This window comes from Achromobacter seleniivolatilans, from assembly GCF_030864005.1.
GTDB lineage: Bacteria > Pseudomonadota > Gammaproteobacteria > Burkholderiales > Burkholderiaceae_B > Achromobacter > Achromobacter seleniivolatilans.
Genome location: NZ_CP132976.1, coordinates 5,259,633 through 5,316,337, shown reverse-complemented (window position 1 = coordinate 5,316,337; position 56,705 = coordinate 5,259,633). Strand labels below are relative to the sequence as shown.

The following is a 56,705-nucleotide window of genomic DNA, read 5'->3' as shown; positions in this document are numbered from 1 at the left end:
CCTACCTGCTGGCAGCAGCACGGAAAATCTGTCTGGCCTGCCTGCCACAAAAATGTAGTTGCCCTGCACATCTGCCGAGTCGCGCGCGCCGCCTGATAGATCAACCGGCACCGTCAGCAGCTTCGCCGGCAGTGGTTGGTCAAGCACAACAATAGTCTTGCCCTGGTCCCCAAATGCGCGCACCACTCCGACCTCGCCTTCGGTGCTTACCGAGTAGTCGAAATCCAAGCTTTCGGGCGATACCCGCAGGTCTGGTGCATTTCCCGCGCAGCCAGAAAGCGCGATTGCAGCGACAACGCCGGCAATCGCTGAGACAGTCCGTGCTGCGCGTTTGGGGGGTGGGATTAGGAGGTCCAAGAGAGTTCCAATGCCGGGGCCAAGTGGCGCGCCGCCGCAGCCCTGACCCGCACATCATAGACCGCGAGGCGGTGCTCAAAAAGGTCAGTACTGCCCTTGCCAAACCGCTGATGTTATGTGTAGGATTCCGCCCAGTACGCCCGTCAGAGCCCATCTGGCATCTTTTGCAGTGCAGCGGTTTGGCTCCACCATTCGGTGACCGCAGGTCCTAGCGACCAGGAGTGTCTTTTCAGCCCATCGGGGAACTTTCCTCCCCGACTGGGGCGGCGGTTCCCCTTTTTCTTTAGGAGAACCGACATGAGTTCAACCCTTTACGTTGCGACCCTTTCCATTACGTTCGGCCTCGGCGTGGGCTCCCTCATGTGGGGAATTCTCACCGTTGCCTCTGCGCGGTCGGCACAACTACGCACCGCGCTTCTTGCCGTTGCTCGCGGACTGCGCTTCCGCGTTCGAATCAGCATCGCCGCCATGTTGGCGGTAGTTACCCTGGCCGGCTGCGCCAATCCAAGCGCCTCCGGTGGCGTCTACAGCTATCAGCAAGCCCAGCAGGTACAACTGGTCCAACCGGGGACGGTCCTTTCGGCACGGCCCATCACCATTCAGGCCAGCTACAACTCGGGCGCTGGTATGGCTGCCGGCAGTGCAATCGGTGGCTTGGCAGGAAGCGCTATTGGAAACCACAAAGGGTCCTATATCGCCGCCGCCTTAGGTGCTCTGTTTGGTGGACTAGCTGGCAATTCCGTAGAACGCACGGTATCCAAGGCCACAGGCCTTGAAATCGTGGTGCGGCTCGACAGCGGTCAAACGCAAGCGGTCGCGCAAGAGGCGGATATTCCGCTGAAGCCTGGCCAGAGAGTCAACGTTCTGAGCGGCGCCGGCGCAACCCGCGTCGTCCCGATCTAAACCCAAGCAGCGGCGCCTTCTCGGTGCCCTGCTTTTCCCAATCCGGGCCCACGCCCGGAGGGCGAATGGGTCCACTCTCGGGGGATGTAATGAGCAACCACTACGTCGCCACCACGCACAAAGATCATCCCATCACCGTCAATCTTGGCTGGGACAGGCCCTAAGCTATTTCTTCATGGTCATCCTCAAGCCCGTTGAACTTCTTGACGAGTCGCAGCTTGTAGACGACGACGACTATCTCTACTCCAACCTTCACGAACGGGATCCTTTGGGAAAGGACCTGGATTATTACCGCCAGGTCTTGAACCACTTCGGAATTTCCATTCCGGAGAGCATGTTCAACGAAGTGGAGCGGGATAGATTCAACAATGTTGGAAACCGCCTCGTCACGCACCAGGCGGACGGTACGTTCTCCGAACGCACCATGTAATTCTTTCGACTTCACTCACCCATCGGGGCTCCTCGATGGGGGGCCTCGCTTTCTTAAAGGCCCAACATGCCCCTCCATGCGCACGAAGAAAAGATGACCAACGTCGAATGCGTCGCGGATCTGATGGAGTTCTCCTCCTATGGCCCGCTCGCCCAGATGTTCGTCGTAGATGCGTTGCTGAAACATGCCACGACCGTGGCTGAGCTTAGCGATGCAGAACTTGAAGCCTGGCCCGAAAACCCGTTGTTTCATGTTCATTCATGGCGGGGTGTAGCCCAGGAGATCAAGCGCAAGCTTGAAAAGCACCTCGGCGAGGCGTCTGCCTAATCGCCGTAGCACTGCAGCAGGAAGCTCGGTTCCGCAGCTCTTGAAGCAAATATTTTTAACCTTCATGCGGGCATCATGCCCGCAGCCCCTCTCATTCATCTTGGCCCCTGCGGGGCCGTTTTTTATTTCTGGAGCAACACCATGATCAAGATCCCCGGCATCCTGGAGGTCAAGACGATTCGAGGCGGCAACGGCGACTTCAACGTCGGCGAACTGCAAACCGCGATCGGCGAATTCAAGATCAAAGACAAGATCTTGGAGCAGTTTCAATCGGGCTCCTATCCCGGCGAGTTCCTCATCTCCAAGATCTATCCGCACTCCTATACGTGGTACGGAAAGATCACCATCGAGATTCGGGCTTCCCTCGCAGAAGTCATGTTGGACAGCGACGAGCCGGACGATTCCGACACCCCCGCCCAAGCGAGTGAGCCGGACCCTGCAGATGAAGAACGAACTTCGCCTTTGGCCGCGCCTCAGGCAGAACCTGCGGCCCCGCCTGATGCGATCACAGATCAAGCACCAGCTACGCCGGCGCGCAGTGTTTCCGAGGAACAGCCCGCCGTACAGCCTACGTCGTCGGACGTTGAACTCGACGATAGCGAGCTTCTTGCCATCTTCGGCGATGAGCTCGCCGAGCTCATCAGGGATGGACAACCGGTGAAGCTCGATCCGTCTGTCGATCGCGCTCTGTTCCGGTCGCAACGCGACTGGCTCGGAAAGCGGCTGGGGTACAGCTTCAGAGCTGCATCGCAGACCTGGCACATCAAGTAGAAATCTCCGTCAGATGGGCGGGGCCGGCCTCCGCCGCCCCGCACTTCAAAACTACAAAGCAGGGACATTCCTATGGCGCTTATTTTTCCAAGACTGGCTCAGAACTTTGTTCGAAACGGCTATTTTCCAACCGATGAGGAGACACTTCGACGGATTTGTTCCGCTCTTGAGCTACTCGATCCTGATGCAGGGGCAAGGCTGTATGACCCGTGTTGCGGCGAAGGCTGCGCGCTTCATTGGGTGGCTTCCAACCTCGACACGCTTCATGACACTCGAACGACGGTGACCTATGGAGTTGAGTTCGACAAAGGCCGCGCCTGGCACTCGAAGGAGCTTCTCTCGTTTGGGCTCCATGCAGATGCACATGATGTCTTCGTATCTGCGCGATCCATGGGGCTTCTGTTTCTGAATCCACCTTATGGGGCTGTAGTAGCCGACAAAGGTCACACCGGCGATCGGCACTACGACCGTCTGGAAAAGGTCTTCTACCAGGCCGCCGTGCCATCGCTGACATTCGGAGGCGTACTGGTTTTGATCGTCCCGCATTACGTCATGGACAAACAATTCGCGACGATGATCTCCAGGAACTTTGAAGGCGTGCAAGCCTACTTGGCGCCGGAGCAAGAGTTTCGCCAGTTGGTTGTCTTAGGCATCAAGAGACGCTCAGAGTCCCCTGATCCAGAGACGGTGAAGCGCTTGGTTGATATCGGCCAAGGGCAGCTACCAATGGAACTACCGCAAGAGTGGACGACCGCTCCATATCTAATCCCCCACGTTCCAGGCGAGCCCGCATTTATTTCTACAAAGATCGACGCTGAGCAGTTGCAGCTTGAGCTGCAACGCGTGGAGGCATCGACATTGTGGCCGCAGTTCGATCGAGTTTTCTCGAACGGCCAGCTAGCCCATCGCCGCCCACTGTGCAACCTCTCCGACTGGCATCTGGCGCTTGCTCTGGCAGCAGGCCAGATAAGCGGCGTGGTAGAGGGCGACGACGGGACGAAGCTACTCATCCGCGGCGACACGATCAAGGTCAAAGATCAGGAGGTGCAGCTTGAAGAGGCCGATAACGGAGACATTCGAACGACGATCGTGATGCGCGACAAGTTCGTGCCAACGATCGTAGGCATCGACTTCACGCCCGGGCCGGCCCTTGGCCGCCTGGTCAACATCCGCTAAATCTCTTGGGCATAGCAGCTAGTGCTGCGTATTGCCCCGGGGAGAACAGAAGCGATTGCATCATCAGCCCCTTCGTATCCACGAGGGCGCTGCCCTAAGCGCATTCACTTGCGCTTAGGGCAGCGTTTTACGAAGCCCAACGGTACTGGGCCGCTGCCGGCGTAACCGGCGCCCTTTCTTGGTTTGGCTCCATGGGCATCTGCCCAGACCAAGGTCGCATCGACCTGGAGTGTCCTCTAAACCCTTGCGGGCCCGCCCGTTAGGGTGCCCGCTGTCGCTTGGAAATGCCAATGACAACGTCCTCTAAGTTCATCGTGACCCTTGAAGTCGCGTACCAACACGTCATCAAGGTCGGCGTGGTTGCCGACAATGAGTTAGTCGCTTTGCGGCTAGCGGAGTCTGCTTTCGGGAGCGGATCGCTATGGACAGGAGACTGCGCCCTGCAACTCCTCCATGACGACTTCCACGAAGAAGGAGAACGCGTTGACCGGTACGTCTCACCTCTGGGCAATGCCGCTTTTCCACCTCCTGATTCGACCGTGCACGAGCTTGAGCTCCAGTCGAACGCACGTCGCCTTCTCAGCTTTTGCCGAATGGTCTCTGACGCTGCTCCCTCACTGACCGAACAGATCGATCTAGACCGCTTGTTTGACGTGAAGCTGTCGGCACGGTCGATTCAGCAGCTACGGGAACTATTGCCTCACCTAGCGGAAGTAGAGCTCGCTCTGTAACGATCCAGACCTACCTAACTCTTGGAGCAAAACATGATGTATCGCATTCGTGAGCTGCAAGACCTGTATGTGGATGCCTGCATCAGGTTGCCAAGCGGTGATCTCGCGTTTCTTTCGTTCTATGGCAGAGACGGATCAGTACAGCAGCTCTTTGCGTCTCTTCAATTGGGAACTCAAGAGGGAGGCCTACGACAGTTGACGTTGATGACGTCGTCATCAGCCGTCGAAACCGTGGTCACCGTTGGGGATGTGAAGCGTCTCGAAAAGCACACTGGCCGGCTTCCCAAGCAGACTCTTTTCGGTGGACTCTTGCACTGCTGGATCTATGACCCGGCGCTGCTGAAGCCTTCCCGCGCTACTCGTAGTGGCTGGGTGTTGCGCGACTCTCCGGTCGCTCAAGCAACTGACCTGGCGGTTGATCCCGTCTGGGATCTGGTCAAACAGATCTCCGAGGTTCCCCTCTTGGACCACTGGCGTGCGTTCGTGATGAGCGAACTTCGCGCCGACCTGCTGGCCGATCTTGATGACGAGGCCTGCCGGCCGGTGGGGCGCATTCATCCTACATTTGTCCGCCTGCCTAGTGACTTCTCCTCTCGCATTTCCTCTTACGTCCGTAATGGCCAACTGACCCTCCTCGCGGACGCCTAACGGCGCCGCTTCTCCCCTTCCGGGACACCACCCCGGAAGGGGCTGGTGTCTCTTAATCCCCGTTTATTTGGAGCACCACCATGAATGCAATCGTTGACGACGGAGTTGTCGTCTTGGAAGAAGTTCACTCCGATGAAGCCGCGAGCATCCCTCTGTCGGAATTCATCAGTAAGTTTGGCTCTGGCCTGCTACAGGCCGTCCGACGCCAAAACCCCCCAATCTTCGACGAGGCTTCCAACCCGATCTGGGACGGGATCATCAACTCTCTATCGCGGACGCCGTTTCCCGCTCAGCGACGCGTCGTACATGCCTTAACCACCCTTCTGACGCAGCATGCACCAGCCGGCGTCATCAATGCGGAGATGGGCACGGGAAAGACCCTTATGGGCATCCTCGTCGCGACTCTCCTCCATCACGCTGGGTTCCCCCGCACTTTGGTGCTTGCACCCCCCCACTTGGTCTACAAATGGCGGCGTGAAATTCGTGCGACGGTTCCAAACGCGCAAGTCTGGATCCTCAACGGCCCGGACACGCTTCGAAAGCTGCTGCAGCTCAGGAGCATGCGAAGCAAGCCAGTAGTGCCGCAATTCTTCATCTTGGGCCGCGTTCGCATGCGGATGGGGTTCGACTGGCGCCCCGCCTTCGCGACACGTCCGGCTATTTACGACTCGGAGCTCGGCCGCGTGTACAGAAGTGCCGCTTGCTGCCCTCGGTGCGGTCAGTTCGTCTGCGATGAGGAAGGTGCTCCGTTCACTCCAGCGCTAGCAACATCAGCGTTGAACGAGCGGCGAACTGCCTGCGCATGTGGTGAGCGGCTTTGGACGCTAGTCCCCAAACGTGCTACGCCGACGAGCTACCGTGACACGGTCAAGAAGGCGCTTGTTCAAATGCCAACTGTTGGCCCGCGCACCGCGGACAATCTTCTTTCTCGATTCGGCGAAACCTTGCTTGGCGATATGCTGCAGGACAACGTCTACGAGTTCATCAACTTGATGGACGACGAAGGCGACCTGGTGTTTTCGGACCGCCAGGCCAAGCGCATGGAAAGAGCACTGGCCTATACCGAAGTGTCATTCGGTCAGGGTGGCTTTCAACCTACCGAGTTCATCAAGCGCTACCTGCCGCAAGGCTATTTCGGCCTGCTAATCGCAGACGAAGGACACGAGTATAAGAACGAGGGTTCTGCTCAGGGCCAAGCGATGGGAGTTCTGGCGCGCAAGTGCTCAAAAGCTCTTGCGCTTACCGGCACGCTGATGGGGGGCTATGCTGACGACCTCTACCATCTTCTCTATCGTCTGCATCCGCAGATGATGATTGAGGACGGGTTCAACTTCAATTCGAAGGGGTCGATGGCTTCCGCGACGATGGCTTTCATGCGCGAGCATGGGGTCCTGATCGATATTCACAAAGAATCGAATTCAGGATCTCATCGCACGGCAAAAGGGGATAAGAAGACTATCTCGACAGTCAAAGGCCCGGGGTTTGGTCCGAAGGGAATCATGCGGTATGTGGTTCCCTACACGGCGTTCTTGAAGCTTTCCCAGCTTGGTCAAGACGTGCTTCCTCCGTATCGCGAAAGCATGGTGGAGGTGGCCATGTCTGCCGACATGGAATCTGCCTATAAGTACCTTGAGCGAACCTTGGTCGAAGAGTTACGTCGCGCATTGCGCGCCGGTGACAAGTCGCTTATGGGAGTCGTGCTCAACGCTCTCCTCGCGTGGCCGGAATGCTGCTTTCGGCCTGAGACTGTGCGACATCCTCATACGAAGTCGGTGCTTGCTAGCCTTCCCTCACTATTTGGAAATCAGGAGATGTCTCCAAAGGAAGACGCGCTACTGGAACGAGTACGAAGGGAGACTGCAAGAGGTCGTCGCACACTGGTGTACACCACGTACACCGGCACTCGCGACACTTCGGCCAGGCTCAAGGCGCTTTTCGACCAGGCTGGCGTTCGCAGCGCTGTACTTCGTTCCAGCGTGGCCGCCGAGAAGCGGGAAGACTGGGTGATGGAGCAGGTCGATCGTGGGATAGACGCGCTCATCTGCAATCCAGAGCTCGTCAAGACGGGGCTGGATATGTTGGAGTTTCCGACCATCTTGTTCATGCAGACGGGCTACAACGTTTACACGCTGCAGCAGGCTGCAAGGCGTAGTTGGCGGATAGGTCAGACGCGGGATGTGGACGTGGATTTTCTTGGCTATCAGGGCACGGCGCAGATGCGCTGCTTGCAGCTCATGGCTCAGAAAATCGCGGTATCTCAATCCACATCCGGCGACATGCCTGACTCGGGGCTGGACATCCTCAACCAAGGGGGGGACAGCATTGAAGTCGCCCTTGCAAAGCAATTGGTAAGCTGACTTCGTTTTTCTAGCTGGACTGGCCACCCCACAAGGGGTGGCTTTTTTTTTCGTATCTGACGAAAGTAGATGCAGGGGTTCACGAGCAGTACCCCCCCAACCTAATCTGCGTCGTCTATCACCAATTCAGAGATTGTTTCCCACCCGACCTCAACAGAGTCATGCACCGTAGATCCACTCCGTGCGGCTTTTTCAGCTAATTTGAGGTGGTAGGCGTCCCCGAACACTCCCCATGCGTAGAAGCCGATAAATCGTGTGCGATTATCCAGCATATCTTCCAAAAGATCTTGCCAATTCATCGCACCTTCGAGGTGCGTATGGCAACAAGACTTCAGGAACGACTTTGCGTGCTCTCTTATCTCGGTGAGCGATCTGCTCAGGTCAGGGGTCCCCCACATGTTCTTGGTTTTGATAAGAGCTAGATGAAATGCATTTATCCCCTTGTGTGGAGGGGCGCTGTCGCACAAATGAAAAAGATCTCGCATCGGTGAAACATCTACCAACGTGAAGGAGTATGGAGCGTCGGTGTTATTGGTCTTCCAAAGGAACGCAAAACCGTTGCTCCCGAGAGAGATACCACGGCGCGTCATTGCCATGCCGGCCAACCTCATCTGGGCCACATGCGTGCGAGGAAAGCCCGCTTGGGGTGGCTTCAAACTTAAGATGTGGCCCGTCAGGTCGGATGCACTGATCGCTTTTGTGGCGTTGCGGCCGGTGAAAGCGTCGATCTTTTTTATAGACAAACTGACAGCCTCGTCAGGGCCTAAAGCTGGCTCCAGGCAGATGACTGTGCGACCAAACCATACGATTTCATTGAAAACAAAACGTCGCAAAAGGGTGGGCCACTCGCTAGAAATGATGACGCTAACAACATCTGCGGCGGCAATGAATGGCACGTACGTACGCACTGCCGCTGCATAGGCGCCCAGTTCTGTCCCGGCTTCGCGAGTTGCCGCTCGGCGATTCTTCAGTTCAACAACAACTATCGCCCCTTTGTACTGATCATAAAGCACCAGATCGGGCTGAAGCTTGTCGCGCTCATCTGTGGCGATATTTTGGTTCACCACCAATACTTCCACAGCATCTAGGGCGTCCATCGCTCGGCGGTAGCTCTCCAAAAACCGAGTGTCGGCGTGCGTTGTTGGCTCAACAGTCGTGAGGTAATCAGGGTTGATGATCAGTTCGCCGAAGCCCTGGTTATCCCGCCGGAGCCGCTCCACTAACCAGTCCTGCATGTCTCGTTCTTTGGCAAATATCTTTGACGTTTCCACTTGGCACCAGAAGCTTAGTGAGTAAGGAAGATTTTCATCCTGTCGATGCTGCACTCTTCGCCTAGGCAGAGTTTGGGGCAGCGCAAGTCGCCGTATTGGCGGCTGGCCAGTCCTCACCTTAAAATCCGGTATAGAACGTCGACCAAATGATCAGAAACATTAAATGACAACTCGGCTCGCATTTCCAGTCACGGACAACATCCCAGCACGACTCGCCATCGAGCAGTCGAACAACTAAGGGCAGCGAGATACTCGCATGAGCCACCCATCTTTTTCGGCCCCGCCTGCGCGAATCTCTAACAACACGATCATCGTTTTCGATGGGCTTTTGGACGATGATGACCCGACAGCTAAACTCGTCCATAACTTTTTGGTGCTTGAATGCGGCGTCGCGGAAAACCCGCCCCAAGTCCGCTATGTCCGGGTGCCTACCTCTGGACACCTACTCAATGAGTTGGAAAAGCTGGCAACAGCCTGTCGTGATGAAGGCGTGCGCCCGATCATTCAGATAGAGTGCCATGGAGATCCGAACCTTGGGCTGGTTTGGGGCGCGGACGGCCGAAACGGTACCCTTCCATGGAAACACCTAAGCGAAACTCTGCGCAGAGTGAACATTTCTGCCGATGGAAACCTTGGCGTGCTAACCGCGTGCTGCTTTGGGATCCACGCAGTCGCCCCTCTGGATGTCAGGCGAACCACGCCATTCTTCTTCCTGGTGGGACCAGACGACACGATCTACTCCAGGCCGCTGCTTCGTGAGACTCGCACCTTCTACGCACATTTGATCCGCCATTCGAATCTGTCAGAAGCCTTCACCTCGCTGAATGCTTGCAAGTATTTCTTCGCAGTTCCTTTCTTCTATATTGCTGCAGCACGTGTGTATCAGAAGATCGGCGGGCGTGGCCGTCAAGGGCGTATCGAGCAACTCGTAACCCTCGCACGCTTCAGGAACGGCGCCACCTCTCCGAGGCCAGAGCAGCTTAGGGAATGGAGACGCGTGTTTAAGAGCAATATGACCGATGGCAGTCTAAGCGACAGATTCTTGGTGTACGCACAGGACTTCCTTGGCAGCAAAGCAAAGGGGGCAGAGGTGCTGAACAACCTATTCGCCTGGGTGAAGAGCCTGCCCTCCAACCGAATAATTCGGCAATCAACCCCCCGGGCCTAGCCCAACAACGAAGACCTGCGGCTGCAACTGCTGGCCGCCTACTTTTCCCGACAAACGGCTTGAGCTTCGCTCCATACGTTTGAAGGCGGCACCGCGGATCAAAGCCAGTGCTGTTGGCCCAACCCCAATGTGGACATACCCACGCATGACTAAGCATCAAATTGCATCTAAAACGGTTGAGCAGATCAAGGCAAGACTGCATCTCGCGCAGCGAATACTCGAAGATTCCGATAGCTTGCCTGGCTGGTCGTTCAATCCGAATGTGGACAACTTTGCACACGAGCGGCATGAAAGGGAAGCGTTGACGGAGTATTTGCTTCTGACATGCTTCGATAAGTTAGGACAGCACAGGGACTTTATGCCATTTGCGAACTGGATCAACAGTCAAAAGTCGCAGGCTAAGTCTGAACGGGCAGCGGCTCTCGAGAGTCTCCGCAATCAACAGGACTGCTGTGATCCCGAAGCCATGACACGAGTGCTACTAAAGCGCCACTCAGAATTGTATGGCGTGGGCGCGGCGTTTGAAGCAGGGATTGAGCACCTTCCTGAAGTCGCCCGAGCACACTTGTTGGATGCAATTCGAGTGTCAAAACTACCGCCCGAGGCAAAAGTAAACCTAAATACCAGTTACCCATCGAAGCCCATTGACGATCCGAAGGAAGAGCACCGTTTGAAGGTCCGTTACCTCTACTCTCGGCGCAACTCTTTCACGCACAATCTTGCGCAGTTCCTAGGCGCTTCGACGCCTATGTTATCGGCGTGGCCGCTAAATGGTCAGACGGTCACACCCGAGACCGTTGCACCCGGTGCATCGTGGTCAGTGTACGTGATCGACAAATCGCTAGCGTACGGCGGCACGCCCTCTGAACGCCGCCCTTACGGAGAGGACGAATTGTTGAATTTCACACTGCGGGGTTGGCCGTTCGTACTTTTTGAAGTGCTGTACTACGCAATTGACATTCCCTTCGATCGCACGTCCATCAATTTGAAGTTTTCAGTTATGGCGACGCAAGGCGATCAAGTTGATTATTTGAATTCTGTCGCGCATTCTGACCTCGCGCATACAGTTCATGAAAGATATGGCGTTCATCTACCCAAGGGGCTACGCGTGCCAGATCATGTATAGCCATTGTGAATGGCGCCCAGGTCACGCATTGTTGCGCGGCGATTTTGCGGCGCCCTGCCCTGCTCTACAAGCGCCGGTGCGACTTCTCGGCCAATTTGCCCCAGGAGGTTCACTTTCGTCCTATCTACGTTGGACACTTGACAGGCGTTGGTGGCCATGCACACCGAATAAACGCGCACCGACAACTTCTAAAAATGGTGCTGCTTTGCCTTGCGGCTGAATTCCGGGCATGCATCATTGAAGTGGACCTCAGGCCATCCACGCCAGGTTTGACTCTAGGCGCGACGCCGAGTGCGGTGCTGGCCGGGCCCCACCCGTTCAACGACGCTCAATTTGGAAGGTGCTGCTGTACGGCGCTGAGCTAGCAGCACCTACACGCCACCCGGCCGCACCTTCTCAAGTACTCGAACGATATCCAGAAAGTCTAACTCCGTGTATGCCATCGTTGTCCGCACATCGTCATGCCGCATAGCCTTCGCGATCACACGCACGTCAACGCCCATCGCGGTCAATTGCCTGCCGAATGTATGCCTCAGCCAGTGTGTTGAAGCGCGCTCAAGCAGGCCCGCCTCTTCATCCCGACCGGCGTCACGAAGCCGCAATGCGCAACCTTGGAAGGCGCTGGTGAGTATGTCCCAAAGTGTCGCTCGCCTCCGTATCTCTCGCCACAGCCGCTGACTGCGACGTCCCACCACTGACGACGGGTAAGGGCACACTCCTTCCACTTTCCGCGTGCGCGGCGAGAGAATGAGTGCGGTAGGATCTCCGCAGACGGGCTCCGGTGGAAAGCTGAATGCGTAGCGGTAGGCACGCAGATCTTCCATGACGTTCGATGGCAATGCTACCCGCCCAATCTTTCTGCCCTTCCCATATCTCACAAGCAAAGACCAGTGGGCGCGCCCGGACTTCGGATCCGCATAAAGCTCCACGTCTCCCATGTTGGCCAATACAACTTCACTCGCCCGCATCCCCGTGAACTGCAGCAGATGAAGAATGAACCGATCTCGCAGAAACATCAGCTTCTTCTCCACTGATGCACGCGAAACCTGCTCCATCGACTCCAGAACTTCCTCGATCAAATCCGGGGGGACAGCGTGGCGACGCGGCGCATCGCGCCCAACCCCACCGCCACTTCCGATAGACGCCATTGGATTCGCACGTCTATACCCTGCCTCAAACCAAAACTTGAGTAGTGCATGCAAGACCTTCTGGGCGTTCGCGAGTGCCGACGCTCCGAGCCTGCTTCGAAATGGCGTCCAGTCGAGATCACCGGTGCGCGCGGTGCGCCTACCGCAGACATGGTCACCCGACCTCTCGCGCAAGAATGCAAGGTAGCGGGTCACGTCAGGGATAGACCACCGGCTAGGCCCATCCGATCCGACCAGGTTGCAGTACCACCGGATGCGCTGAATCTCGCGCCGATAATTCGCTAGGGTATGAGGACTTACAGGCGGTCTACGCGCGGCCAGCACCTCTAGCCAGCGCTCCGCGGCGTCCCAGTCATCGCGAACCAGCCCCAGGACGCACGGAACGGCCTCTGAGCCGCTCGTAATGGAAGAGGCCGGGGTAGGTGCCACAGCGTTCATCGCGACGCTCCCGCAGCCCCTAGCGCGGCTCGTCTGTATGAATCCAACAGCGCTTGCTCTTCCTTGCGCAGTGCCTGCAATCCTTCATAGCGTTCTCGCCATAGCCGGCTTTCCGCGCGTGCCGCTTCGATTGCCCGCAGCGCGAAAGCACGCCCGCCCTGCTCAGCGTGTGTGACCTGCGTCACCGTATTCACAAGCGCAGCCATCTTATCCGCCAGGGCAGAGAGGGCACGGTCAGCGCTGTCAACCTGCCCAAGCGCGCGAGCCAATTCGCACTGTTGCGCGCTCATTGCCGCCTCCAATCGAGCTTTGTCTGCCTCAAGCACCTGGCGTCGGCGGCGACTCTCCTCAAGCTCGATCGCGAGCAGACGAACAGGTGTAGGGTCCTCCTGACGCGCCGCGACCTGCGCCGGCGCAACCGCAGCGCAGGTATCGTAATCAGCGTCGGTCGACGGTGTCCGCGCCATGGCCTTCTGGACACCCACCAGCACGGACAGGATGGTTTTGGTAGACGGGCTTCGCCTCGGCGCGTACGCTCGCAGAATTCGCTGGTACGTGGGAACGCCATACAGGCGCCCCGTAACCTGCAGTACCGCGTTTACTAGCCCACCAAGAAACGCGCGGTTATCCGCTACCGCCGGATACGCTTCCTGCAGGCGCCCGACGGCGACCATTATGCGCCGTGCCTGGTCGTCTGTTAGCTGAAAGGACGGCCTACCCATTACCGGCTAACCTCCAAAACCACGATCATGAAAATCGTCATATTTATGACGCCTTGTTTTCTGTACCGTACACACCGCGCAGTGTGTACGGTAGAACCGCCAGTCGGGCCGATGAGCAGCAGCGGCCTCATCCAACCCAATCCTGGCCATCCAACCGCTGGCGTCTTTCAACGGCGAGGATCGCGTCCATCAACCCATCCACGAGTTGCCGCATTCCTTCAACATCAAGGGTCGCCGACATAGGCCCGCGCCCCTGGGCTGTGCCCAGGTCGATTGATAGGGATGCCGTTGAAGACGCATGCAACGCACTCTCGTCGAATCGGAAAGACACCTGCCCCATCGTTCCAATTGCCGCTCTGAACGGCACTTGCACCCTAACGTTTCCCATTGCCCTTCTCCCATTCGAAATGACGGCAATTCGGAAACTTGCTGCAGCCCAGAAAGCGCCTGTCCGAGGTGGAGGAGACACGGCTTACAAGCTTGCCGGCCCCGCAGGTCGGGCACGCTGCCCCTGTAGAACTCGCCAAGACCTCACGGCCGGCAGAGGCATTCAATACTTCCGCAGTTGGCATCGACGCCGCAACAGACGCTGCACGAACCCCCGGCTTACCGCCCTCGTCAGGTTGCGTGTGTTTGCACTCTGGGTAGGCGCTGCATCCCCAGAAAGCTCCTTTTAAGCCCTGCCGCAGGCGCAAAGGCTTACGGCACAGCGGGCATGGGTATGCCTTCTGCGTTCCCCCGGGAGTGACACCCGCGCCCTTGCCGGCCCCGGCGCGCGGATCGAATTCGAACTCCAGACGTCGTTCTTGATTGAGCTTAAGCCTGGCACTGAACGACCGCTTCGCCTTGCTAACGAATCCCTCCAGCACCTCCGTCTTACCCACGCTGTACAGCTCTTTCAGCTCCTCACAAGACAACTCTCGCCCGGCCACCAACCGATCCTGCCGAAATCCGCAACCGGCGCTGCACGAAACCTGACGGGCGCTCGCCAGCAGCGGCGCCTGGCACCGGGGGCAAGGCGCGTTAAGAGCGGTCGTTGGCGCTGCCGGCACCGCAGCCGCCCTGGCCTTCAGCGTCTCGACGAGGCGACGTGCAAACTGCGCGGTCTCAGTCATGAAGAGCGATCGCTCGTACTGTGCACGCTCCATAAGACGAAGCTTGGATTCCCAATCGCCGGTCATCCTGGGCGACGTCAGCTCTTCAAGGCCATTGGCCTCCAAGAACTGTACAAGCTGAATGCCCTTGTCCGTGGGAACCAGGTACTGCTCTTTTCCCTGCCGCCGCAAATAGGGCTCTATCGAACGCTTGGCCCGGTCTTGATCTGCCAGGAGCACCTCGATAATGGACGCGCGCGTAGCGGGCGTACCAAGGCCGCGCTCTCGCATGGCTTCGCGGAGGTCGTCGTCCTCCAACAACTTTCCGGCAGTTTCCATTGCCCCCAGCAGCGTTGCCTCATTAAACCGAGTTGGGGGCTTGGTCTTCTGAGCAACGAGCTTTACATTCCGGTTTGCTGCGGTTTCTCCCTGCACCAGTGAACAAAGCGACGGCGCCTCGTCCTCTGCGTCGAGGTCTCGCCCATAGACTGCCATCCATCCAGCTTCTTGAAGCACCCGGCCTGTAGCGGTGAACTCTTGCCCGGACACGACCGTCGTCCGCTCAGTCTTGGCGAATGACGCCGGCGGATGGAAGGCCGCCAGGAACCTCCGAACAACCAGGTCGAAGACCTTTGCTTCGCCGTCGGTCAAATCGCCCGGAAGTCGCCCCGTCGGGATGATGGCGAAGTGATCGGAGATCTTTGCGTTATTAAAGATTCGCTTGTCCTGACGGACCCAATTATTGGAAATAATCCGTCCAGCATGCTCACCGTATGCGCTATTCGCAAAGGCTTCGACGACTGCTCCAGCCTTGCCCACATAGTCCTCTGGGAGCGCGTTCGAGTCCGTCCGTGGGTAGGTGAGAGCTTTGTGCTTCTCGTACAGGGCCTGGGTCAAGTCCAACGTCTTCTTCGCGGAGAACTTAAACCGCTTGTTGGCCTCTCGCTGGAGCGTCGTCAAGTCGAACAACTTGGGAGGACCGCTTGTGACTATCTTGGACTCATCGCGCACCGATGTGGGCGGAGTTGCCCGGCACATTGCCAACAAGGCGTCTGCCTTGGCTTTATCCCATATGCGGTGTCTCGAATCCCCCGCGGAATCCCCTGCGTCAATGGCCGGCCCACGCCAGCGGGCAACATACTCCCCTGCGTGCACCGCAAAAGTCGCGTGCAACTCCCAATATGGCCTCGGTATGAAGGAGCGAATAGCGAGCTCTTGGTGGACGACAATCGCAAGCGTTGGCGTCTGGACTCTGCCGACGGAGTTTCGCTCCCGCCGATCAGTCTGCACTTCGACCAGGGCGGAAACCGCCCGGGATCCATTTATGCCAACCAGCCAGTCTGCCTCCGAGCGGCTCCGCGCCGCATCGCCCAGCCTGGCAAAGGCGGATGCAGGCCGAAGCCCCTTAAATGCCTCACGGATCGCCGCAGAAGTCATGGACTGAATCCACATCCGAAACACCGGCTTTTGTGCCTTGTGGAACTCGTAGATCAGGTTAAAGATAAGCTCGCCCTCGCGGCCTGCGTCACAAGCATTGACCACCTTGGAGACGTCGGGCCGCGCAATCAATTTCCCGAGTAGTTTGAGCTGATCTACGGTGCCCGGAATGGCACTGAGAGCGAACTGATGTGGAATTCGGGGCAGGCCCCCGAAGCCCACGGAGGGATGGCCAGATTCAGGATCGGCGATCTGCACCAAGTGTCCGATACCTGAGCTGACGACGAACTGTTCACCTTCCAGCCAGTTTCCGACCTGGCGGCACCCGCCGATTGCCGCAGCGATATCGCGCGCAACGGATGGCTTTTCGGCAATGATGAGCGTCTTCATCAGTCACGCTCCCGAAGGATATTCCGCGGCCAATTCGAGCGCTGTGCGCCGCCCCGTAGGAAGGACGCCCGCGTCATCTCCTCGCGCCCCAACCTCCGGGCCACCGAAACCACGCGCCAGGCGCAGGAGCAGACCGCGTACCCGCCGAGATAGGCAATAAGGGCCCTGTTCCAGGGAAGCGCCGCGAAGTCGGCGAGCATCACATAACCAATCTCGCCAACTGACGCAAGATTGGAAAAGAAGCTCGCCAGAAGCGCAACAGAGCAAATCACTCCCAAGACCGCCGACAGCCGGAGACGAGCTCCTGTCACGACGTTGCACGCCCTCTTCGCGACGACAACAGTCCCCACACTCGCCTCAAGGGCGGCGATGCGCACGTATGCGACGCGCTGACCAATAGAATCACCCATGTTTCGCCTCTACGCCGCTCGCGCCATCGGATTTGCCGTCATGCCCTTGATAACCACAACACCGCCGCTGAGCCTGAGCAGATCCTCAACCTTCCGCTTGGCGTCCTGGAGGTTGTAGGCGACATCAGTCTTGTCAGCCGTCTGCCACCAATACCCGACCGAACCAATCAAATCCACCCTACCCAGCACACGCTGCTCTTTGCCCACTCGCAGGACGTGCGATTCCCGGAATTGCTCCCACTTCGGCCTTCTCGTGCTGATACGCATTTTGATGTCCTCCATGCCAGAAGTGGGCAAGCCACCCCTGGCCGATTGAATAAGGTTTAGAAAGCGGCCGGTGCCGACTCGGTCGCCCTTTGTGCGTCAGGCTGTGCCTTGGCGCGGTACTGGACGGCCTCGACGCGCTGCAGGCCCAAGGTGACTTTCTCGGCGTCCATGCACACGCCGGCCTCTGCCTGGTTGCTTTGCTCATTCACCCACGGCCGGACATAGGTCGCGCCGATGACGTTGACAGACGCCCCAACTCGCACCACCTCGTAAACCCGCTTGGCCGTTCCTTCATGCCAGATGGTCACCTGGACAGGAAACGTCCGCGTGTCGTCTTGCACGTACCCGCCATTACCGTCCGACTTGTATTCCGAGCACATCACGCGCAGTTCGCAAATCTGACGGTCCTCACCTTTCACCTTGACGGTTTTCAGAACGGGATTCGTCAGAACGTTCCCGCTCATTTCGCTTCTCATAGCCATATCAATGCTCCAAAAAAGTTGGTCCTCGTTAGGTTGGTGCCGCTGGGACAGAGTCAGTCGCCCCGCTTAAGCGGAATCAAGGTTGCTGGTTTCGTTCATAGGGTTTCGCGTTTTGCTGCAAAACAGTCACGCGCGCGGCGCGATCCTCATATGCACTGAGGGCCCAAGCCGCGAGAGAAAAGAAGAGGCAAGATCCGACAAACGGTATGCGCCATACTTCGGCGTCCGTCAGGAAAAGAAAGATCGCCCATACGAGCATGCCGGCCCCAGCTACACCGCTAGCAAACGTGGCCGCTGCCAGCAGATACCGGAGCAGCGTATCCATCGCCGTTTCGCAACAGAGGTTCGGATTAAGCATCGCCCTCACCTCTGCCCGAACTGTTTTGCAGCAAAACAGGAGAGACCTCTGCAAAGCCGGTTCTCTGGCGCAGCGCCCCATTCCGCAGGTACGACTCCACCTGGTCGACCGCCTGGCGCAATACACTTTCCAACACGTTGAGCTCCGCCGCCCGAACTTCGCAGTTTCGAAAGTGCTCTACGACCGATGGCGGCAGCCCAGCCAAGCTTTCGCGCAGAGCCTCGAAGAGCACGTACCGCGCTTGCCCTCGAATGCACCAGCGAAGTCGCATGCGGCCCAATGCCCCTCGTCCGCGCTCCTCCACCACGCGCAGGTAGCACCCGGCCTCGAAACGGGTCGTATCCTGCGCCAGAGCGTGCATGGCATCCCTGATCTGCGCCACCGAGTTCGCAAACTGCCGCGACAGGGAGCGGAACGCTCCCTTACCCTTAAAGGCTTTTATGTCCACAGATACGGATGAGCTCGAATGGGACGGAACGCTGACAGCCGTTCTCGCAACCACCAGTTCATGAGGTGTCGAACAACCGGCCTCGGGGGACCAAGCAGCATTTGCAGCAGGGAATGACATCGTCGCCTCCACCTAGGCCAGCAAGTTCTTATCCACGCCTGCCGTGACCTCATCCGTCAACGGCACGGCATCCAGGAGTCGCAGCTCTGCCGCCGAGAGGTTCAGCCGACGCTTCGTGTGCCGAGGTGCGTCTTCGCCCATGAATACGGCTTTGGGCACGTCTCCGAAGATTGTCTTGACAGCCTGCACACGCTGCTGGGCCATGACATCGGCCCCGGCCACAAAGTCGACGCGGCTAAGCGCGACGAGTTCATCCTTCATTAGGTACTTCTGCCAGTACAGAACACGCTCGAATACGCTCCTGCACTTGTGTTTCACAGATTGCAGCAGCGCGTGTCCCTGACGCCCGGATACCAGGTCGCGTCGCTGGGCGCTCTTCAAAACGCGCGTGAAATAGTCCACCTCAACGATTAGCAAGGCCACCATGTAGCCGTAGGGCGATGCGAAACCAAGCTGCATCTGCGCCGGCTCCCGCGATTGAAGAACCGAGTACGTCAGCCCTTTGGCCTTCATCTCGTCCAGCTTCTGCAGAAGCTGCGCCTGCTCCGCTCTGGTGTATGCGCGCACTTCTTCAATGCGAGACTTCGTCTCGACCAGCGCCCAGTCAGCGTACGGATTGTCATTCGACGAGAGAGACCAAAGCGATCGAAGCGCCGCGGCTACGCGCTTCCCCCCTGCGATCGGCGCGCCTTGCTTGCCCGGCTCGACCGCCTTGCCCATGAACAGTCGAAGTGCCTCCAACGTGTGGAGGGACATCACGTCCTGACTCTCGGCGACAAGAGAGGGCAGCGACTTTATCTGGCGTGCCTCCAAATTTCCCACAAGAGGATCAGCACCTGCGCGGGCCTCGTGAGACTGCTGCATGCGCTTGAACTCGGCATCTCGTTCGTAGTAGAGCTGCAACCTACCGAACAGCGGATTTGCGGGATCGGGATCATCTTCTTTGAGCAACGCGCCAAGAATCCGGCGCTCGCCCGCCAAGTCGTAGCGATCAGGGAAAGGGGAGGTGTCTTCCGTCGCAAACGCGGACAAGGAAGTATCAACCGCCATTTTTTTCGGTGCCATCAGGCGCTTCTCCGTTGGTGAATATGTTTTTGGGTGATGCTGGCCCACGACGTTGAAAGGCTGCTCCACGACGGCGCTGCCATCGCGCGGAGCACTTCCCGTGTCGGCATGTTTTGCTGCAAAACAGTCATGGCCGTGCCTGCCTTTCCGCCATGGCCGCACGAAGCTCTGCGATGCGGGCTCGGCCCTCTGCCTTGGAGGAAGGTTGCAACGCCGGTGAGACGTCCCCCATGACCCCTGCTTCTGCCGCACGAACCGATGCCGTAACTGCCGCGAGGTTGCGACGGCGTTGTGCCTCAAGGTGGGCAAGCTCGGGCACGAAGCGCCCTTGTTGGGCCAAGAGCACAAGCCGCCGCAAGTACCCAAGGGGGTTCTCCACGGTCTGCTTTCGTGCACGCGCAGCGAACTCGTCCAGCAAGGTCTGTCGTACCTCGTCCGGGGCGTAGCCAAGAATGGTCATTGCGCCTTGCCTGCCGTCAGGAGCAAGCACGTCTGGCCAAAGAAGCGATTCCAATCCCACCACCACCGATGTGTTTTGCAGCAAAACGGTGTCTCGCGCGCTCGCGTGGGTTGTGGTCGTTGCTGTATTCGAAGATGTAGTCGTACCTCTTATAGAAATGGACGAATTCGGCAAACTGCCGTGGACGCTTCCAGCAATCTGCAATGGATGATTCCCGCAATCTGATATTTCCGATTTGGCATTTCCAGCTTGCTGATTTCGTACATTGGGCCGTGCGACCCCTTGTTTCGGCGCGATCGCCATCCCGTCGCCCGTGGCCATCTGAAAGGCCTGGTGACGACGAGTGGTAGCTATACCTTCGACCTCGGCCTTCTTTTGAGTCGCGGCCTGGGAGGCGAACTGCTCCTCCAGTAATTCGCACAGCAGAGCCGGATCGACCTGCGTGTACACGCGTTTCGCGCCCCGGTTCAGGTGAAACTCCTGCACAAGGCCGAGGTCTTTCAACCGGTCCTTCGCGTTCTCCAAGGACCGACGATTTAGCGCGAGGTCCTCTTGCCAGTTCAATGCCGTCAAACTGAACCAGGGATAGCCCGACTCGACCGACCTGCGTTGCAGTTGAAGCAGGCGCGATAACAGCAAACCTGCATTTACCCCACCCGTCACGTCTGCCAGGATTCGGTGATATGCCGTTGTGGGGCCCAGGAGATCGCGTACGGCGCGTTCAGGGGCCCGCATGAACTCGAATGTGAGCTCCACTGGCAGGGCCTCCTTACGGCAGACCTCCAAGGCTCTCGCTATGTTTGGAAGGTTCATCCGGTACCACAAGGTGGCGGGTCGGCCTGCAAGTGTCTCCTCCACGAACCCGAGAGTGCGGAGGCGGCGCCGCGCTGTGTCCAGTTCGGCACGAGAGAGCCCTGTCTCAAGCCACCACTGCTGTTGAGTCTTGAAAATCCAGCCGTTGGTCTGAGCCACGTCCCGCCCGGTTCGGGTCCAATGTGCGAGTTGAGACAGTACGATCGCCGCCTTCGGATTCCCGGTCATGCGTGCCAAGAAAAGTCCGAAAGCGATAGGCCGGCTCTGCTTCAAGGCCAGCCAGAGACGGTCGTAGGCGAAATTGGACGACATACGACGGTCAGCTACTGAGAACTGGCGATGGACGCGCCAGCGCAGCATTGGCGGCTTGCAGACGCAATTCCCGATCTACCGCCATCCAGTTGACTCGCACCGCAGTACGAGGCGGCATTCCGGTACGGATGCTCTCAAGAAATCCCTTGCGCTCTAGTAGCTTGCGCGCAGTGAGCTGCTCCTTGTAGGACAGGCCGAGGCGCGCCCGCCAGTCGGCCGCGTCAAGGTAGACCCAGTCTCCCTCCAATTCAACGAGGTCGGACTGGGTCGCCAGATCGCTAAGGATCGCAGCGGCATTTAGACTTCCCGCGAGCTCGACGAAAGCACGGTGGATTGTGATCGGGGCGTCCAGTACACGCAGAAGATAGTGCTCATTGGCCTGGTCGCGCTGAATCGCCGTGCTCGCACCATTCTTAGCAGCGTATCGACGTCCATAGGGATCGAGCGCAAAGTCCCATGTGGTCATTGCTGGCTCCCGTCAAACGAGGCAGTCCCTTCGTTGTGAACGAACAGAGGATCATTCGCGGCGCCGCGGCATGCTCCATCCTTACCGAGCAGAAACCAGCAGAGGGGCGCAGAGCGAGCAACATTGCTCCGAACATCTCTAGACATGGGGTAACACGTTATCGGTAGGGAACGCTTATCCACGACCGCCCCTCCCGAAGCCAGCGCGGCCGGACATCGCCTTCATCGGAGGCTGATCGGCGGCCCGTTCGACGACGCGTCGCATTGCGAGCGTGTACGCGAGAGGACGGAACGCCGGCGTGCCCTTAAGAACGGTGACAGTAGCAATATGGTCATCGCCGTGGGCTGGCGCGGGCACGCAGCCTTGAATCTTTGGTGAGTTCATCAGCGGTCTCCTGCTAACGCTGGTTGAGCGCTGCAAACAGCGTAAGAAGCGTGTGATTGGGAAAGGCGTCGTGCAACGCGAGATAGCGTTCGCGCACGTCGGAGGTCGCCTTCTGCAACTCCTTCCAGATGCTGTGAACGCGCAGGTACTCGCCCGGATCCAGTTCGACTGCAGGACCTGGCTGGCTCAATCGCATGTGTGTACGCAACTGCTCGACTTCCGTCGTCGGTATCGACGGAAACAGCGCGCGAATCAGCGATCCGCTGGCTTGGGCACGTAGAAACCTTCGAAGCTGCTCCATCAGCTCCTGACGTTGTTGGTACTCGCTTTGCTGTGCTACCAGCGCGTCGGGATCTACATAGATTCGGACCGACACCGCAGGCAGCATTGCGTCAAGTCCACGATCACGAAGTCCGGCCAGAAGTAGCTGCGCCGTCTGCGGTGGGATCGCCCCATCGGCGCATGCGCGCCGGCGGATCTGTTCATTCAGCTCGCGTAGGGCCTTACGCTTGAGCGTCGGATGGGTCAGTTCCATGAAATTCACGACACACCTCCACTGAGCTCTGCCGGCACACCCACTGAGTTCCAGAAGGACTGCGTGGAACGTTCAGGGAAAGCCTGGTTGAACTGACGGACGGCTTGAATGACCCGGAGGTACACCAATCCTGTCGCATCGCTGGCGTCCGTCATCCGTCGCACTACGTGGTAAGAGCCATCGGCATAGACAGGATCTCCCAGCATCGTTTCGCAGGCTTCCTGCCAGGAGTCGGTGCAATCTGCCTGCCTCTTGAACTCGCAGTCCGGAATGACGAGAAGGCCGGCAGGAGTGTTTTGCTGGGAGAGGAGGACGAGCCACCACCACGCGTAGTAGCGCTCAGCGAAGTCTCCGCCCTGTAACGCCTGTTCTTGCAACGACCCCAGCCCGCCGCCGACGTCTACGGGGATCTCGACCATGAAGCGCAAAGGCAGCTCGTCAATCGAGTGCAGGCAGCCTTGAAGGCCGCTGGCCATTACAAGCTCATCCAGCGCGTGCCAGAGCTCGCGCTCGGCGGCACCTCGGTCATCGACCTGAGTTTGCGCCGCGCCGGTTTGCGACCCGGCGGATTGAGCCTGAGGCTTCTGTTGCTGATTGGGTACCGGCTGTCCTGATTTTTCGCTGTGCTCTGCCGGGGTCTTCTCCATAGTGCCTGGCGTAGGCGGATGAGCGGAGCCCTTGTCTCCGCCAACTGCAGCTTCGCCTTCTTCGGAAGTGCTGCCATGGGCAGACGTGGGCTGTTTTGCATCGCGCACCAGGCTGGCCGCGTCAATATCCGAATTCGCTTGAATTGCCAGCGCTGCACGCTGGAGCTCGTCCACAGTCAAATTCGCGCGCTGCGCGAAGTTGTCGTCAAGCCTGACACTGAATGCCCCAAAATCCAGCGATTTGGTAGCGACGTAACGCTCGCGCATGTGGCCGACAGCGAGCGTCCAGGCCTCTTCAAGGGCATCTTCTGCACCAAGTTTCGCAGCAATCGGGGCCAACCGACTGCGTGCCGGTATGAAGCGGTCTTGCACGTCCCGTCTGGAGAGGTGATTGGCTGCGCAGGCCAGGTCGGCGAGATGCTTCATGGTGAAGCCGTAATGACTGAGGAGCGCTGGAGAGGCTTGTATGCCTTCGTTCGTCTTGAGGTGCTCTGTGAATTCCCGCAAGCTCATTGCGGCACCCCGCTCGCGCTCCACTTCCTGCTTAAGGTCAAAGGTCGACCGGGCAGCGTCCCAAAACAGCAGGCCTGAGCGCTGGTCGTTCTCCACCATATGCGCCGCGAGCAAGGCTGCCTCGCCGCGATACGGAACCTTGACGAAGTCCATGTGCAAAAACTGCATTTCGCCTTCAGCGACGAGTTCCTGCAGGATCTCCAAGCGAGTGTTACCGCCTTTGGCCGGAATGTGATGCTTCTCCCCCGGCCTTTGAGTCACCGCGATCATCTGGTCGAGTCCGCGCTTGCGAATCGACTCTTTGATCTCGTCAAACTTTTCATTACGGACCGTTCGCGGATTCCGTTCGTATAAGCGGCAATCATCCCGAACGTTGAGGGTGATGACGTTTGTCACCGCTGACTCGATCGCGGCGGGCTCGGGCGATCTTTCGCTCAGCCGCGAAGCAATCATCTGATCCAGGTTTACTTTCTTCATTGCGGGCTTCATCCGTGGCCCCTCAGAGTAGGCAGCTTGTCATCCTCGCCGGCGAGGGCGGTGGCCATGAAAAGCAAGTCATCCTCACCAAGTACGCCGAGGTTTCGGTACGCGCTCACGGCGCCCAGCACAACGCCCAGATGCAGGGCGCGCTCGGACGATCCGGCCGCTGCGCGGTGCAAAAGATCCAGCTCAGTGCCGAGGTGCTGGAGAGCTAGTTCCTTGTTCGTGCTCACGCCTCGATCCCCCCCGAGCTGATCGCGGACCACGCTTTCAAATAGGGCACAGGGTCCGGCACGATAAAGATGGGTCGGTGGACGCAGCGGTGGAGGACTGGGTCCTCGAAAATGCGCTCCGCTTCTGTCTTCGACACCCCCATGAGGCGCATTTCGCTGAAGCTGACGACTTCGGACGGAGCCGTTACCGCGGCGTCGAGCCCAATGGGGCGCATCGCGAGGAGAGCTGTTTGGACGACGGCCGCAGCGCGTGCACGTCGCATTTCGAGGGGCGCGTGGTCTGTAGACACGGCCACGTAAAACGTCAGAGGCGGCTGCTCGCCTCCTGCTGGCGCCGTTGCTCGGAACACGTCTCCGATGTCCGGCAGTTCAGGCAGTCGATTTGCTCTTTTCATCGATCAGACCTCCGACTCACTGGCCTGGCCCTGACCGTCCACGTAAATGCCGTTCAGCGCGGGGAAGAGCTCCCACGCCAGGCGGTGCATGACGTCCCAGGGTGACTTGTCACCCCGGCGGCGGTCATATTGGTGAACGGGGAGCCGTGCTGTTGTCGCAGCGGTATATGCGGCAGCATGCGGGACGACCGTTTCAAGAATTCCCTTCACCTGCCGATGGCCGAGGAAGCTCCGGCGGATCTGATCTGCCACTTGGCGCGCGTTGTTGTTGCGCTCCAGTGCGCTGATGACGACGTACAGCTCCCCACTGCGGAAGTCCGAACCGAAGTCGGAAAGACTGTTCAGAGACTCCATCATGCGGAGCGTGCCATCAGCGAATTCAGCCGCAGACAAGACATCAGGTTTGATGGGAGACAGGATGACGTCCGCCGCCATCGCCGCCGTCTTCTGCAGCTCGCCGGCTGCGCCCTGCGTGTCGATGATGATCACGTGATACTTCTCGACGGCGGCCGACCGCCGTACGGCCCGACGCATTATCAGCAGACGATCTTCACGATCCTTCAGCCACGTTTGAAGATTTCCAGCGACAGCGTCCGAGCAAACGATGTCGATTCCAGCAATCGAGGTCTTGCTAATGCAGTCTTCGGTGACGAGACCGCCGCGAGTGATTACACGCGTCAGACCGTGCTCCGCGCGCTGGTCGATGGGGTAGTACTTCGTCAGGCTGTTCTGTTCGTCAGCGTCTATTAACAAGACCCGCATGCCGAAGTCGGCAAATATCCCGGCAAGATTTGCGCAGGTTGTGGTCTTCGTGACTCCACCTTTGGTGGACGCGACCGCGATCACGTGTGGCATGGCGTTCCTCTATTTCGGCGTGGGGCCTTTAGGCCCAGTTGCGCGCCCGATGAAGGGCAGGTATCGTTAAGCTATAGACAATAATTTCTAAGACAAAATTGTCTAATGAGGTGCAAAGCTATCCGCCCTCAATCAATTTGTCAAGGAAGGACAGAGAATGGAATATTCGGAATTTGTTGCTGCGGCGTTGAAGGGACGCAGCGTGAACAGCATGGCGAAGGCGTGGGGAGTCCAGCAGCGCACCCTTGACCGCTACGTCAAGGGAACGCACTTGCCGGACTATCACACTGCTATGCTGATGGCCCAGGAGGCTGGTGTCGCGATCGACACCACATTTGTCCTGCTGGCCCGAGAAGAGAGCAAACGCAAAAAAGCCGGCGTCGCTTTCACGATTCCGGCTATTGCTGCTGGTGTCGAGAACACCACCAAAAATTCGACCACAGATAAGTGGTCGGGGCGAGAGGATTCGAACCTCCGACTCCTGCGTCCCGAACGCAGTACTCTACCAGGCTGAGCTACGCCCCGAGTCTTACTACTTTTGGCCTCAGTACTACCGGTATTCACTACCAGTATTGCGACCGACTTAGTGGCGCTCAGTGCTACCAAGTTCTACTTCACGCTGATCAACAGCGACCGCTATTAGAACCCATATTTGGTTTTTTTGAAAATGGGGTTCGAATCTAGTTCTGAACCCAACTTCCAAAGCATCCTGCTTTGGGTATCTAGCCAACGATTTTGCCAACCGCCTCGGCTAACGATCTCTATTCACCGCGAAAGCGCAGAATTCTAGCAGAGAATTCAGAAAAGGCGAAACGGGGTAATCCGCCAGGGCGGCGCGGGCCCGGTCTGCCTCGGCCACGGCGGCCTGGCGGGCGTGGTCCAGCGCGTCCGTTGCCTGGATGGCGGCGGCCACGGCGGCGAAGTCGGCGTCGCCGGTGGTGATGGCGTCGCGGATCAGTTGCTGCTGTTCCGGCGTACCCACTTCCATCACGCGGATCAGCGGCAGGGTCGGCTTGCCTTCGCGCAGGTCATCGCCCACGTTCTTGCCCAGAGCGGCGGCGTCGCCGCTGTAGTCCAGCACGTCGTCCACCAGTTGGAAGGCGGTGCCCACGTGGCGGCCATAGGCTGCGGCGGCAGCTTCCTGCTCAGGAGTGGCGCCCGCCAGCACGGCGCCCACCTGGGCGGCGGCCTCGAACAGCTTGGCGGTCTTGTAGCGCACGACTTGCAGGTAGCGCTCTTGCGAGACTTCCGGGTCGTGCACGTTCAGAAGCTGCAGCACCTCGCCTTCGGCGATCACGGTGGTGGCTTCGGACAGGATGCTCATGATGCGCATCGAGTCGGCTTCCACCATCATTTCAAACGAGCGGGAATACAGGTAGTCGCCCACCAGCACGCTGGCGGCGTTGCCGAATACGGCATTGGCGGTCTCGCGGCCGCGGCGCAGGTCGGACTCGTCCACCACGTCGTCATGCAGCAAGGTGGCCGTATGGATGAACTCCACAACGGCGGCCAGCAATTGGTGATGCGTCCCCTCGTAACCCAGGGCACGCGCCACCATCAGCACCATGGCCGGGCGCATGCGCTTGCCGCCCGCCCCAATGATGTAGTCGCCAATCGTGCGGATCAGAACCACATCGGAATTGAGCCGATCGCGGATAACCGCGTCGACAGCCTTCATATCGTCAGCAATGGGGGCAATAAGCGCGGGGAGATTCAAGACGTATCCGACAAGTGTGAAACGAGCCGCGTGACGGCTCTTACCGCTGGGCCCACCGGCGAGGGCGGGGGATTCGACCAGCGATTATACGGGGTGTTCCGCGAGGCAGGCGCGGCGCCGCCAGCCCATCACCCCCGCCCCGATCGCCTGGACGCGGCCCGCCGGCGCGACGTGATGGAAGGGCTTCGAGAGGTCGCGCAAGGGATCACGCAGCGGATGGCTCCCCGGGCGTGAAGCCTTCACGCCACACCTAAGCCCTTAGCCTGCAACGGCTTTTTGACTTTCTGAAAGTCACAGGCTAATATCACCGACTCGGTCAGCAATGCCCGAATTACGTCGGTTGCTTACGTAAACCCTTAGGAGTAAATCCTTAGGGGTAAACCCTTAGGGCGGTCCGGACGGTGTCCTTCCTGCTGGCTTCTGGTTTCTGCCAGAACAAGCAAGCACCCCCAGCACCCCCAAAGCGGTAATCCGGCCCAGCAGGGCTGGCAACGTAAATAAACCCATTTACCTATTTAAGGAACACCCCATGTACGCGGTCGTAAAAACCGGTGGCAAGCAGTATCGCGTTGCCGCTGGCGAAAAACTCAAGATAGAACAGATACCGGCAGACATTGGGCAAGAAATCACCCTGGACCAAGTGCTGTCCGTGGGCGAAGGCGACCAACTGAAAGTTGGCACGCCCCTCGTCCCCGGCGCTGTGGTCAAGGCAACGGTTCTTGCGCAAGGCCGCCATGACAAAGTCAAGATCTTCAAGATGCGCCGTCGCAAGCACTATCAGAAGCGTCAGGGCCACCGTCAGAACTACACCGAAATCCGCATCGAAGCCATCACGGCTTAAGACGCGACTCGGTACCACTTAGCAGGAGCTAAACATGGCACAGAAAAAGGGCGGCGGCTCTACGCGAAACGGACGCGACTCAGAATCAAAGCGTCTGGGCGTCAAGACTTTCGGCGGCGAATTGATTCCCGCTGGTTCGATCATCGTGCGTCAGCGCGGTACTCGCTTCCACGCTGGCGTGAACGTCGGCATGGGCAAGGACCACACCCTGTTCGCGCTGATCGACGGCAAGGTTCAATTCGGCTTCAAGGGCGCGTTGAACAAGCAGACCGTTTCGATCATCGCTGCCGAGTAATCGGAGCGATTCAGCGGACGAGTCATCAGACTCGCACGCTGTAGAACGCGGTTCGCCGCGTTCTCGAACGGCAAAAGCCCTGTCGCATGCGGCAGGGCTTTTTTGTTTTAAGGCATTGCGGGCAAAATTGTCCTATCTGCCTCCTGGCGGCGCCCATTGACGGGCAGCGGCCCCAAACTTACTAGACACGCAGACACCATGAAATTCGTTGACGAAGCCACCATCGAAGTCGTCGCCGGCAAAGGCGGCAATGGCGTGGCGAGCTTTCGCCGCGAAAAATTCATTCCCAAGGGCGGCCCGGACGGCGGCGACGGCGGACGCGGCGGCACCATCTATGCAGTGGCCGATCGCAACATCAACACGCTGATCGACTTCCGCTACGCGCGCCTGCACCGCGCCAAAGGCGGTGAAAACGGTCGCGGCTCCGACCAGTACGGCGCGGCTGCCCCGGACATCACGCTGCGTGTCCCGGTGGGCACGATCATCCATGACGCCGAAACCGGCGAAGTCCTGTTCGACCTGAGCACCCACGAGCAGAAAGTTGTGCTGGCTGCTGGCGGCCAGGGCGGCATGGGCAACATGCACTTCAAGTCCAGCTTGAACCGCGCGCCCCGCCAGTGGACGCCCGGCAAGGAAGGCGAACACCGTTACCTGCGCATGGAACTGAAAGTGCTGGCAGACGTGGGCCTGCTTGGCCTGCCCAATGCCGGCAAGTCCACGCTGATCACGCGCATTTCCAACGCCAAGCCGAAGATCGCGGACTACCCCTTCACCACCTTGCACCCGAACCTGGGTGTGGTGCGCACGTCGCCGTCGCGCAGCTTTGTCGTGGCCGATATTCCCGGCCTGATTGAAGGCGCGTCCGAAGGCGCCGGCCTGGGCCACCTGTTCTTGCGCCATCTGGCGCGCACCCGCGTGCTGCTGCACCTGGTTGACGTCTCCACGCCCGATCCCGACGCAGATCCCGTTGAGCAAGCCGTCACCGACGCGCGCGCCATTGTTGAAGAGCTGCGCCGCTACGACCCGGAACTGGCCGAGAAGCCGCGCTGGCTGATCCTGAACAAGCTGGACATGGTGCCGGACCCCGAAGACACCCAGCGCCGCTTCCTGGAACTCTACGACTGGAAGGGCCCGGTGTTCGCCATTTCCGGCCTGACGGGCGAAGGCACGCAAGACCTGCTCTACGCGCTGCAAGACTACCTGGACGCCGCGCGCGAAAAGGAACACTTGTCGCAAGACCAGGCAGATGGCACCTATGTGGCGCCGGACCCCCGCTTTGATGACACGCGTTCGGATGCCGACAAGCCCGATGCGCCGCGCAGCAACGACGAATAAGCCATAATCGCAGTCCTTACGATTACGTCTTTTCGCGCCGCAGCCGGCCCCCATCATGTCAGCTGAATCACCTGCCGTTTCTGTTGTCACCAACGCCCAGCGTCTAGTCGCCAAAGTCGGCTCGTCGCTGGTCACCAATGAAGGCCGAGGCCTGGACCGCGCCGCCGTGGCGCACTGGGCCGCGCAGATCGCTGCCCTGCACAAGCAGGGCAAGCAGATCGTGCTGGTCTCCAGCGGCGCCATCGCCGAAGGCATGGCGCGGCTGGGATGGCGCAAGCGCCCGTCCGTCATGCACGAACTGCAAGCCGCCGCGGCCGTGGGCCAGATGGGTTTGTGCCAGGCCTATGAAGCGGCGTTTGCCGAATACGGCCTGCGCACCGCGCAGATTCTGCTGACCCACGAAGATCTGGCTGACCGCCACCGCTACCTGAACGCGCGCAGCACGCTGTTTGCCCTGCTGCGTCTGGGCGTGGTGCCGATCGTGAACGAAAACGATACGGTGGTCACCGACGAAATCCGGCTGGGCGACAACGACACGCTGGGCGCGCTTGTCACCAATCTGATCGAAGCCGATACGCTCATCATCCTGACCGATCAGCGCGGTCTGTACGACTCCGACCCCCGCAAGAATCCCGACGCCAAATTCATGTCGCACGCGCAAGCGGGCGACCCGGCGCTGGAAGCCATGGCGGGCGGCGCCGGCAGCGGCATCGGCACAGGCGGCATGCTGACCAAAGTGCTGGCCGCCAAGCGCGCTGCGCACAGCGGTGCGCACACCGTCATCGCGTCCGGTCACGAACGCAACGTGCTGACGCGCCTGGCCCAGGGTGAATGTATCGGCAGCGAACTGCGCGCCGTGCTGCCCGTGTGGTCGGCGCGCAAGCAATGGCTGGCCGATCACTTGCGGCTGCGCGGCCGCGTGGTGCTGGATGACGGCGCCGTACAGGCGCTGGTGCGCGAAGGCAAAAGCCTGCTCTCCATCGGCGTAACCGAAGTGGAAGGCGAGTTTGGCCGCGGCGACGTCGTGGCCTGCGTGGACAGCCACGGACGCGAGTGGGCTCGCGGCCTGATCAACTACTCTTCCGTGGATACCCGCCGCATCCTGCGCCAACCGTCTTCGCAAATTGCCCGCATTTTGGGCAGCATGACCGACCCCGAGCTCATGCATCGGGACAACCTGGTCGTCCTTTAGTCTGGCTCGTCAGCGTCGGTGTGGGGCAGCAAGAGATATCCCCACCCGCGCACCGCCAGCACAGGCAATTCAATCTGCATGCGGCGCGCCTTGCTGCGCAACCGCGACACCAGCACATCCACCCGCCGCGCCGCATCCAAGGGGCTGCGCGCGCCAGCGGGAAAGAAGCGCTCGCGGTGCAGGCACTGCCCCGGCGCATTCAGCAAACGGATAAAAAAAGCGCTTTCCGTCGGGGTCAGCGGCAACTGTTCACCGCCTGGCCCCGCCAACGCACGCGCCCGTCTGTCCAGCCGCCAAGTCATCGCATGGCGCAACGTCCGGCGGTACAGATTGCGCAACAGCGCATCCCATTCCAGGACCTCCATGCCGCCAGGCGTGCACACATCCACGCCGGCATCCAACGCCGCCACGCGTTCAAGCGCGGTGGACTCTTGCGCCTGCCACACCACTGCTGCCCCCGGCGCCGCCTTGCGCAAGGTGGCGATCAGCCCGGGCGCGCCGGCACACGCGCCACGCAAGACCAGCGCATCCGCAGCGTGAGTCTGCAGGTTCTCCAATACCCCGCCTGAAGAATGAAAGACGCGTACTTGCCAACGAAACTGGCGTAGTGCATCGACGAAAGTACTGCTAGTCATTTCATCGAGTTGCACGACGAAGACGCTGCCACGCTCATGCATACAATTGTCCCCCCAATGTATCACCTAGGTAATGTTTATAACTACCAAAGTGCCACCACGGCAAGCTTCAATCGCCGTGTGAAGACATTCTCAGACCGACTGAAGCATGCGCGTCTCTTGCGTGGCCACACGCAGAACGCGCTCGCCCGTTTAGTACGCATCTCGCAAAGTGCAATCGGCAGCTACGAAAGTGGTTTGCGGCACTCCAGCCGCTCGGCCCGAAAACTGGCGCAGGTCCTCAAGGTGGAAGTCGAATGGCTCGAAACCGGCAAGGGCCCCATGGAGCTTCCCATGGAAGGCTACGACCTGAGCAACACCCTGCTTCCACCGGGTATTGCTGATCCAGCGGCGCGTGCTGGCGGCCGGACTCGTCCGATGGCTCCATGGCCATTTCCGAATATCTCGCCGTCCCAATTCGAGACCCTGACCTCGGACGATCGAGCCATGTTGGAAGCGTTGACGCAGACCTATATTGAGATGGTGCAGGTCCGGCGCGGTATCAAGCGCGGGCGCAAAATCGGCTGACCGCCGTTACCCTTTTGCAGATAGGCGTTAAGCCCGACATGGGCAAGACGAAAAAAAACCCGGCAATTCACACATTGCCGGGTTTTTTAATTTCAAGCCGATCAGGGCTTGGGAGCGGGAGCCGGCACGGCGCCGCCAGCGGCAGGCGCGGGAGCAGCATCGCCGCGGATCTTGGCGGCGATTTCAGATGCCGCCTGAGCGGACGGAACGCCAAACGCCAGCACGCCGCGATTCAGCGGCTCAGCGATGCTGGGGGCTGCCACCAGTTCACGGTCAATCACCAGAGCCAGCATGTTGCCGACGTTCTTGGTGCTGATTTCAGTCAGCTTGCGCGCGCCGGATTCAGAGAAGCGCAGGCCCACGAAGTTCTGACCCTGGCGATCCACCAACGCGGCAGCGTCGGTCAGGTCGGCGCGCGTCAGCACGGGCACTTCTTGCATGTAGAGCTTGCCGTCAGGCAGTGCGATTTCGCGCAGGCCCGGGCCGGCCGTCTTTTGGGCCAGGTAAAAGTCCACGCTCGACGCGGTAGCAGGCGGCGTTGCCTGCTGACCGGCGTCGGGCGTCGCCGCCGCGCCGGGGGCCTTAGTCGGGGCGGTCTTGCAACCCGCTAGCGCCAACGTCACAACAACCAGGGCGGGCGCCAATTTGCGTAGAGTCAGTTGCATGCTCGATTCCTTCTTAAGTGGACTATGCCCGGTGGCGGCTGGCCACAGGGCGTTTGGTTTGGAAAAGTGTACCGAACCTGCATGACGGTGTCTCCGCAGCTTGAATCCAAATGTAATGCAGTAATACCAGGCACCCAAAAACACCGCATACCCAAAAGCCCGGGCTTCCAGCGCCGACCTCCTGACGCAACGCAGCATCACCGCAGACCGCGCCAGGCTCTATACTTCGCCTTCGCGCAGGGGTACTCGTCCCGCCTTTTTGGCCGGACGTGTTGAGAGAGTCCCTTCGTACCAGTACGGATAATGCCGATGCTGGGAGCCGTATTTCCGCCATGTGCCTTCGCGCGCGTGGCAGAAGTCCATTCCCGATCGGCTCCAACCACTCGCTTGGAGCTTTCAATGAACGCCAATCCCAAATTCCTGGCCGCTACCGCCGAAGTCGACGCGGCGGCCGTCGCGCCGCTGCCCAAATCGCGCCGCGTGTATGAGACGGGCTCGCGCCCCGACATCCGCGTGCCATTTCGGGAAATCGAGCAGGACGACACGCCGACCATGTTCGGCGGGGAAAAGAACCCGCCGCTGACGGTCTATGACTGTAGCGGCCCCTACACCGACCCCGATGCCAAGATCGACATCCGCCGCGGCCTGCCCGAATTGCGCCGTGTCTGGATCGAAGAGCGCGGCGACACGGAAGTGCTGTCCGGCCCAACCAGCGACTTTGGCCGCGAGCGCCTGACCGATCCCAAGCTGACGGCCATGCGCTTTGACCTGCAACGCCCGCCCCGGCGCGCCAAGGCCGGCGCCAACGTGTCGCAGATGCACTACGCACGCCGCGGCATCATCACGCCTGAAATGGAATACGTGGCGATCCGCGAAAGCCTGCGCCGCGAACACTATCTGCAAACGCTGCGCGACAGCGGCCCCGACGGCGAAAAGATGGTCAAGCGCCTGTTGCGCCAACATCCCGGCCAATCATTCGGCGCCGCCATCCCGGCCGCTATCACCCCCGAATTCGTCCGCGACGAAATCGCCCGCGGCCGCGCCATCATCCCGGCCAACATCAATCACCCCGAAGTCGAACCGATGGCCATCGGCCGCAACTTCCTGGTGAAGATCAACGCCAACATCGGCAACTCCGCCGTCAGCTCCGGTATCGGCGAAGAAGTCGAAAAAATGACCTGGGCCATCCGCTGGGGCGGCGACACGGTCATGGACCTGTCCACCGGCAAACACATCCACGAAACGCGCGAATGGATCATCCGCAATTCGCCGGTACCGATCGGCACCGTGCCGATCTATCAGGCGCTGGAGAAAGTGGATGGCAAGGCCGAAGACCTGACTTGGGAAATCTTCCGCGACACGCTCATCGAACAAGCCGAACAGGGCGTGGACTACTTCACGATCCACGCAGGCGTGCGTCTGCCCTTCATCCCGATGACCGCCGACCGCATGACCGGCATCGTTTCACGCGGCGGCTCGATCATGGCCAAGTGGTGCCTGGCGCACCACAAGGAAAGCTTCCTTTACGAACGCTTCGAAGAGATCTGCGAGATCATGAAGGCCTACGACGTCAGCTTCTCGCTGGGCGACGGCCTGCGTCCCGGCTCCGGCTACGACGCCAACGATGAAGCGCAATTCGCTGAACTGAAGACACTGGGCGAACTCACCCAAGTGGCGTGGAAACACGATGTGCAGGTCATGATCGAAGGCCCCGGCCACGTGCCGATGCAGATGATCAAAGAAAACATGGAACTACAGCTGGAACACTGCCACGAAGCGCCGTTCTACACGCTGGGCCCGCTGACCACCGACATCGCCCCCGGCTATGACCACATCACCTCCGGCATCGGCGCAGCCCTGATCGGCTGGTACGGCACCGCCATGCTTTGTTATGTGACGCCGAAAGAGCACTTGGGCCTGCCCAACAAGAAGGACGTGAAAGACGGCATCATCACCTACAAAATCGCCGCCCACGCCGCCGACCTGGCCAAAGGCCACCCAGGCGCCGCCATCCGCGACAACGCCCTGTCCAAAGCGCGCTTCGAGTTCCGCTGGGACGACCAGTTCAACCTGGGCCTGGACCCCGACACCGCCAAGGAATTCCACGACGAGACCTTGCCGAAGGACTCGATGAAGGTGGCGCACTTCTGCTCAATGTGCGGACCGCACTTTTGCAGCATGAAAATCACCCAAGACGTCCGCGAGTATGCAGCGGCGCAGGGTGTAAGCGAAAAAGAGGCCCTGCAAAAAGGTATGCAGGAGAAGTCCGTGGAGTTCGTCAAGAAAGGCGCCGAGGTCTATCACCGCCAGTAATCCTCTGCCTGACTGATGCCCAGCCGCTGCGGCGACAACGTGTTTCGCCGCAGCAGCGCGAATACCGCGCCACAAACGCACAGACGCACAAGCGCTTCATCAGAACCGATGGGCGGCACCACTAGCAACCCGCCCACCGCATTAGCGAAGCGCCATCGCCTCGACGCACCACAACGCGTAAGCCGATAGCGCGCCGCCCGGGCGGCCGCAGAGGCGGGCACCGCAAGCCTCGTCAGTAAACACAGATCTAGCAGCGCACCGGCTTAAGACAGCCAGAGCCCCTGGCCGCGGGCGACGTGGCTGCGAGCAACCTCGATGCGCCCGAGGGAATCTGAAGGGAGCCGAAGGCGGACGAAGATGACAACGGGGCAGTCCGGAGCGAAGGCTCCGGACCGCAATCGTGGGCGCGAGCGGACACGGCGCCCGCGGCCAGGGGCGGCCTACGAAGCACCAGCAACTCCCGCCGCCAGGGGCAGCCTACGAAGCACCAGCAACTCCCGCCGCCAGGGGCGGCCTACGAAGCACCAACAACTCCCCCGCCGCCAGGGGCAGCCTACGAAGCACCAACCCAGCCCCGCAAAAACCAACCCCCGTCAATTCAACCGCGCCCCCGAAGCCTCAACAGCCCGCTTCCAAGCCTCCAGCTCCCGATCAATATGCCCCGAGAACTCCGCAGCGGTAGACCCCACCACCTCATATCCATACCCCGCCAACTGCCCCCGAACCCCCGGCACTGAGACCGCCTCAGCAATCCCCCGGCTCAACGCATCCACCACCGCAGACGGCGTTCCCGCCGGCGCCAGCACCCCGTACCAGCCGTTCACCACAAACCCCGGCACGCTTTCCGCCACCGTTGGCACATCAGGCAGCAACGGCGAACGGCGGTCACCCGTCACAGCAATCGCCTTCAATTTTCCCGCCTGCACTTGCGGCAGCGAGGTCGAAATGCTGTCGAACATCAAAGAAACCTCTCCACTCAGCAAAGCCACCACCGCAGGCCCGCTGCCCTTGTACGGCACATGCATCATGTCCGTACCCGTCTGGTTCTTGAACATCTCGGCGGCAAGGTGACTGGTGTTGCCATTGCCCGCCGACGCAAAACTGAGCTTGCCCGGATGGCTTTTACCGTACGCGATCAGCTCCGGAATGGTATTGGCGGGCGTGGACAAGGGCGCCGCCACCAGCATCGGCAGAGTCGCCACCAGCGACACCGGCGCAAAATCCTTGCGCGTGTCATACGGCAAAGAGGGATACAGGCTGGGATTGATGGCGTGCGCCGCCAGCACCATCAGCAAGGTATAGCCGTCCGGTTTGGCGCGGGCCAGTTGCGACGATGCAATAGCGCCGCCTGCGCCCGGCTTGTATTCCAGTACCACCGGCTGGCCCCACTTCTTTTGCAATTCCGCGCTGAGCGGGCGCGCCAGCATGTCAGCGCTTCCGCCGGGGGGATACGGAATGAGCAGGGTAATGGGTTTGTCGGGATAGACGGGTGCCGCCTGCGGCGCGCCCATGCACACCACACCTAGCGATATAGAAGCCAGTATCGAACGGATCATCAGGATTTCCTCAGCCCGGGGCCGGGCGCAAGACGTCAGGCGTAGCGCGGTGCGCCGGCCGGGTCCAACACAATCGTGCGCGGCGTGTCAGGAAATTGCAGCGGCGCGCCAGTGACCGAACGCAAGAAACCTTCGCTCACGCCCTGCTTCATGGCGTAGACACACAAGCCTTCTGGCGTGACGTCAATCACCGCCAGATCGGTATAGATGCGCGTCACCACGCCCGCCCCTGTCAGCGGGTAGGTGCACTGCGTCAGCACCTTGGGCGTGCCGTCGCGGCCACGGTGTTCCATCATGGCCAGCACCTGCTTGGCGCCCACCGCCAGGTCCATCGCCCCGCCCACGGCAGGGATGGCATCGGCCGCATCAGTCTTCCAGTTGGCCAGGTCGCCCTTGGCAGACACCTGAAACGCGCCCAGCACCGCGTAGTCCAAGTGACCGCCCCGCATCATCGCGAACGACAGCGTGTGTTCGGTGATGGACGCCCCGTCCAGCAAGGTAATGGGCTGACGGCTGGCGTTGATGAGGTCCGGGTCCACATCGTTGCCGATTGCCGCCGGCCCCATGCCCAGAATGCCGTTCTCGCTGTGCAGCAGAATGTCTTTGTTGGAAGGCAGGCAGTCGCCCACCAGCGTCGGCATGCCGATACCCAGGTTGACGATGGATCCATCCGGGATATCGCTGGCCAGCAATTGCGCGATCTGTTGGCGGGTCAAACCGGTGATGTCTTGCATATCAGGCCTCCACCCGCACCACGGACTTCACAAAGATGCCTTGCGTCATGACCTGCTCGGGCACAAACGATCCCAGCGGCACGACCTCGTCGACCTGAGCGATAGCGTGGCCTGCCGCCATGCACATCACCGGATTGAAGTTGCGCGCGGCGTGCCGGTACATCAGGTTGCCCCAGCGGTCGCCCAAATGCGCGCGAATCAGCGCGTAATCGCCGCGCAAAGGGTGTTCCAGCACATAACCCACGCCGCCGATCACTTCCTGATGGCGGCCTTGCGCCAGTTCGGTGCCGTAGCCAGTGGGCGTATAGAACGGCCCAAGGCCCGCGCCAGCAGCGCGCAGGCGCTCGGCCAGCGTGCCCTGGGGCACACACTCCAGCTCGACTTCGCCCGCCCGGTAAGCGCGCGCGAAGGCATCGGAATTGGGCGGACGCGGATGCGAGCAGATGATTTTCTTGACCTGCTTGCGGACCAGCAGCGCGGCAATACCGCGTTCGAACGTACCGGCGTTGTTGGAAATGATGGTCAGATCGCGCCGCCCCGTATCGGCCAGGCATTGCAGCAGTTCATAAGGCACGCCCGCCTCGCCAAAACCGCCCACCAGCACCGAGGCGCCATCGGGAATGACCGCCACGGCTTCGGCCATGGATGCTTGAATCTTGTCGATCACTTATTGCTCCTGTACCAGTCCGGCCGCGTCCACGATCTGCTTCCAGCGAGCGCGCTCCTGGTCAATGAACGCCGAGAATTCCGCGGGTGTCGTGCCGCCCGCCTGCCCGCCCATGGCCTTGAAACGGCCGCTGATGTCGGGACTGCGCACGACGTCGCGCGTCGCGGCATAGAGCTTGCCGATGACCTCGTCCGGCGTGCCCGCAGGCGCGACCAGCCCGAACCAGGCGGTGACCACCATGTCTTTGACGCCCGCTTCGGCCATGGTCGGCACATCCGGCAATTCGGCCAAGCGGTGGTCGCTGGTGACGGCCAGTGCACGCAACTTGCCGGACTGGATGTACGGCATGGAACTGGGCAGGTTGTCGATCATGAATGTGAACTGCTGGCCCAACAGCGCAGCCACGGCGGGGCCGGCTCCCTTGTAGGGGATGTGCGTGCCGGGAATACCGGCGCGCTGCTTGAAGAGTTCGGCTGACAAGTGCGGCGACTGGCCTGCGCCCGAGCTGCCGAAAGACACTTTGGCGGGGTCCTGTCTGGCCTGCGCCAGCAGGTCCGCCACGGTGCGCACGGACGAGGCCTCATTGACCACCAGCACATTGGGCACCGAGATCACGAGCGTCACGGGTGCAAAGTCAGCGGGCTTGTAGGGCAGCGTCTTGTACAGCGCGTAGTTGATGGCGTTGGGGCCAATGTTGCCCATCAGCAAGGTGTAGCCATCGGGCTTGGCGCGCGCCAGGGTCTGCGCGCCGATGATGCCCGCGGCGCCTGCCCGGTTCTCAACAATGACCTGCTGGCCCAGCTTGGCGCCGAGCTTGTCCGCGATCAGACGCGCGGCGATGTCGGTTGTGCCGCCCGGCGCCGCCGGAATGATGAGGGTGATGGGCCGTTCCGGCCAGGCTGCGTGAGCAGCGTTCGTCATGGCAATAGCCATTGCGCCGGCAGCCAGCCAGCGATACGGATGCAACATGCTTGTCTCCCACCGTGATCATTGATTGATCAACTTGTGGGAAGGAGTGTGTATGCAGCGTGGGCAAATGCCTATTCTGCAATCTGGAGGACGGGCTTCGCCTGCGCTTAACGGCGCAGGAAAGGCAGGCGAAGCTGTCTTGTATCAGCCAGCGCCGCTACGGCAAACGGCGGATCACGCTGTTGGCGTACATCGGGCCCTGCACCAGATGCCCCGTCATCACATTGGTCTGGTAACGCTGCACCACACCGCCCAACGTGGCGGGGTCCAGCAATACGCGCATCGTCGCGAAACCGGCTGAGTCCACCCGTTCAGGCGCTTTGCCCTTGGGATACAAGCGCCGCTTGTCCTCTTCCATAGGCGCTTGCAAGACACCGCCGCTGGCGGTCAGATCCAGGATCAGCTTGCCATCGCGGACGCGTGCAGAGCCGTGCGCACCCAGTTCCGCATCGTCCAGCAGCAGGCTGCCGGTCAGCGCGTAGTCGCCGGTGGGCAGCGGCTGCATGTACAGACGCAAGGTGTACGGCGGTTCGCCGTGGCCATCGTCTATCGCCCAGCGGTATTCACCCGCCGGCCAGACGGCAGCCGCCTGCACGGCGTTGGCTGCGGCAGGCGCTGCGTCTGCCGCCAGTGCGGCATGGCCCGCGCACAGCAGCGCGCTCAAAGCGGCGGCGCGCAGCGCCTGTTGCAAGACAGTCTTCATCGTTGTTCTCCTGAGTGACTTCAATACTTGACGCGCATGTTCAACATGACGCTGCGCGGTTCGCCATAGGCATTGCCCATATCGGCATTGCCCAGCCGCTGGTAATAGACCTTGTCGAACAGGTTGTTCACGTTCAGCCCGAGCGACACGTGGTCGCTGACGCGATAGCCCAAACGCGCATTCCAGATGGCGTAGCCGCCTTGATTCACGCGCACAGAACTGCCGCTGACCGGGCCCTGCACTGCGCTTTCGGTGTAGACGCCGCTTTTCACATTGACGCCGCCGCCGACACTCCAACGGTTCCACTGGCCGGGCAGTTGATAAGTCGTCCACAGCTGGAAGATGTGCTTGGGCGTAAAAGTGCGGAATGGCGCCCCGCCGTTCTCGGCATCTTTCAGATAACGCGTCGTGTTGAAGGTGTAGCCGCCTGACACTTCCCAGCCTGGCGCCAGACGGCCAGACACTTCGGCCTCGATGCCCTGGCTGCGTACCTGGCCGCTGGACTGGTAGCAGCAGTCGCCCACTTCCGGATAGTTGGGGTCGCTTTGCGCCCGGTTGCGTTCGGTGATGCGGAACAGCGCGAACGAGGTATTCAAGCGGCCGTCCAGCCATTCGCTTTTCAAGCCCGCCTCATAGTTGGAGCCAACCACCGGCGGCAGCGATCCGCCATCCGCCGTGCGCAAATCGCTTTGCACGCGGAAGATGTCGGCATAGCTGGCGTAGGCGGTCCAATGGTTGTCGATGTCGTAGACCAGACCGGCGTATGGCGTCATGCGGCCATGCTCGGTGACGGCAGGACCGGTCACGCCTGTCATCAGGTTTTCGCTTTGCGTGCGCCACCAGCTCATGCGCGTGCCCAGCACGACCGTCAGCGGATCTGCGACCTTCAGGCGGGTCATCGCGTAGACGCCGGATTGACGCGTTTTCACGTCGCTCTTGCTGCCCCATTTAGGATCGGCCGGTTCGGGGTAATCATTGACGTCATAGTGGAAAACATCCACCGGCTGCGCTGGAAAACCAGGCAGCGCATAGGCGTTGTACGACCGCGCGCTGCGGTCGTACCAGTTGCCGCCCACCACCAGCTCGTGGCGGCGGCCCAGCGCTTCGAACGCGCCCGTCACCATCAGATCGATGCCCAGTTGCTGATTGCGGTACTGGTTGCCGCCCCCGTACAGGCGCGGCCCCATGCCGGTCGTCCTGTCTACCGCGCCACGCACGTAGGCGTATTTCAGTTTGCTGGTTTCTTCAGCCTGATTGACGTTGAGTTTGACCGTCCAGTCCGGCGAGAACTTGTGCGCCAGTTCGGCGAACACCTGAGTGTTCTCAAAATTCCACCGGTTCCAGTCAGCGCCCAGATAAGTGCCGCGCGTCAAACCCAGATCACCGCCGTCCTTGTAGCGTGGCATCTGCATCATGAAGGGCAACCAATCGCGCTTCTGATAGCTGCCGCCCAAGGTCAGCAAGGTGTCGGGCGTGAGGTCCGCTTCCAGAATGCCGTAGTAGGCCTGCTTCTGCGAATTGGCGACATCGTAGAAATACTTGCGATCTTCCTGAGCGGTCGCCACGCGGCCTCGCACCGAGCCCGAGGCGTTCAGCGGCGACGATAAGTCCACCTCACCGCGATAGTTGTCCCAGGAACCGGCGCTGGCGGAGCCGGAGAATTGAAATTCGCGCGTGGGACGTTTACGCACCAGATTGATGACGCCCCCCGGTTGCCCCGCGCCATTGAAAAGGCCCGCCGCGCCGCGCAGCAGCTCTACGTGGTCGAACATGAACAGGTCGGGCTGCGCCCATGACGCGCCGCCTGTCTGCATAGGTACGCCGTCATACTGAAAATACTCAATCTGGAATCCGCGTGAATAGAACTGCGGAATCGCCGCTGTGGCCGCCAGATCGATGGTGATGCCGGGCGTCTGCGCCATCGCATCTTCCAGCGAGTTCAGGTTTTGATCTTCTATGCGCTGGCGCGTGATGACCGACACCGACTGTGGAATCTCACGCAATGACAACGGCAGTTTGCCGCCGATGGTGACACTGGGCGCGGTATACGACTGACTGCCTTCGGTCACACCCTCGGCATCGCCCTGTACCGTGACGGGCGCGAGCATTGCAGCGTCCTGCGCGCTTGCCGCAGCCGTAAACAGAGTCAATGCCACGGCGCTGCGCCCCCACCAGATTGTCCGGCCCGCGCTCCCCCGCCTCTGTTGGACTTCCCTGCCCCGCCGCGCTGGCCGCGCTCGGCCGCCACGTGTCTTGATGCCCACAATTCCCTCCGGATCTTGCCCGTTAAATAAGACTGATAATCATCTTCAACGGGAGCACGGCGGGCAATCGAAAAGGCTTTCGATTTCCGGATTAAGGCTTTCGGTTTTTGCTCTGTGCCGCTTCCAGATATGCCCACAAGCGGCTCAACACAGGCCCTTGCGGCCGGTCACTGCGTCTTGCAGCCACCAGTTCCTCGACACTGCCGGGCAGATAGCGATTGGCAATGGACAGCAACCGCCCATCACGCAGCTCTTCTTCGATCAGAAAACGCGGTAGATGACCCCACCCCATGCCTTGCAAAATGACTTCCTTTTTCATGAGCTGGTCGGCCACCGTGCATTGATGCGCACCCTCGATCACGAAGTAGCCGCGTTCCGGCGTATGGCGCGAGGTGTCACGCATGACGCACTGCGTGTAATCGCGCAGCAACGCGGGTTTGATGATGCGGCCGGCGGACGCGGGTAGAAAACCCGGGGCCGCCACGGGAAGAAAAGGCACTTTTTCCAGATCCAGCCATTCGATGCGGGGATCACGCTTATCGACGCGGTGCAGGATCAGGTCTGCCTCGCCATCCAGCAAGCGTTCCTCTGGGCCGCCTACGGCCTCGAAATGCAAGTGCAAGCGCGTCGCCGGACACTGTGAGAAAAATCGGCTAAGCAGGCCCAACATGCGCGGCCGTGGGCAAAGATCGCCAATCACCACATGCAGCTCGCTTTCTTCTCCCATCGCCAACTGGGCCGCGTGCGCGTGCAGACCGTCAAGCTCGCGCAGCAGCCCTTGCGCGCGTCGATGAAACGATACTCCGGCAGGGGTCAAGCGCACCCGGTAGCCGCCTCGGTCCAGCAGCGTCAGGTCCAGTTGGCGCTCCAGCTTGGCAACCGCGGCGAACACGGCCGGATGGGACCGGTTCAAGGCCAGCGCCGCCGCCTGGAATCCGCCCCCGCGCACCACGGCGTCAAAGCACTGCAAGTCATGCAAAGTGAAATCGCTCATGTCTGCTTTTCCGACAAAGACTGTGCAAACTTTGTAATTTTTTATCGAAGGCGCCGCAACTACGATTTGCATCATCATCCACCTCCCAGGCGCACCCTCATGCAAGACCTCTCTTTTTTCACCACGGGCGATGGCGTCCGCATTGCCTACCGGTTTGACGGGGACGCCAGTCTGCCCGTGCTGGCGCTGTCGAACTCCATCGCCACCACGCTGCACATGTGGGACGGCCAGATCGCGGCGCTTTCCAAGCGGTATCGGGTGCTGCGTTATGACACGCGCGGGCATGGCGGGTCGGAGGTTCCGGCAGGCGCCTATTCAATGGACCGCCTGGGCCGCGACGTGATCGAGCTGCTGGACGCGTTGCACATCCCGCGCGCGCACTTCCTGGGCTTGTCGCTGGGCGGCATCATCGGCCAATGGCTGGGCATACATGCGCCCGGCAGGATCGGCCATTTGATTCTGGCCAACACGTCTTCCTATCTGGGACCGGCGCCACAATGGGACGAACGCATCGCCGCGACCCTGAGCGCGCCGGACATGAATGAGACTGCCGAGATGTTTTTGGGCAACTGGTTTCCGGCGCGAATGCTACGGGCTGGCGGACCTGTCATCGACACCTTCCGCGCCATGCTGCTTGCCACTGACCCCCACGGATTGGCGGGCGCCTTCGCCGCGGTGCGCGACACGGACTTACGGCGCACGATCGCGTTGATTCCGAATCCGACGCTGGTGATTGCGGGCCGCGATGACACGGTAACGGCCGCCAGCCATGGCGCACTGATCGCGGCCACCGTGCCAGGCGCCAGTCTGCTGGAGCTGCCCGCCGTGCATCTGTCCAATGTGGAACGGCCCGCAGAATTCATGGAGGCAGTGCTGACGTTTCTGCCAGCGCGCTGACGACACGCAGAGCTCGCCTGTTATCGCAGTGCGCTGGGGCTGGCGTTGAAATGACGGCGAAACGCCACCGAGAAATGCGCGGGCGCGTAGCCCACATGCCAGGCGGCTTCCGACACGCTCAAGCCGCCATTCAAAATCAGATCCCGGCCGCGGATGAGCCGCGCCTCTTGCACGCATCGCGCCATGCTGACGCCAAAGGCGCGCTTGAATGCCTGATCGAGCTTGCGGGTGTGTACGCCCAGGTCGCGCGCCAATGCCGCAGCGGCGGGCACCTGGCGCAGATCCGCCAGCAGACGCCGGCGGGCCTCGTGCGCCGCGTCCAACTCGCGGGCCGCAGCCTGTGGAACGCGGGGTTCGATGCGCGCCTGTCCCGCCTGCGCCAGCGCCATCGCGGCCAGTTCCAGGCCCTTGGCCGCCAGGTAGAGGCTGCGCGCCGCGCCGTCGTAGGCGCAGGCGCGCACCTGATCAGCGATGCGGCGAGCTTCGCGTCCGGCAGCGCCATGCCAGACCACGGGCCGGCCGGTGCCGCCCTGGGGGTCCAGTTGTTGGAAGAAATCGGGGTCTACGCCCAGCTCAGGCCAAAGCGACGTCTCTGGCAGGCTGACCATGGTGTATTGCTGCTCCACACCCGCCTCGAAAGCGTCGGCGCCCTGCGCCTGCCCGGTATTCCAGGCCAGAAACAGCGTGGAGCCGCTCAGACGCATGGGCGCCCGGTCTTCGATGCGGCTTTGCACCTGCCCGTGCAGCATGATGACTTTAAGCCCCCGGTGCAGCGCTTCTTCGCGCCATTGCGTGGCGCCACGGCGGAACACGCCTGCGCGCACGTCGTAGCCGCCCGGCACGCTTAAAGCCGCGTCAACGCGGTGGTGCTCGACGATGCCGGAAGACGCCGCAGCGGCGGCGGGCAAGGAAGACATGGGTGGTTCCAGGCTTTATTTGAGAATAATTATTATTACCCAAATCAACCCGGCCTGTGCGCCCCGTGTAATGGGCGTACGTCTATTCCCCCGCCCTCTCCCAGCGCCGCTGGATCGCCTTGGCCGCCACCACGCCGTCGGCCATCGACGTCACCACGCACGGGTGCATGCGATGCGCGACTTCGCCGATGGCGTAAATATCCGGCACGCTGGTTTCAGCGGTACCAAAATCGGTGCGGATGTAGCCGCGTTCGTCGCGGGCCAGTTGCAGTCCGTCGGCAAAGGCCGCCTGGGGTTCCCAGCCGTAAAAGACCAGAATCAGATCATATTGGCGGCCGTCTACGCTGCGGTTCGCGGGGTCAACCTTATACGGGCCGATACGCACGCCTTCACTGCCAGCGCGCGTTACCCATTGCTGCTGGGCGCGAACGCTGCGGGCATACAGGTGGACGGCACGAGCGCCCCGGTTGCGTACATAAACATAGTTCTCGAACGCGTTGTCACCGCCGCCCAGCACCGCCACCGACAGGCCCGAATAGTCCTGCGCAACGATGGGCGAGCCCGGGCCGATCAGCACGCCGGGCCAGTGCGACCCTTGCGGGTGATCGGGCAAGCCCTTGGCGCGCACGCCCGAGGCGATCACCAGGGTACGGCCGCGCACCGGGGTCTGGCTCCCGTCCGAGCCGGTCAACGTCGCCTGGATGCCGCCCTTGCAGGGCAGCACGGCAGAAACCCGGGTGTCCAGCCGCAGCGGCACATTGGCCGCCCGCACGCTGGCATCGATATTGGCCGCCACTTGCTGCCCGGTTACCCCGGGCAACACGGCAATCCAGTCATCGACAAACGGGTTGTCATTGCCCAGTCCGCCCAAACGGGGGCCGGCTTCGACCAACAGCGGGGACAAGCCCAGCCTGGCCAGCCACAGGGCGCAAGAGGCGCCGGCCGGACCGCCGCCTACAATGACCGAATCGTGCATCTGTTGCATTTCACCCCTTATTGACTGCGCCGGCGCCCCGAGAGCGCCCGGACATGGCCGAATTGTAGCCAGCGCGCCGCCCCCGATCCGCTGTCGCTTTACAATTCCGGCATCCCACCCAGGTTTTCATCATGCCTACACGCCGCATTATCCTTTCCGGGCTTGCGCTCGACGCCCGCATCGGCATCCTTGAACACGAGCGCCGCGCCACCCAGCCCCTGCATGTCGACGCCGAATTCGACGTGGACATCAAACGCTCGGTTGACGACCACGACATTCACAGCGTGCTGGATTACCGCCGTCTGCGTGAAGCCATTGTCGAGGAATGCACGCAAGCGCATGTGAACCTGATCGAAACCCTGTCCGAACAAGTCGCTGCACGCCTTCTGGCCGACTTCCAGGAAATCCGCTCGCTGCGCTTGCGCATCAGCAAGCCCATGGCCTTCTCCGACTGTGCGGCGGTGGGCGTGGAAATCCAGATCACGCGTTGACCATGAACGACATTGCTCCCCCCATCCGCTTTCGTACCGAAGCCGAAGAAAAGGCCAGGCACGAGGGCAACAAGCTGACCAAGCGGCTGGCCCGCGAAACCACGCGCGCCCTGTCTGACTACAACATGATCGGCGAAGGCGACCGCGTCATGGTGTGCCTGTCGGGCGGCAAGGATTCCTATGCCTTGCTGGATATCTTGCTGCAACTGCAAAAGCGCGCGCCGTTCAAGTTCGAGCTGATTGCCGTCAACCTGGACCAGAAGCAGCCCGGATTTCCCGACCACATCCTGCCGCAGTACCTGAAAGACCTGGGGGTGCCGTTCCACATCGAGACGCAGGACACGTATTCGATCGTCACGCGCGTGCTCGAAGAAGGCAAGACCATGTGTTCGCTCTGTTCGCGCTTGCGCCGGGGCATTCTGTACCGCGTGGCATCCGAGCTGGGCGCCACCAAGATCGCACTGGGCCATCACCGCGACGACATTCTGGGCACATTCTTCCTGAACCTGTTCTACGGCGGCAAGGCCAAGGGCATGCCACCCAAGCTCGTGTCCGACGATGGCCGCCACACCGTGATCCGCCCGCTGGCCTATGTGGCTGAAACCGATCTGATCGCCTACGCCGAACTGAAGCAGTTCCCCATCATTCCGTGCAATCTCTGCGGCTCCCAGGAAAACCTGAAGCGCAAGGAAGTGGGCCGGATGATCAAGGAATGGGACAAGCAGTATCCGGGCCGTTCCTGGAACGTGTTCAACGCCCTGTCACGCGTGGTGCCATCGCACTTGATGGACCGCGATCTGTTCGATTTCGTGGGCTTAAAGCCCACTGGCGTGCCAGACGCCAATGGCGACACGGCGTTCGATGCCGTGGACCCCGATGAAGACGCGGCGGACGACGCCTGCGGCGATACGCCGCCAGCCTTGGAACCGGGCGCAATCATCGAAAAGAAAGTGACGTTTACGCGCAGTTGATATTGACTACCCACCCTGCGGTTTTCGAGAGAAAACCGCAGGGCGGGAATCGTGAAATTGCGGGACGGGTTATGCGTTCAGCACCCTGACCGGTTTACCCGCCTGGTACGCCTTCACCGCGTCCAGCGCATTCTGATAAAACGCCTCGAAATTCTCGCGGCTCACATAACCCAGATGCGGCGTCAGGATGACGTTATCCAGATCGCGCACGGTGTCTGTCGGAGACAGCGGCTCTTCCGGGTACACATCCAAGCCCGCGCCCGCGATGCGGAACTTCACCAGCGCATCCATCAACGCGTCCTGATCCACCAGACCCGCGCGCGACGTGTTCACCAGATATGCGGTCGGTTTCATGGCGGCCAGTGCCGCGGCATCGACGATATGGCGGCTGCGATCGGACAGAATCAGGTGCAGGCTGACCACATCGGACGTGGAAAACAATTCGTGCTTGTCCACACGTGACACGCCGGCTTCTTGGGCGCGCTCTTCCGTCAGATTGGGGCTCCACGCCACCACATCCATGCCGAAGGCCAGCCCCACTTTGGCCACTGCCTGACCTAGCTTGCCCAGACCCAACAGGCCCAGGCGCTTGCCCGCCAGAGGCTCGGGCATGGCGGTCTGCCACATGCCACGGCGCATGGCCGCGTCTTCGGCGGGCAAATGTTTGAACAGGCCCAGAATGTGCGCCCAGGCCAGCTCGGCGGTGGCCGTGTTGGCGTCGGCGCTGCCCGGAGCCCCGCACACAACGATGCCCTGCGCAGTGCAAGCCTGCATATCGATGGCATTGTTGCGCATGCCCGTCGTGATCAAGAGCCGCAGCTTGGGCAACGCACGAATACGCTCGGCCGGAAACGGCGTGCGTTCGCGCATGGCGACGATCACATCGAACGGCTCAAGCGATGCCTCGACCTCGTCGGCCGGAATGAAGTTGTTGAAAATCCGGACCTCGGCGTCCCCGCCCAAAGAAGTCCAATCTGCATAGCGCCGGGCTACGTCGTGGTAATCGTCGAGTATTGCGATTTTCAAGTGTTGTCTCCGGGTGGCGTGGCGCGGTTCGCACCAGCCACCCGGCCGGCGCGCAACGCGCCGGTCAGTTCAAACGAGCTTTGAGTTGGTCCAGCGGTATCGCGCCGCTTACGCGCGAGCCATCGGCAAAAAACAGGGTCGGCGTACCGCGAACCATCAGTTTCTGGCCCAGCGCCAGCAACTTGTCTTCAGGCACATCGCAGTTGGCCGTTGCGGGTTTCTTGCCCCGCACCATCCAGTCATCCCACGCCTTGCCCTGATCCTTGGCGCACCAGACGTCGCGCACCTTCACCTTGGAATCGGGCGACAGGATGGGATAGAGGAAGGTGTAAACGGTGACGTTGTCCACGTCTTCCATGGTCTGGCGCAGCTGCTTGCAGTAGCCGCAATTGGGATCTTCAAAGATCGCGACCTTGCGCGAGCCATCGCCCTTGACCTGCTTGAGCGCCAAGTCCAACGGCAATTGATCAAACGTGATGGCGCTGAGTTTCTCTTGCGATTCGCGCGTCACATCACGGCGCGTCATGGCGTCTATCAACGGACCTTCCATGACCCACGTTACTTTTTCGTCCGTGTAGAGCAGGTCCATGCCCAACTGCACCTCGAACAAGCCGTAAGGCGTGCGGCGCACTGCCGATACGTCCATACCGGTAAAACGCTGCTGAAAACGTTCCTTGACGCCCTCCGTCACCGGGTCGAGCTGCGTGGTGGACACGCTTTTCTCGCCCTTGCCAGGCTGCCCCACGGATTGCGTGGAGATGACGTTGTCGCCCTTGGCAGGCGCTTGCGCCAAGGCGTTGGCGGACAAACCCAAGCCGCCGGCCAGGAAACAAGCCGCCAAGGTGGCGGAGATACGCAAATTCATTAGTACTCCTGTACTTATCGTGTTCTTTGGTGGAAAGCGTAACGCATCCGGACAAGTGCCGGGGGCCAGCCCAGTGGGCGCAAGCCATGCGCAGACGCCATCTGTGTCAGACGGCCGACGCCGCGCAAAGGTTCAAAAAACGCGGAGTGATCGTCGTGATCTGTCCCCCTCGCCCCTGGCTTTGCCCGCGTCAGTTCGCTGACGCCCCCGCAATCAGACGGCGCTTGATCAGCGGCGCCTTTTCGACCCAATGCATACCCGCGTTGCGCAGCCAGACGAGCGGCGTGGCGTGCGACGCAAACAGCTTATGCAGACCGTCGGTGGCCAAACGCATTGCCAGGACCGGTTCGGCGCGTGCCCGCTGATAGCGGTGCAGCACGCGCAGGTCGCCTGCCTGGCGGTAGGGTTCGCGGTCCGCCACCGTGCGAGCCAGCGCTTCGACGTCGCCCAGGCCCAGGTTCAAGCCCTGGCCTGCCAGCGGATGCAAACGATGCGCGGCGTCGCCTGCCAGCGCGATACCGGGCGCAACCATCTGGGCGCGCTCCAGCGTCAGCGGAAAACCATGCAGCTTGCTGCGCACCTTCAGGCTGCCCAGGCGGCCCTCGGACGCATCGGCCAGCAGGGCTTCCAACTGGGTAGTCTGTTCTTCGGCCGGCAGGGCCAACAACGCCTGGGCGCGATCGCTGCGCATGGACCAGACCATGGACACCTGCGGCCCGTCGGCGGTGTCAGGCAGCGGCAAAAGCGCCAGCACACCGTCGTCGCGGAACCACTGAACGGCGGTGCCTTGATGGGGAATTTCGGCGTCCAGATGCACGACCAGTCCGGTATCGTCATAGGACACGGCATCATGCTTCATGCCTGCCGCGGTGCGCAGCGGAGAGGCGGCGCCGTCCGCGCCCACAAACAATTCGGCCTTGATGCGAGCGCCGCTTTCCGTATCCACGGCGCCATCCTGGTAAGCCGTGCAGCGGTCTTCCAGCCAGGGAATGCCAAACATCCGCACCGCCTGGATCAGCACACGTTCGATCTCACCGGATTCGACAATCCAGGCCAGTTGCGGCAGCGCCGCCTGCCAGGCGTTCAGGTTTACCTGTCCGTCCGCGTCTCCATGGATCTCCATGGCCTGCACCGGCATCAGCCGGGCGGCAGGCATGGCGTCCCATACACCCAGCTCGGCCAGAAAGCGCTGGCTGGCAGGCGAAATGGCGTAGACGCGCGGGTGATAACGGTTGGGATCGGCCGCGGGCACGGCAGAGCGCGGCGCCAGCACGGCAACGCGCTGCCCGCGCCGGGCCAGCGCCAAGGCGGTGGACAGGCCGACGATGCCGGCCCCGCAAACTACGATCTGATGGCTCATCTTGCCGAGGGCTCCCCAGCTTGCTTGGGCCACAACACCCACATCTGTCCCTTTTGTTTCATGCGGCCTGCCTGCTGGCCGGCCTCTTCGCCATAACCCCAATAGAAGTCAGCGCGCGCGGCGCCCCGGATAGCCGTGCCCGTATCTTGGGCAAATACCAGCCGCTGCAGCGGCCGGTCGGATGCCGGAAGGGTGGTCGCCAGGTACACCGGCGTGCCCAGCGGCACGAAAGTGGCGTCCACCGCAATGGAACGCTTGGGGGCCAGCGGGATCGCATAGGCGCCTTTGGGACCCTGCTCAGGATCAATGACCGGCTCTTCGCGAAAGAACACGACAGCCGGATTGGCATTGAGCATTTCCTGCACGCGCTTCGGATTGCGCTGCGCCCAGGCCCGGATGTTCTGCATGGACGCCTGATCGGCCGTGAGTTCGCCACGGTCGATCAGCCAACGGCCAATGGACACATAGGGCTGGCCGTTATGGTCGGCGTACGCCACCCGGATCGTCTTGCCCGTATCGGGGCCGTCGGTCAGTTGCACACGGCCTGAACCCTGCACCTGCAAGAAGAAATTATCCACAGGGTCGTCCACCCAGACCACCACCGGCGGGCGGCGGCCGGACGATTCAATCGCGGCGCGGGTGTCGTAAGGCACCACCCGCTTGCCTTCCAGCTTGCCTCGCACGCGCTTGCCGGCCAGATCGGGGTAAATCGAACCCAAATCGATGGTCAACAGGTCGGCAGGCACGGCATACAGCGGCCATTGGTAGTTGCCACCCTGACGGCGCGACCCGCGCACCAGGGGTTCGTAGTAGCCCGTGACGGTATTGGTGGCCGGCTTGCCATCGGCCGCGTTCAGGCGCCACGGCTGAAGATAGGTCTGAAGAAAACGGCGCACGCCTTCGCCATCGCCTGCTGCCGGAGCGCGGGACGGGTCCACGGCGGCCGCGCAAACCGGTTGCCAGGCCCGCGGCGTGGCGCGCGCGGGCGCGGCCAGATTGCCGCTGGTCGGCCGCATCAGGCCGCGGCAGTTGCGCAAGAACAGCGGCCAGAATTGCGTCAGGTCATCGGTAGACCAGCCGGGCATTTCAGCCCAGGAACCGGCCTTGAACTTGCCCGCCAGCGCGCGCGGCGGCGTGTCCGGCAAAGCGGACAGCGACGGCACCACCAAAGGGCCATCGGCCGCCGGCGTGCGCACGCCTGGGGCGGCGGGGCCGCCGGATTCAGGGGGAACTTCTGATGGGGTGGAACATGCCGCCAGCAGAACCGACAGCACGGACAGGCTAAGAATGCGCTTCATGAGCAGATGGAAAAACGTGCGACAGGTGGCCGGGCCATTCAGTGCAAAGTGCGCGGCATGGCCAGGACGAATTCGGAGATCGGCACTTCAAACGGAATACCGTTTTCGCCGACGCAGTGATAGGTGCCGCGCATCGTGCCCACTGGAGTGGGCAGGGGACAGCCGCTCGTGTATTCGAAGGTCTCGCCCGGGGCCAACAAAGGCTGCTGACCCACAATGCCCAGCCCGCGCACTTCCTGCACACGCTGGTTGCCATCGGTGATGACCCAGTGGCGGCTGATCACCTGGGCGGGATGTTCGCCGGTATTGGTGATGCGGACGGTATAGGCAAACACGAATTGCTGTTCGCCGGGATCAGACTGTTCGGGCACGAAGCGCGGAGAGACAGAGACGCTCAGGTCGTAAGGTTTCACAGTCCTTCCCTGTGTGACTGGGCGCGGGACGCCGGATTTCGGCGCCAAGCGCTTGAAAGACGCAATTTGGGGGCATGCTGAGCGGACCGTTTCCGAACCCGCGCCCCAAACTGCAATAATGGCACATTATGCCCTTCTGATCTCCGAACATCATGTCTACCACCACTCGCATCACCCCCAGTATCTTGTCGGCTGACTTTGCCCGCCTGGGCGAGGAAGTCCGCAACGTCGTCGCCGCAGGCGCCGACTGGATCCACGTGGACGTGATGGACAACCACTATGTCCCCAATCTGACCATCGGTCCCATGGTGTGCGCGGCAATCCGCCCCCACGTGGAAGTGCCGATCGACGTGCATCTGATGGTGGAACCCGTGGACGAGCTGGTCCCGATGTTCGCGAAAGCCGGCGCCAACTACATCAGCTTTCACCCGGACGCCAGCCGTCACGTGGACCGCACGCTGTCCCTGATCCGTGAAAACGGCTGTAAAGCGGGCCTGGTGTTCAACCCCGCCACGCCGCTGACCTACCTGGACTACGTGATGGACAAGGTCGACCTGGTGTTGATCATGTCGGTCAACCCCGGCTTTGGCGGCCAGAGCTTCATTCCGGGTGCGCTGACCAAGCTGCGCGAGGCCCGCGCCAAAATCGACGCCTGGATGCAGGCCGGCGGCCAGGAAATCGTGCTGCAAGTGGACGGCGGCGTCAAAATCGACAACATCGCTGAAATCCGCCGCGCAGGCGCCGATACTTTCGTGGCTGGCTCCGCCATCTTTGGCAAGCCCGATTACGCCGGCATCATCAAATCCATGCGTGATCAGATCGCCATCGGCGAAACCACCGCCATCTAAGCCCCTGGGAATCACTATGACCGCTTTTCGCGCTGCGCTGCTTGACCTGGATGGAACCCTGCTTGACTCCATTCCCGACCTGGCCTTTGCCGCCAACGCCATGCGCGTTGAACTTGGCATGATTGCGCTGCGCGAGGACGTGGTGGCCACCTTCGTGGGCAAGGGCGTGGACAACCTGGTCCGCCGCAGCCTGGCGGGCAGTTTGAATGCAGCGGACCCGTCACCCGCCGACTTCGACCGCGCCCGCGAGTCTTTCTACCGCCATTACCACCTGGTCAATGGCGAGCGCGCCCAGGTGTATCCCGGCGTCATCGAAGGCTTGAAACACATGCGCGACCAGGGTTTGAAGCTGGCCGTCGTCACCAACAAGCCCACCGAGTTCACCTTGCCGCTGTTGCAACGCACCGGTCTGGCTGGCTTCTTTGACGCGGTGGTGTGCGGCGATACCTGCGCGCGCCGCAAGCCCGACCCCGACCAGATCGAACACGCCTGCGAATTGCTGCACGTGGCGGTCACCGAAGCCGTGACCATCGGCGACTCCATCAACGACGCGCAGGCCGGCCGCAGCGCCGGTACGCAGGTGCTGGTGGTGCCTTACGGTTACAACGAAGGACGTGACGTGCGCGAGCTGGATGTCGATGGTATAGTGGACACGCTTATCGACGCCGCTCAGTGGATTGCACTGTGGAACAGAAACCAGAACGCAGCGAATGTACTGTGACTCTGCTCTGACTTTGCAGTAGTCCAGTCACTAACCCGGCCCGGTCAGCAGCATCGAACTTAACCGTCGAACTTAATACTGAACACAGATCAATGAACGTTTCCATCCAGAACCAAATGCTCGGCGCCTCGTGGCGCTGGTGGCGTTTGTCTTCCGGGTGGCGATGATTCCCTTCCCGGCCCTAGACGCGACTCAAGCCGCCTAGCGCCGACACTGTGTAAACAGCGCCCAGCCCGGAACCAGTTACCTGGACCGGGCTTTTTGTTGTGCGCCCGGTCTGCAAGCAAAAAAATCGCTTACGAGACCCGACATGACCGAAATCGAATTCAAGGCCCTCGCCGCCCAAGGCTACAACCGCATTCCGCTGGTAGCCGAGACCTACGCCGACCTGGACACGCCGCTGGGCATCTACCTCAAGCTGGCGCATGCGGGCCCAAACGGCGGCCGCATGACCTGCCTGATGGAGTCCGTCGTGGGCGGCGAGCGCTTCGGCCGCTATTCTTTTATCGGCCTGCCTGCCCGCACCGTCATCCGCGCCAGCGGCACGCTGACCGAAGTCCTGCACGACGGCAGCGTCGTGGAAACCCATGAAGGCGACCCGCTCGCCTTCATCGAGCAATACCAAAGCCGCTTCAAAGTCGCCCTGCGCCCCGGCATGCCGCGCTTTTGCGGCGGCCTGGCGGGGTATTTCGGCTATGACACGGTGCGCCACATCGAGCCTTGCCTGGGTCCCGCGGTCAAACCGTTCCCGGCCGGCATGGAAGAGGGCACGCCGGACCTGATGCTGATGCACGTAGACGAATTGGTCATCGTGGACAATCTGGCCGGCCGCATCTACTTGATGGTCTACGCCGATCCCAGCCAACCCGAGTCCTACAGCCGCGCCCAGCAACGTCTGCACGATCTGCGGGCGCGCCTGCGACGCCCGGTTGAAATTCCCTACAGCCACGCCAGCATGCAAACCGAAGAGCGGCGCGACTTCAAGAAAGAGGATTACCTGGCGGCCGTCCACCGCGCCAAGGAACACATCGCCGCTGGCGACCTGATGCAGGTCCAGATCGGACAGGTCATCGCCAAACCCTTCCGCGATTCGCCGCTGTCCCTGTACCGCGCCCTGCGTTCGCTCAACCCCTCCCCTTATATGTACTTCTGGAACTTCGGCGACTTCCAGGTCGTGGGCGCCTCGCCCGAGATCCTGGTGCGTCAGGAGCGCGTGGTGGATAACGGCGTGCCGAAGTCGCAGATCACCATCCGTCCGCTGGCCGGCACCCGCAAGCGCGGCGGCACCCCCGAGGAAGACGCAGCACTGGCCGCCGAACTGAAGGCCGATCCCAAAGAAGTGGCGGAACACGTGATGCTGATCGACCTGGCGCGCAATGACGTGGGCCGGGTGGCAGAAGTGGGTTCGGTCAAGGTCAGCGACACCATGGTCATCGAACGCTATTCGCATGTGATGCACCTGGTGTCCAACGTCACCGGCAACCTGAACCCCGGCATGAGCAGCATGGACGTACTGCGTGCGTCCTTCCCCGCAGGCACCTTGACGGGCGCCCCCAAGGTCGAAGCCATGAAGATCATCGACGAACTGGAACCCGTGCGCCGCGGCATCTACGGCGGCGCGGCCGGCTACCTGAGCTACGGCGGCGAAATGGACGTGGCGATCGCCATCCGCACCGGTGTCATTAAAGACGGCACGCTGTACGTGCAGGCCGCCGCCGGCATCGTGGCCGACTCCAACCCCGAAGCCGAATGGGCCGAAACAGAAGCCAAGGCCCGCGCGGTGCTGCGCGCGGCGGAACAGGTGCAGCACGGCCTGGACGAACCCATCTGAATCCGGCCACGGCCAAACCCAATACCGTTCGCACGGAGAGAAAACATGCTGTTGATGATCGATAACTACGACTCTTTTACCTACAACCTGGTCCAATACTTTGGCGAGCTGGGTGAAGATGTGCGCGTGGCGCGCAATGACCAGATCACGCTGGAAGAAATCACCGCCATGAACCCGGACCGCATTTGCGTGTCGCCCGGCCCTTGCTCGCCAGCGGAAGCGGGCATTTCAGTACCCGTGATCCAGGCCTTTGCCGGCAAGAAGCCGATTCTGGGCGTGTGCCTGGGCCATCAGGCCATCGGCGCGGCCTACGGCGGCGATATCGTGCGCGCCCAGCAGATCATGCATGGCAAGACGGTCAAGATCTCGCATACCGGCACGGATATCTTCACCGGCCTGCCCACCCCCTACACCGTGATCCGTTACAACTCACTGACGATAGATCCGGCCACCCTGCCCGACTGCCTGGCGGTGACGGCAACGGCTCCGGACGGCGACATCATGGGCGTGCGTCACAAGACGCTGCCGCTGTACGGGGTACAGTTCCATCCGGAGTCCGTGCTCAGTGAACACGGCCACGCCCTGCTGCGCAATTTTCTGAACCTCGCTTAAAAGAAGGACGCATCGTGACAATTTCCCCCACCGAAGCGCTGACGCGCTGCATTGAACACCGCGAAATTTTCCACGACGAAATGCTGCATCTGATGCGCATGCTGATGCGTGGCGAGATGTCTCCGCAAATCGCAAGCGCGCTGCTGATGGGTTTGCGCGTCAAGAAAGAAACCATTGGCGAGATCACTGCGGCCGCGCAAGTCATGCGCGAATTCGCCACGCCGGTCGTGACCCCCAATCCGCAAGACCTGCTGGACATGTGCGGCACGGGCGGAGACGGCAGCCACACCTTCAA

The 56,705-nt window shown here is 60.9% G+C and carries 58 protein-coding genes and 1 tRNA gene (2 of these 59 cut by a window edge); 24 read left to right on the top strand and 35 right to left on the bottom strand.

All coding sequences use genetic code 11. The features are described from left to right. Positions 1-357: the 5' portion of a hypothetical protein gene (locus tag RAS12_RS24080; RefSeq protein WP_306942111.1), read on the bottom strand. Its footprint begins 261 nt before the window's first position; 357 of the gene's 618 nt are visible here — the first part of the coding sequence; it begins with the start codon at positions 355-357; its stop codon lies off the left edge, out of view. Between the two features lie 297 nt (positions 358-654). Between RAS12_RS24080 and RAS12_RS24075 the strand changes: the two genes are divergently transcribed. The 8 genes from RAS12_RS24075 (at position 655) to RAS12_RS24040 (ending at position 7,700) form a co-directional block, all read left to right on the top strand. Beyond that, the gene (locus tag RAS12_RS24075) at positions 655-1,260 is read left to right on the top strand and encodes an outer membrane lipoprotein (RefSeq protein WP_306942109.1); all 606 of its coding nucleotides are present in this window, start codon (positions 655-657) and stop codon (positions 1,258-1,260) included. A 175-nt stretch (positions 1,261-1,435) separates the two neighbouring features. Next, positions 1,436-1,690 (top strand): hypothetical protein, encoded by a 255-nt coding sequence (locus tag RAS12_RS24070; RefSeq protein WP_442538725.1) that lies wholly within the window; start codon positions 1,436-1,438, stop codon positions 1,688-1,690. Positions 1,691-1,783: 93 nt separating this feature from the next. Next, the gene (locus RAS12_RS24065; RefSeq protein ID WP_238911541.1) at positions 1,784-2,017 is read left to right on the top strand and encodes a hypothetical protein; all 234 of its coding nucleotides are present in this window, start codon (positions 1,784-1,786) and stop codon (positions 2,015-2,017) included. 141 nt (positions 2,018-2,158) lie between these two features. Continuing rightward, complete coding sequence (locus tag RAS12_RS24060; RefSeq protein ID WP_306942107.1) at positions 2,159-2,788, top strand: DUF3275 family protein; 630 nt, start codon at positions 2,159-2,161, stop codon at positions 2,786-2,788. Between the two features lie 66 nt (positions 2,789-2,854). Further along, positions 2,855-3,964, top strand: coding sequence for a DUF6094 domain-containing protein (locus RAS12_RS24055; protein WP_371321314.1), 1,110 nt, complete (start codon positions 2,855-2,857; stop codon positions 3,962-3,964). A gap of 290 nt (positions 3,965-4,254) precedes the next feature. After that, on the top strand, positions 4,255-4,695 hold the full coding sequence (locus RAS12_RS24050) for a patatin (RefSeq protein ID WP_306942105.1): 441 nt from the start codon (positions 4,255-4,257) through the stop codon (positions 4,693-4,695). Positions 4,696-4,728: 33 nt separating this feature from the next. After that, entirely contained in the window at positions 4,729-5,343 is a 615-nt protein-coding gene (locus tag RAS12_RS24045) for a hypothetical protein (RefSeq protein ID WP_306942103.1), read from the top strand. Between the two features lie 80 nt (positions 5,344-5,423). Then, complete coding sequence (locus tag RAS12_RS24040) at positions 5,424-7,700, top strand: SNF2-related protein (protein ID WP_306942102.1); 2,277 nt, start codon at positions 5,424-5,426, stop codon at positions 7,698-7,700. Positions 7,701-7,801: 101 nt separating this feature from the next. On the opposite strand, the gene RAS12_RS24035 is transcribed toward RAS12_RS24040, so the two are convergent. Next, entirely contained in the window at positions 7,802-9,025 is a 1,224-nt protein-coding gene (locus tag RAS12_RS24035) for a hypothetical protein (protein WP_306942100.1), read from the bottom strand. Positions 9,026-9,227: 202 nt separating this feature from the next. Here RAS12_RS24035 and RAS12_RS24030 point away from each other — a divergent pair, with 202 nt between their 5' ends. Both RAS12_RS24030 and RAS12_RS24025 read left to right on the top strand, forming a co-directional pair. Next, entirely contained in the window at positions 9,228-10,139 is a 912-nt protein-coding gene (locus RAS12_RS24030) for a hypothetical protein (protein WP_306942098.1), read from the top strand. Positions 10,140-10,284: 145 nt separating this feature from the next. Further along, positions 10,285-11,265, top strand: coding sequence for a hypothetical protein (locus tag RAS12_RS24025; protein WP_306942097.1), 981 nt, complete (start codon positions 10,285-10,287; stop codon positions 11,263-11,265). Between the two features lie 371 nt (positions 11,266-11,636). Here RAS12_RS24025 and RAS12_RS24020 read toward each other — a convergent pair whose 3' ends face one another. From RAS12_RS24020 to ispB, 17 genes are all read right to left on the bottom strand, one after another. Then, complete coding sequence (locus RAS12_RS24020; RefSeq protein WP_306942095.1) at positions 11,637-12,344, bottom strand: tyrosine-type recombinase/integrase; 708 nt, start codon at positions 12,342-12,344, stop codon at positions 11,637-11,639. Positions 12,345-12,847: 503 nt separating this feature from the next. Continuing rightward, positions 12,848-13,141 (bottom strand): hypothetical protein, encoded by a 294-nt coding sequence (locus RAS12_RS24015; protein ID WP_306942093.1) that lies wholly within the window; start codon positions 13,139-13,141, stop codon positions 12,848-12,850. Positions 13,142-13,947: 806 nt separating this feature from the next. Then, a complete protein-coding gene (locus RAS12_RS24010) occupies positions 13,948-16,494 on the bottom strand; it encodes a DNA topoisomerase (protein ID WP_306942091.1) in 2,547 nt (848 codons plus the stop codon). Further along, positions 16,494-16,904 carry a hypothetical protein gene (locus tag RAS12_RS24005; RefSeq protein ID WP_306942090.1) on the bottom strand — a complete coding sequence of 137 codons (411 nt, stop codon included), beginning with the start codon at positions 16,902-16,904 and terminating at the stop codon, positions 16,494-16,496. Before RAS12_RS24005 ends, RAS12_RS24010 begins: the two co-directional genes overlap by 1 nt. Positions 16,905-16,913: 9 nt before the next feature. Further along, positions 16,914-17,171 carry a rod shape-determining protein MreB gene (locus RAS12_RS24000; RefSeq protein WP_238911570.1) on the bottom strand — a complete coding sequence of 86 codons (258 nt, stop codon included), beginning with the start codon at positions 17,169-17,171 and terminating at the stop codon, positions 16,914-16,916. A 56-nt stretch (positions 17,172-17,227) separates the two neighbouring features. Further along, complete coding sequence (locus RAS12_RS23995) at positions 17,228-17,635, bottom strand: single-stranded DNA-binding protein (protein WP_306942088.1); 408 nt, start codon at positions 17,633-17,635, stop codon at positions 17,228-17,230. A gap of 94 nt (positions 17,636-17,729) precedes the next feature. Next, on the bottom strand, positions 17,730-18,011 hold the full coding sequence (locus tag RAS12_RS23990; protein WP_306942086.1) for a hypothetical protein: 282 nt from the start codon (positions 18,009-18,011) through the stop codon (positions 17,730-17,732). Further along, positions 18,004-18,579: a hypothetical protein gene (locus tag RAS12_RS23985; RefSeq protein ID WP_306942084.1), complete on the bottom strand. Its 576-nt coding sequence runs from the start codon at positions 18,577-18,579 to the stop codon at positions 18,004-18,006. Before RAS12_RS23985 ends, RAS12_RS23990 begins: the two co-directional genes overlap by 8 nt. Positions 18,580-18,591: 12 nt before the next feature. Continuing rightward, positions 18,592-19,644, bottom strand: a complete 1,053-nt coding sequence (locus RAS12_RS23980; protein ID WP_238911577.1) for a PFL_4669 family integrating conjugative element protein — start codon at positions 19,642-19,644, stop codon at positions 18,592-18,594. A gap of 127 nt (positions 19,645-19,771) precedes the next feature. After that, positions 19,772-21,229, bottom strand: coding sequence for a hypothetical protein (locus RAS12_RS23975; RefSeq protein WP_306942082.1), 1,458 nt, complete (start codon positions 21,227-21,229; stop codon positions 19,772-19,774). Positions 21,230-21,236: 7 nt separating this feature from the next. Next, a complete protein-coding gene (locus RAS12_RS23970; protein WP_238911580.1) occupies positions 21,237-21,695 on the bottom strand; it encodes a hypothetical protein in 459 nt (152 codons plus the stop codon). 397 nt (positions 21,696-22,092) lie between these two features. Next, entirely contained in the window at positions 22,093-22,614 is a 522-nt protein-coding gene (locus tag RAS12_RS23965) for a hypothetical protein (RefSeq protein ID WP_306942080.1), read from the bottom strand. A 5-nt stretch (positions 22,615-22,619) separates the two neighbouring features. Then, a complete protein-coding gene (locus RAS12_RS23960; RefSeq protein WP_306942078.1) occupies positions 22,620-24,251 on the bottom strand; it encodes a ParB N-terminal domain-containing protein in 1,632 nt (543 codons plus the stop codon). An 8-nt stretch (positions 24,252-24,259) separates the two neighbouring features. Next, positions 24,260-24,487, bottom strand: coding sequence for a toxin-antitoxin system protein (locus RAS12_RS23955; RefSeq protein ID WP_238911585.1), 228 nt, complete (start codon positions 24,485-24,487; stop codon positions 24,260-24,262). 398 nt (positions 24,488-24,885) lie between these two features. Beyond that, a complete protein-coding gene (locus RAS12_RS23950) occupies positions 24,886-25,737 on the bottom strand; it encodes a ParA family protein (RefSeq protein WP_306942075.1) in 852 nt (283 codons plus the stop codon). Positions 25,738-26,185: 448 nt separating this feature from the next. Continuing rightward, positions 26,186-26,262: transfer RNA gene (locus RAS12_RS23945), tRNA-Pro, on the bottom strand. Positions 26,263-26,488: 226 nt separating this feature from the next. Further along, the gene (ispB, locus tag RAS12_RS23940) at positions 26,489-27,454 is read right to left on the bottom strand and encodes an octaprenyl diphosphate synthase (RefSeq protein ID WP_306942072.1); all 966 of its coding nucleotides are present in this window, start codon (positions 27,452-27,454) and stop codon (positions 26,489-26,491) included. Between the two features lie 529 nt (positions 27,455-27,983). Between ispB and rplU the strand changes: the two genes are divergently transcribed. From rplU to proB, 4 genes are all read left to right on the top strand, one after another. Next, on the top strand, positions 27,984-28,295 hold the full coding sequence (gene rplU, locus RAS12_RS23935) for a 50S ribosomal protein L21 (RefSeq protein WP_183011821.1): 312 nt from the start codon (positions 27,984-27,986) through the stop codon (positions 28,293-28,295). Between the two features lie 34 nt (positions 28,296-28,329). Continuing rightward, positions 28,330-28,590 carry a 50S ribosomal protein L27 gene (rpmA, locus tag RAS12_RS23930; RefSeq protein ID WP_105558808.1) on the top strand — a complete coding sequence of 87 codons (261 nt, stop codon included), beginning with the start codon at positions 28,330-28,332 and terminating at the stop codon, positions 28,588-28,590. 198 nt (positions 28,591-28,788) lie between these two features. Beyond that, entirely contained in the window at positions 28,789-29,925 is a 1,137-nt protein-coding gene (obgE, locus tag RAS12_RS23925) for a GTPase ObgE (protein ID WP_306942069.1), read from the top strand. Between the two features lie 55 nt (positions 29,926-29,980). After that, positions 29,981-31,117, top strand: coding sequence for a glutamate 5-kinase (gene proB / locus RAS12_RS23920; RefSeq protein ID WP_306942067.1), 1,137 nt, complete (start codon positions 29,981-29,983; stop codon positions 31,115-31,117). Here the strand turns inward: proB and RAS12_RS23915 are convergent. Further along, positions 31,114-31,752: a winged helix-turn-helix domain-containing protein gene (locus RAS12_RS23915; protein WP_306942065.1), complete on the bottom strand. Its 639-nt coding sequence runs from the start codon at positions 31,750-31,752 to the stop codon at positions 31,114-31,116. The genes proB and RAS12_RS23915 overlap by 4 nt on opposite strands. 36 nt (positions 31,753-31,788) lie before the next feature. Here RAS12_RS23915 and RAS12_RS23910 point away from each other — a divergent pair, with 36 nt between their 5' ends. Continuing rightward, positions 31,789-32,319 (top strand): helix-turn-helix domain-containing protein, encoded by a 531-nt coding sequence (locus tag RAS12_RS23910; protein ID WP_371321217.1) that lies wholly within the window; start codon positions 31,789-31,791, stop codon positions 32,317-32,319. Positions 32,320-32,420: 101 nt separating this feature from the next. Here RAS12_RS23910 and RAS12_RS23905 read toward each other — a convergent pair whose 3' ends face one another. Beyond that, on the bottom strand, positions 32,421-32,984 hold the full coding sequence (locus RAS12_RS23905; protein ID WP_306942064.1) for a SecDF P1 head subdomain-containing protein: 564 nt from the start codon (positions 32,982-32,984) through the stop codon (positions 32,421-32,423). Positions 32,985-33,383: 399 nt separating this feature from the next. On the opposite strand from RAS12_RS23905, the gene thiC reads away from it, so the two are divergent. Then, positions 33,384-35,297: a phosphomethylpyrimidine synthase ThiC gene (gene thiC, locus RAS12_RS23900; protein ID WP_306942062.1), complete on the top strand. Its 1,914-nt coding sequence runs from the start codon at positions 33,384-33,386 to the stop codon at positions 35,295-35,297. A gap of 593 nt (positions 35,298-35,890) precedes the next feature. Here thiC and RAS12_RS23895 read toward each other — a convergent pair. The 7 genes from RAS12_RS23895 to RAS12_RS23865 form a co-directional block, all read right to left on the bottom strand. Continuing rightward, on the bottom strand, positions 35,891-36,853 hold the full coding sequence (locus tag RAS12_RS23895; protein ID WP_306942060.1) for a tripartite tricarboxylate transporter substrate binding protein: 963 nt from the start codon (positions 36,851-36,853) through the stop codon (positions 35,891-35,893). 35 nt (positions 36,854-36,888) lie between these two features. Continuing rightward, positions 36,889-37,587: a 3-oxoacid CoA-transferase subunit B gene (locus RAS12_RS23890; RefSeq protein WP_306942058.1), complete on the bottom strand. Its 699-nt coding sequence runs from the start codon at positions 37,585-37,587 to the stop codon at positions 36,889-36,891. Between the two features lies 1 nt (position 37,588). After that, the gene (locus tag RAS12_RS23885; RefSeq protein ID WP_306942057.1) at positions 37,589-38,254 is read right to left on the bottom strand and encodes a 3-oxoacid CoA-transferase subunit A; all 666 of its coding nucleotides are present in this window, start codon (positions 38,252-38,254) and stop codon (positions 37,589-37,591) included. Then, positions 38,255-39,223, bottom strand: a complete 969-nt coding sequence (locus tag RAS12_RS23880) for a Bug family tripartite tricarboxylate transporter substrate binding protein (RefSeq protein WP_306942055.1) — start codon at positions 39,221-39,223, stop codon at positions 38,255-38,257. Positions 39,224-39,380: 157 nt separating this feature from the next. After that, positions 39,381-39,926, bottom strand: a complete 546-nt coding sequence (locus RAS12_RS23875; RefSeq protein WP_306942053.1) for a hypothetical protein — start codon at positions 39,924-39,926, stop codon at positions 39,381-39,383. 20 nt (positions 39,927-39,946) lie between these two features. Continuing rightward, complete coding sequence (locus RAS12_RS23870) at positions 39,947-42,082, bottom strand: TonB-dependent siderophore receptor (protein WP_306942051.1); 2,136 nt, start codon at positions 42,080-42,082, stop codon at positions 39,947-39,949. Between the two features lie 199 nt (positions 42,083-42,281). Next, entirely contained in the window at positions 42,282-43,184 is a 903-nt protein-coding gene (locus tag RAS12_RS23865; protein WP_306942050.1) for a LysR family transcriptional regulator, read from the bottom strand. Positions 43,185-43,283: 99 nt separating this feature from the next. On the opposite strand from RAS12_RS23865, the gene RAS12_RS23860 reads away from it, so the two are divergent. Continuing rightward, complete coding sequence (locus RAS12_RS23860) at positions 43,284-44,081, top strand: alpha/beta fold hydrolase (RefSeq protein WP_306942048.1); 798 nt, start codon at positions 43,284-43,286, stop codon at positions 44,079-44,081. Between the two features lie 20 nt (positions 44,082-44,101). On the opposite strand, the gene RAS12_RS23855 is transcribed toward RAS12_RS23860, so the two are convergent. Together RAS12_RS23855 and RAS12_RS23850 are read right to left on the bottom strand one after the other, a co-directional pair. Beyond that, complete coding sequence (locus RAS12_RS23855; RefSeq protein WP_306942046.1) at positions 44,102-44,998, bottom strand: helix-turn-helix transcriptional regulator; 897 nt, start codon at positions 44,996-44,998, stop codon at positions 44,102-44,104. An 82-nt stretch (positions 44,999-45,080) separates the two neighbouring features. After that, on the bottom strand, positions 45,081-45,983 hold the full coding sequence (locus RAS12_RS23850) for an NAD(P)/FAD-dependent oxidoreductase (RefSeq protein ID WP_306942045.1): 903 nt from the start codon (positions 45,981-45,983) through the stop codon (positions 45,081-45,083). A 122-nt stretch (positions 45,984-46,105) separates the two neighbouring features. Here RAS12_RS23850 and folB point away from each other — a divergent pair, with 122 nt between their 5' ends. Beyond that, positions 46,106-46,465: a dihydroneopterin aldolase gene (folB, locus tag RAS12_RS23845; RefSeq protein ID WP_306942043.1), complete on the top strand. Its 360-nt coding sequence runs from the start codon at positions 46,106-46,108 to the stop codon at positions 46,463-46,465. A 2-nt stretch (positions 46,466-46,467) separates the two neighbouring features. Next, a complete protein-coding gene (gene ttcA / locus RAS12_RS23840) occupies positions 46,468-47,436 on the top strand; it encodes a tRNA 2-thiocytidine(32) synthetase TtcA (RefSeq protein WP_306942041.1) in 969 nt (322 codons plus the stop codon). Between the two features lie 69 nt (positions 47,437-47,505). On the opposite strand, the gene RAS12_RS23835 is transcribed toward ttcA, so the two are convergent. The 5 genes from RAS12_RS23835 to apaG all read right to left on the bottom strand — a co-directional run bounded on the left by RAS12_RS23835 (position 47,506) and on the right by apaG (position 52,398). After that, positions 47,506-48,462, bottom strand: a complete 957-nt coding sequence (locus RAS12_RS23835) for a D-2-hydroxyacid dehydrogenase family protein (RefSeq protein ID WP_306942040.1) — start codon at positions 48,460-48,462, stop codon at positions 47,506-47,508. A 64-nt stretch (positions 48,463-48,526) separates the two neighbouring features. Continuing rightward, a complete protein-coding gene (locus RAS12_RS23830) occupies positions 48,527-49,327 on the bottom strand; it encodes a DsbC family protein (protein WP_306942039.1) in 801 nt (266 codons plus the stop codon). Between the two features lie 190 nt (positions 49,328-49,517). Continuing rightward, positions 49,518-50,687, bottom strand: coding sequence for a UbiH/UbiF family hydroxylase (locus RAS12_RS23825; RefSeq protein WP_306942037.1), 1,170 nt, complete (start codon positions 50,685-50,687; stop codon positions 49,518-49,520). Further along, the gene (gene mltA / locus RAS12_RS23820; RefSeq protein WP_306942035.1) at positions 50,684-51,985 is read right to left on the bottom strand and encodes a murein transglycosylase A; all 1,302 of its coding nucleotides are present in this window, start codon (positions 51,983-51,985) and stop codon (positions 50,684-50,686) included. The genes RAS12_RS23825 and mltA overlap by 4 nt, the downstream gene beginning before the upstream one ends. A gap of 38 nt (positions 51,986-52,023) precedes the next feature. Beyond that, on the bottom strand, positions 52,024-52,398 hold the full coding sequence (gene apaG / locus RAS12_RS23815) for a Co2+/Mg2+ efflux facilitator ApaG/CorD (RefSeq protein ID WP_046805616.1): 375 nt from the start codon (positions 52,396-52,398) through the stop codon (positions 52,024-52,026). Positions 52,399-52,550: 152 nt separating this feature from the next. Here apaG and rpe point away from each other — a divergent pair, with 152 nt between their 5' ends. The 5 genes from rpe to trpD form a co-directional block, all read left to right on the top strand. Beyond that, positions 52,551-53,246 carry a ribulose-phosphate 3-epimerase gene (gene rpe, locus RAS12_RS23810; protein WP_306942032.1) on the top strand — a complete coding sequence of 232 codons (696 nt, stop codon included), beginning with the start codon at positions 52,551-52,553 and terminating at the stop codon, positions 53,244-53,246. A 16-nt stretch (positions 53,247-53,262) separates the two neighbouring features. After that, positions 53,263-53,967 carry a phosphoglycolate phosphatase gene (locus tag RAS12_RS23805; RefSeq protein ID WP_306942030.1) on the top strand — a complete coding sequence of 235 codons (705 nt, stop codon included), beginning with the start codon at positions 53,263-53,265 and terminating at the stop codon, positions 53,965-53,967. Between the two features lie 310 nt (positions 53,968-54,277). Continuing rightward, positions 54,278-55,798, top strand: a complete 1,521-nt coding sequence (gene trpE, locus RAS12_RS23800; protein ID WP_306942028.1) for an anthranilate synthase component I — start codon at positions 54,278-54,280, stop codon at positions 55,796-55,798. Between the two features lie 45 nt (positions 55,799-55,843). After that, positions 55,844-56,410, top strand: coding sequence for an aminodeoxychorismate/anthranilate synthase component II (locus RAS12_RS23795; protein ID WP_306942026.1), 567 nt, complete (start codon positions 55,844-55,846; stop codon positions 56,408-56,410). Between the two features lie 14 nt (positions 56,411-56,424). Next, positions 56,425-56,705 carry the start of an anthranilate phosphoribosyltransferase gene (trpD, locus tag RAS12_RS23790; RefSeq protein ID WP_306942025.1) on the top strand. Its footprint extends 751 nt past the window's final position, so 281 of the gene's 1,032 nt are visible here — the first part of the coding sequence; its start codon is at positions 56,425-56,427; its stop codon lies off the right edge, out of view.

Bases quoted from the DNA above. Each gene is read 5' to 3' on its own strand.
- RAS12_RS24075 (WP_306942109.1), top strand. From the start codon at position 655: ATGAGTTCAACCCTTTACGTTGCGACCCTTTCCATTACGTTCGGCCTC.
- RAS12_RS24070 (WP_442538725.1), top strand. From the start codon at position 1,436: ATGGTCATCCTCAAGCCCGTTGAACTTCTTGACGAGTCGCAGCTTGTA.
- RAS12_RS24065 (WP_238911541.1), top strand. From the start codon at position 1,784: ATGACCAACGTCGAATGCGTCGCGGATCTGATGGAGTTCTCCTCCTAT.
- RAS12_RS24060 (WP_306942107.1), top strand. From the start codon at position 2,159: ATGATCAAGATCCCCGGCATCCTGGAGGTCAAGACGATTCGAGGCGGC.
- RAS12_RS24050 (WP_306942105.1), top strand. From the start codon at position 4,255: ATGACAACGTCCTCTAAGTTCATCGTGACCCTTGAAGTCGCGTACCAA.
- RAS12_RS24045 (WP_306942103.1), top strand. From the start codon at position 4,729: ATGATGTATCGCATTCGTGAGCTGCAAGACCTGTATGTGGATGCCTGC.
- RAS12_RS24040 (WP_306942102.1), top strand. From the start codon at position 5,424: ATGAATGCAATCGTTGACGACGGAGTTGTCGTCTTGGAAGAAGTTCAC.
- RAS12_RS24030 (WP_306942098.1), top strand. From the start codon at position 9,228: ATGAGCCACCCATCTTTTTCGGCCCCGCCTGCGCGAATCTCTAACAAC.
- RAS12_RS24025 (WP_306942097.1), top strand. From the start codon at position 10,285: ATGACTAAGCATCAAATTGCATCTAAAACGGTTGAGCAGATCAAGGCA.
- RAS12_RS24015 (WP_306942093.1), bottom strand. From the start codon at position 13,141: ATGAGCGCGCAACAGTGCGAATTGGCTCGCGCGCTTGGGCAGGTTGAC.
- RAS12_RS24010 (WP_306942091.1), bottom strand. From the start codon at position 16,494: ATGAAGACGCTCATCATTGCCGAAAAGCCATCCGTTGCGCGCGATATC.
- RAS12_RS24005 (WP_306942090.1), bottom strand. From the start codon at position 16,904: ATGGGTGATTCTATTGGTCAGCGCGTCGCATACGTGCGCATCGCCGCC.
- RAS12_RS24000 (WP_238911570.1), bottom strand. From the start codon at position 17,171: ATGCGTATCAGCACGAGAAGGCCGAAGTGGGAGCAATTCCGGGAATCG.
- RAS12_RS23995 (WP_306942088.1), bottom strand. From the start codon at position 17,635: ATGAGCGGGAACGTTCTGACGAATCCCGTTCTGAAAACCGTCAAGGTG.
- RAS12_RS23990 (WP_306942086.1), bottom strand. From the start codon at position 18,011: ATGCTTAATCCGAACCTCTGTTGCGAAACGGCGATGGATACGCTGCTC.
- RAS12_RS23985 (WP_306942084.1), bottom strand. From the start codon at position 18,579: ATGTCATTCCCTGCTGCAAATGCTGCTTGGTCCCCCGAGGCCGGTTGT.
- RAS12_RS23980 (WP_238911577.1), bottom strand. From the start codon at position 19,644: ATGGCACCGAAAAAAATGGCGGTTGATACTTCCTTGTCCGCGTTTGCG.
- RAS12_RS23975 (WP_306942082.1), bottom strand. From the start codon at position 21,229: ATGTCGTCCAATTTCGCCTACGACCGTCTCTGGCTGGCCTTGAAGCAG.
- RAS12_RS23970 (WP_238911580.1), bottom strand. From the start codon at position 21,695: ATGACCACATGGGACTTTGCGCTCGATCCCTATGGACGTCGATACGCT.
- RAS12_RS23965 (WP_306942080.1), bottom strand. From the start codon at position 22,614: ATGGAACTGACCCATCCGACGCTCAAGCGTAAGGCCCTACGCGAGCTG.
- RAS12_RS23960 (WP_306942078.1), bottom strand. From the start codon at position 24,251: ATGAAGAAAGTAAACCTGGATCAGATGATTGCTTCGCGGCTGAGCGAA.
- RAS12_RS23950 (WP_306942075.1), bottom strand. From the start codon at position 25,737: ATGCCACACGTGATCGCGGTCGCGTCCACCAAAGGTGGAGTCACGAAG.
- rplU (WP_183011821.1), top strand. From the start codon at position 27,984: ATGTACGCGGTCGTAAAAACCGGTGGCAAGCAGTATCGCGTTGCCGCT.
- rpmA (WP_105558808.1), top strand. From the start codon at position 28,330: ATGGCACAGAAAAAGGGCGGCGGCTCTACGCGAAACGGACGCGACTCA.
- obgE (WP_306942069.1), top strand. From the start codon at position 28,789: ATGAAATTCGTTGACGAAGCCACCATCGAAGTCGTCGCCGGCAAAGGC.
- proB (WP_306942067.1), top strand. From the start codon at position 29,981: ATGTCAGCTGAATCACCTGCCGTTTCTGTTGTCACCAACGCCCAGCGT.
- RAS12_RS23915 (WP_306942065.1), bottom strand. From the start codon at position 31,752: ATGACTAGCAGTACTTTCGTCGATGCACTACGCCAGTTTCGTTGGCAA.
- RAS12_RS23910 (WP_371321217.1), top strand. From the start codon at position 31,789: ATGCATACAATTGTCCCCCCAATGTATCACCTAGGTAATGTTTATAAC.
- RAS12_RS23905 (WP_306942064.1), bottom strand. From the start codon at position 32,984: ATGCAACTGACTCTACGCAAATTGGCGCCCGCCCTGGTTGTTGTGACG.
- thiC (WP_306942062.1), top strand. From the start codon at position 33,384: ATGAACGCCAATCCCAAATTCCTGGCCGCTACCGCCGAAGTCGACGCG.
- RAS12_RS23895 (WP_306942060.1), bottom strand. From the start codon at position 36,853: ATGATCCGTTCGATACTGGCTTCTATATCGCTAGGTGTGGTGTGCATG.
- RAS12_RS23890 (WP_306942058.1), bottom strand. From the start codon at position 37,587: ATGCAAGACATCACCGGTTTGACCCGCCAACAGATCGCGCAATTGCTG.
- RAS12_RS23880 (WP_306942055.1), bottom strand. From the start codon at position 39,223: ATGTTGCATCCGTATCGCTGGCTGGCTGCCGGCGCAATGGCTATTGCC.
- RAS12_RS23875 (WP_306942053.1), bottom strand. From the start codon at position 39,926: ATGAAGACTGTCTTGCAACAGGCGCTGCGCGCCGCCGCTTTGAGCGCG.
- RAS12_RS23865 (WP_306942050.1), bottom strand. From the start codon at position 43,184: ATGAGCGATTTCACTTTGCATGACTTGCAGTGCTTTGACGCCGTGGTG.
- RAS12_RS23860 (WP_306942048.1), top strand. From the start codon at position 43,284: ATGCAAGACCTCTCTTTTTTCACCACGGGCGATGGCGTCCGCATTGCC.
- RAS12_RS23855 (WP_306942046.1), bottom strand. From the start codon at position 44,998: ATGTCTTCCTTGCCCGCCGCCGCTGCGGCGTCTTCCGGCATCGTCGAG.
- RAS12_RS23850 (WP_306942045.1), bottom strand. From the start codon at position 45,983: ATGCAACAGATGCACGATTCGGTCATTGTAGGCGGCGGTCCGGCCGGC.
- folB (WP_306942043.1), top strand. From the start codon at position 46,106: ATGCCTACACGCCGCATTATCCTTTCCGGGCTTGCGCTCGACGCCCGC.
- ttcA (WP_306942041.1), top strand. From the start codon at position 46,468: ATGAACGACATTGCTCCCCCCATCCGCTTTCGTACCGAAGCCGAAGAA.
- RAS12_RS23830 (WP_306942039.1), bottom strand. From the start codon at position 49,327: ATGAATTTGCGTATCTCCGCCACCTTGGCGGCTTGTTTCCTGGCCGGC.
- RAS12_RS23825 (WP_306942037.1), bottom strand. From the start codon at position 50,687: ATGAGCCATCAGATCGTAGTTTGCGGGGCCGGCATCGTCGGCCTGTCC.
- mltA (WP_306942035.1), bottom strand. From the start codon at position 51,985: ATGAAGCGCATTCTTAGCCTGTCCGTGCTGTCGGTTCTGCTGGCGGCA.
- rpe (WP_306942032.1), top strand. From the start codon at position 52,551: ATGTCTACCACCACTCGCATCACCCCCAGTATCTTGTCGGCTGACTTT.
- RAS12_RS23805 (WP_306942030.1), top strand. From the start codon at position 53,263: ATGACCGCTTTTCGCGCTGCGCTGCTTGACCTGGATGGAACCCTGCTT.
- trpE (WP_306942028.1), top strand. From the start codon at position 54,278: ATGACCGAAATCGAATTCAAGGCCCTCGCCGCCCAAGGCTACAACCGC.
- RAS12_RS23795 (WP_306942026.1), top strand. From the start codon at position 55,844: ATGCTGTTGATGATCGATAACTACGACTCTTTTACCTACAACCTGGTC.